General features: G+C 71.9%; 53 protein-coding genes (1 of these 53 cut by a window edge). 30 read left to right on the forward strand and 23 right to left on the reverse strand.

Annotation, left to right across the window (positions count from 1 at the left end; all coding sequences use genetic code 11):
• The coding region (locus tag FLV34_RS22765; protein ID WP_147943999.1) for a ricin-type beta-trefoil lectin domain protein at positions 1-1091 on the forward strand (1091 nt) is incomplete at its 5' end.
• A gap of 307 nt (positions 1092-1398) precedes the next feature.
• On the opposite strand, the gene FLV34_RS22770 is transcribed toward FLV34_RS22765, so the two are convergent.
• The gene (locus tag FLV34_RS22770) at positions 1399-2232 is read right to left on the reverse strand and encodes an SAM-dependent methyltransferase (protein ID WP_142645285.1); all 834 of its coding nucleotides are present in this window, start codon (positions 2230-2232) and stop codon (positions 1399-1401) included.
• Between the two features lie 439 nt (positions 2233-2671).
• Here FLV34_RS22770 and FLV34_RS22775 point away from each other — a divergent pair, with 439 nt between their 5' ends.
• The 3 genes from FLV34_RS22775 to polX are packed head-to-tail and all read left to right on the forward strand — an operon-like array spanning position 2672 to position 5917.
• Positions 2672-3244: a GNAT family N-acetyltransferase gene (locus FLV34_RS22775; RefSeq protein WP_147944000.1), complete on the forward strand. Its 573-nt coding sequence runs from the start codon at positions 2672-2674 to the stop codon at positions 3242-3244.
• A gap of 22 nt (positions 3245-3266) precedes the next feature.
• Positions 3267-4226 carry an alpha/beta hydrolase family protein gene (locus FLV34_RS22780; RefSeq protein ID WP_222709588.1) on the forward strand — a complete coding sequence of 320 codons (960 nt, stop codon included), beginning with the start codon at positions 3267-3269 and terminating at the stop codon, positions 4224-4226.
• A 5-nt stretch (positions 4227-4231) separates the two neighbouring features.
• On the forward strand, positions 4232-5917 hold the full coding sequence (gene polX / locus FLV34_RS22785) for a DNA polymerase/3'-5' exonuclease PolX (RefSeq protein WP_142645288.1): 1686 nt from the start codon (positions 4232-4234) through the stop codon (positions 5915-5917).
• A gap of 38 nt (positions 5918-5955) precedes the next feature.
• Here the strand turns inward: polX and FLV34_RS22790 are convergent, their stop codons facing one another.
• Entirely contained in the window at positions 5956-6861 is a 906-nt protein-coding gene (locus FLV34_RS22790) for a helix-turn-helix transcriptional regulator (protein WP_142645289.1), read from the reverse strand.
• Between the two features lie 235 nt (positions 6862-7096).
• Here FLV34_RS22790 and FLV34_RS22795 point away from each other — a divergent pair, with 235 nt between their 5' ends.
• A complete protein-coding gene (locus FLV34_RS22795; RefSeq protein WP_142645290.1) occupies positions 7097-7912 on the forward strand; it encodes an SAM-dependent methyltransferase in 816 nt (271 codons plus the stop codon).
• Positions 7913-7969: 57 nt separating this feature from the next.
• Here the strand turns inward: FLV34_RS22795 and FLV34_RS22800 are convergent, their stop codons facing one another.
• Positions 7970-9040 (reverse strand): LLM class flavin-dependent oxidoreductase, encoded by a 1071-nt coding sequence (locus FLV34_RS22800; protein WP_142645291.1) that lies wholly within the window; start codon positions 9038-9040, stop codon positions 7970-7972.
• A gap of 398 nt (positions 9041-9438) precedes the next feature.
• On the opposite strand from FLV34_RS22800, the gene FLV34_RS22805 reads away from it, so the two are divergent.
• The 13 genes from FLV34_RS22805 to FLV34_RS22865 all read left to right on the forward strand — a co-directional run bounded on the left by FLV34_RS22805 (position 9439) and on the right by FLV34_RS22865 (position 26072).
• Positions 9439-11154 (forward strand): ABC transporter substrate-binding protein, encoded by a 1716-nt coding sequence (locus FLV34_RS22805; RefSeq protein WP_147944002.1) that lies wholly within the window; start codon positions 9439-9441, stop codon positions 11152-11154.
• A 64-nt stretch (positions 11155-11218) separates the two neighbouring features.
• Complete coding sequence (locus FLV34_RS22810) at positions 11219-12163, forward strand: ABC transporter permease (protein WP_147944003.1); 945 nt, start codon at positions 11219-11221, stop codon at positions 12161-12163.
• Positions 12164-12182: 19 nt separating this feature from the next.
• A complete protein-coding gene (locus FLV34_RS22815; RefSeq protein ID WP_147944004.1) occupies positions 12183-13058 on the forward strand; it encodes an ABC transporter permease in 876 nt (291 codons plus the stop codon).
• The gene (locus FLV34_RS22820) at positions 13055-14719 is read left to right on the forward strand and encodes an ABC transporter ATP-binding protein (RefSeq protein ID WP_142645295.1); all 1665 of its coding nucleotides are present in this window, start codon (positions 13055-13057) and stop codon (positions 14717-14719) included. Before FLV34_RS22815 ends, FLV34_RS22820 begins: the two co-directional genes overlap by 4 nt.
• A 10-nt stretch (positions 14720-14729) precedes the next feature.
• Positions 14730-15968, forward strand: coding sequence for an LLM class flavin-dependent oxidoreductase (locus FLV34_RS22825; RefSeq protein ID WP_142645296.1), 1239 nt, complete (start codon positions 14730-14732; stop codon positions 15966-15968).
• Positions 15969-16047: 79 nt separating this feature from the next.
• On the forward strand, positions 16048-17070 hold the full coding sequence (locus FLV34_RS22830; RefSeq protein WP_142645297.1) for an LLM class flavin-dependent oxidoreductase: 1023 nt from the start codon (positions 16048-16050) through the stop codon (positions 17068-17070).
• Positions 17067-18341, forward strand: a complete 1275-nt coding sequence (locus tag FLV34_RS22835) for an acyl-CoA dehydrogenase family protein (RefSeq protein WP_222709589.1) — start codon at positions 17067-17069, stop codon at positions 18339-18341. Before FLV34_RS22830 ends, FLV34_RS22835 begins: the two co-directional genes overlap by 4 nt.
• A 16-nt stretch (positions 18342-18357) precedes the next feature.
• Complete coding sequence (locus FLV34_RS22840) at positions 18358-19404, forward strand: aldo/keto reductase (protein WP_147944005.1); 1047 nt, start codon at positions 18358-18360, stop codon at positions 19402-19404.
• 14 nt (positions 19405-19418) lie between these two features.
• The gene (locus tag FLV34_RS22845; RefSeq protein WP_147944006.1) at positions 19419-20450 is read left to right on the forward strand and encodes an aldo/keto reductase; all 1032 of its coding nucleotides are present in this window, start codon (positions 19419-19421) and stop codon (positions 20448-20450) included.
• Between the two features lies 1 nt (position 20451).
• On the forward strand, positions 20452-21564 hold the full coding sequence (locus FLV34_RS22850) for an LLM class flavin-dependent oxidoreductase (protein ID WP_142645300.1): 1113 nt from the start codon (positions 20452-20454) through the stop codon (positions 21562-21564).
• Positions 21561-22901 (forward strand): NtaA/DmoA family FMN-dependent monooxygenase, encoded by a 1341-nt coding sequence (locus FLV34_RS22855; RefSeq protein ID WP_147944007.1) that lies wholly within the window; start codon positions 21561-21563, stop codon positions 22899-22901. The genes FLV34_RS22850 and FLV34_RS22855 overlap by 4 nt, the downstream gene beginning before the upstream one ends.
• A gap of 241 nt (positions 22902-23142) precedes the next feature.
• On the forward strand, positions 23143-24222 hold the full coding sequence (locus FLV34_RS22860; RefSeq protein WP_147944008.1) for an LLM class flavin-dependent oxidoreductase: 1080 nt from the start codon (positions 23143-23145) through the stop codon (positions 24220-24222).
• Positions 24223-24512: 290 nt separating this feature from the next.
• Positions 24513-26072, forward strand: coding sequence for a wax ester/triacylglycerol synthase family O-acyltransferase (locus FLV34_RS22865; RefSeq protein ID WP_147944009.1), 1560 nt, complete (start codon positions 24513-24515; stop codon positions 26070-26072).
• 21 nt (positions 26073-26093) lie between these two features.
• Here the strand turns inward: FLV34_RS22865 and FLV34_RS22870 are convergent, their stop codons facing one another.
• The 14 genes from FLV34_RS22870 to FLV34_RS22935 all read right to left on the reverse strand — a co-directional run bounded on the left by FLV34_RS22870 (position 26094) and on the right by FLV34_RS22935 (position 38468).
• Positions 26094-26693 carry a TetR/AcrR family transcriptional regulator gene (locus FLV34_RS22870; protein WP_142645304.1) on the reverse strand — a complete coding sequence of 200 codons (600 nt, stop codon included), beginning with the start codon at positions 26691-26693 and terminating at the stop codon, positions 26094-26096.
• Positions 26694-26879: 186 nt separating this feature from the next.
• Positions 26880-28490, reverse strand: a complete 1611-nt coding sequence (locus FLV34_RS22875; protein WP_147944010.1) for a cation acetate symporter — start codon at positions 28488-28490, stop codon at positions 26880-26882.
• Complete coding sequence (locus FLV34_RS22880) at positions 28487-28831, reverse strand: DUF485 domain-containing protein (protein WP_185948907.1); 345 nt, start codon at positions 28829-28831, stop codon at positions 28487-28489. Before FLV34_RS22880 ends, FLV34_RS22875 begins: the two co-directional genes overlap by 4 nt.
• 195 nt (positions 28832-29026) lie before the next feature.
• Positions 29027-30541 (reverse strand): cation acetate symporter, encoded by a 1515-nt coding sequence (locus tag FLV34_RS22885; RefSeq protein ID WP_312845713.1) that lies wholly within the window; start codon positions 30539-30541, stop codon positions 29027-29029.
• 7 nt (positions 30542-30548) lie between these two features.
• Positions 30549-30983, reverse strand: coding sequence for a hypothetical protein (locus FLV34_RS22890; protein ID WP_261985866.1), 435 nt, complete (start codon positions 30981-30983; stop codon positions 30549-30551).
• 18 nt (positions 30984-31001) lie between these two features.
• On the reverse strand, positions 31002-31751 hold the full coding sequence (locus tag FLV34_RS22895; protein ID WP_142645307.1) for a LytTR family DNA-binding domain-containing protein: 750 nt from the start codon (positions 31749-31751) through the stop codon (positions 31002-31004).
• A 110-nt stretch (positions 31752-31861) separates the two neighbouring features.
• Positions 31862-32458, reverse strand: coding sequence for a Uma2 family endonuclease (locus FLV34_RS22900; protein ID WP_147944011.1), 597 nt, complete (start codon positions 32456-32458; stop codon positions 31862-31864).
• A gap of 100 nt (positions 32459-32558) precedes the next feature.
• Positions 32559-33737: a sensor histidine kinase gene (locus FLV34_RS22905; RefSeq protein ID WP_142645309.1), complete on the reverse strand. Its 1179-nt coding sequence runs from the start codon at positions 33735-33737 to the stop codon at positions 32559-32561.
• Positions 33738-33922: 185 nt separating this feature from the next.
• On the reverse strand, positions 33923-34828 hold the full coding sequence (locus tag FLV34_RS22910; protein ID WP_147944012.1) for a haloalkane dehalogenase: 906 nt from the start codon (positions 34826-34828) through the stop codon (positions 33923-33925).
• Between the two features lie 25 nt (positions 34829-34853).
• Positions 34854-35288: an HIT family protein gene (locus FLV34_RS22915; protein ID WP_312845714.1), complete on the reverse strand. Its 435-nt coding sequence runs from the start codon at positions 35286-35288 to the stop codon at positions 34854-34856.
• Positions 35285-36445 carry an acyl-CoA dehydrogenase family protein gene (locus FLV34_RS22920; protein WP_142645311.1) on the reverse strand — a complete coding sequence of 387 codons (1161 nt, stop codon included), beginning with the start codon at positions 36443-36445 and terminating at the stop codon, positions 35285-35287. Before FLV34_RS22920 ends, FLV34_RS22915 begins: the two co-directional genes overlap by 4 nt.
• Positions 36445-36963 carry a MaoC family dehydratase gene (locus tag FLV34_RS22925; protein WP_142645312.1) on the reverse strand — a complete coding sequence of 173 codons (519 nt, stop codon included), beginning with the start codon at positions 36961-36963 and terminating at the stop codon, positions 36445-36447. Before FLV34_RS22925 ends, FLV34_RS22920 begins: the two co-directional genes overlap by 1 nt.
• Positions 36964-37053: 90 nt before the next feature.
• A complete protein-coding gene (locus FLV34_RS22930) occupies positions 37054-37959 on the reverse strand; it encodes a phosphotriesterase (protein ID WP_147944013.1) in 906 nt (301 codons plus the stop codon).
• Positions 37956-38468 (reverse strand): carboxymuconolactone decarboxylase family protein, encoded by a 513-nt coding sequence (locus FLV34_RS22935; RefSeq protein WP_222709590.1) that lies wholly within the window; start codon positions 38466-38468, stop codon positions 37956-37958. Before FLV34_RS22935 ends, FLV34_RS22930 begins: the two co-directional genes overlap by 4 nt.
• A gap of 89 nt (positions 38469-38557) precedes the next feature.
• Between FLV34_RS22935 and FLV34_RS22940 the strand changes: the two genes are divergently transcribed.
• Positions 38558-39124 (forward strand): ABATE domain-containing protein, encoded by a 567-nt coding sequence (locus FLV34_RS22940; RefSeq protein WP_142645314.1) that lies wholly within the window; start codon positions 38558-38560, stop codon positions 39122-39124.
• Positions 39125-39273: 149 nt separating this feature from the next.
• On the opposite strand, the gene FLV34_RS22945 is transcribed toward FLV34_RS22940, so the two are convergent.
• Together FLV34_RS22945 and FLV34_RS22950 are read right to left on the reverse strand one after the other, a co-directional pair.
• Positions 39274-40365, reverse strand: coding sequence for a DUF3618 domain-containing protein (locus FLV34_RS22945; RefSeq protein WP_147944014.1), 1092 nt, complete (start codon positions 40363-40365; stop codon positions 39274-39276).
• Entirely contained in the window at positions 40362-40760 is a 399-nt protein-coding gene (locus FLV34_RS22950) for a phage holin family protein (RefSeq protein ID WP_142645316.1), read from the reverse strand. The genes FLV34_RS22945 and FLV34_RS22950 overlap by 4 nt, the downstream gene beginning before the upstream one ends.
• 426 nt (positions 40761-41186) lie before the next feature.
• Between FLV34_RS22950 and FLV34_RS22955 the strand changes: the two genes are divergently transcribed.
• The 3 genes from FLV34_RS22955 to FLV34_RS22965 all read left to right on the forward strand — a co-directional run bounded on the left by FLV34_RS22955 (position 41187) and on the right by FLV34_RS22965 (position 46709).
• Positions 41187-43640, forward strand: a complete 2454-nt coding sequence (locus tag FLV34_RS22955; RefSeq protein ID WP_260617054.1) for a glycoside hydrolase family 48 protein — start codon at positions 41187-41189, stop codon at positions 43638-43640.
• A 152-nt stretch (positions 43641-43792) separates the two neighbouring features.
• Positions 43793-46207 carry a glycoside hydrolase family 9 protein gene (locus tag FLV34_RS22960; protein ID WP_147944015.1) on the forward strand — a complete coding sequence of 805 codons (2415 nt, stop codon included), beginning with the start codon at positions 43793-43795 and terminating at the stop codon, positions 46205-46207.
• A gap of 100 nt (positions 46208-46307) precedes the next feature.
• Positions 46308-46709, forward strand: coding sequence for a cellulose binding domain-containing protein (locus FLV34_RS22965; protein WP_142645319.1), 402 nt, complete (start codon positions 46308-46310; stop codon positions 46707-46709).
• 154 nt (positions 46710-46863) lie between these two features.
• Here FLV34_RS22965 and FLV34_RS22970 read toward each other — a convergent pair whose 3' ends face one another.
• Entirely contained in the window at positions 46864-47127 is a 264-nt protein-coding gene (locus tag FLV34_RS22970) for a hypothetical protein (RefSeq protein WP_142616906.1), read from the reverse strand.
• A gap of 104 nt (positions 47128-47231) precedes the next feature.
• Positions 47232-47498: an MFS transporter gene (locus FLV34_RS22975; protein ID WP_147944016.1), complete on the reverse strand. Its 267-nt coding sequence runs from the start codon at positions 47496-47498 to the stop codon at positions 47232-47234.
• A gap of 75 nt (positions 47499-47573) precedes the next feature.
• On the opposite strand from FLV34_RS22975, the gene FLV34_RS42620 reads away from it, so the two are divergent.
• The 3 genes from FLV34_RS42620 to FLV34_RS22985 all read left to right on the forward strand — a co-directional run bounded on the left by FLV34_RS42620 (position 47574) and on the right by FLV34_RS22985 (position 49426).
• Positions 47574-47699, forward strand: a complete 126-nt coding sequence (locus FLV34_RS42620) for a hypothetical protein (RefSeq protein WP_260617109.1) — start codon at positions 47574-47576, stop codon at positions 47697-47699.
• A 232-nt stretch (positions 47700-47931) separates the two neighbouring features.
• Entirely contained in the window at positions 47932-48495 is a 564-nt protein-coding gene (locus FLV34_RS22980; RefSeq protein WP_147944017.1) for a GNAT family N-acetyltransferase, read from the forward strand.
• Positions 48496-48691: 196 nt separating this feature from the next.
• A complete protein-coding gene (locus FLV34_RS22985; RefSeq protein ID WP_147944018.1) occupies positions 48692-49426 on the forward strand; it encodes a GNAT family N-acetyltransferase in 735 nt (244 codons plus the stop codon).
• A 53-nt stretch (positions 49427-49479) separates the two neighbouring features.
• Here the strand turns inward: FLV34_RS22985 and FLV34_RS22990 are convergent, their stop codons facing one another.
• Positions 49480-50628, reverse strand: coding sequence for an FAD-dependent monooxygenase (locus tag FLV34_RS22990; RefSeq protein ID WP_142645323.1), 1149 nt, complete (start codon positions 50626-50628; stop codon positions 49480-49482).
• A 90-nt stretch (positions 50629-50718) separates the two neighbouring features.
• On the opposite strand from FLV34_RS22990, the gene FLV34_RS22995 reads away from it, so the two are divergent.
• From FLV34_RS22995 to FLV34_RS23015, 5 genes are all read left to right on the forward strand, one after another.
• Positions 50719-51363 carry a TetR/AcrR family transcriptional regulator gene (locus FLV34_RS22995; protein ID WP_222709591.1) on the forward strand — a complete coding sequence of 215 codons (645 nt, stop codon included), beginning with the start codon at positions 50719-50721 and terminating at the stop codon, positions 51361-51363.
• 67 nt (positions 51364-51430) lie between these two features.
• Positions 51431-51871 carry a MarR family transcriptional regulator gene (locus FLV34_RS23000; RefSeq protein WP_315985209.1) on the forward strand — a complete coding sequence of 147 codons (441 nt, stop codon included), beginning with the start codon at positions 51431-51433 and terminating at the stop codon, positions 51869-51871.
• Complete coding sequence (locus FLV34_RS23005) at positions 51868-52275, forward strand: VOC family protein (RefSeq protein ID WP_147944021.1); 408 nt, start codon at positions 51868-51870, stop codon at positions 52273-52275. The genes FLV34_RS23000 and FLV34_RS23005 overlap by 4 nt, the downstream gene beginning before the upstream one ends.
• A gap of 217 nt (positions 52276-52492) precedes the next feature.
• Positions 52493-55681: a DEAD/DEAH box helicase gene (locus FLV34_RS23010; protein WP_147944022.1), complete on the forward strand. Its 3189-nt coding sequence runs from the start codon at positions 52493-52495 to the stop codon at positions 55679-55681.
• Entirely contained in the window at positions 55682-56590 is a 909-nt protein-coding gene (locus tag FLV34_RS23015; protein ID WP_147944023.1) for an SWIM zinc finger family protein, read from the forward strand. It begins immediately after the preceding gene.
• Positions 56591-56828: 238 nt separating this feature from the next.
• Here FLV34_RS23015 and FLV34_RS23020 read toward each other — a convergent pair whose 3' ends face one another.
• On the reverse strand, positions 56829-57319 hold the 3' portion of the coding sequence (locus FLV34_RS23020; RefSeq protein WP_142645329.1) for a diacylglycerol kinase family protein. Its footprint extends 439 nt past the window's final position; the window shows 491 of its 930 coding nt (coding positions 440-930); its start codon lies off the right edge, out of view — the gene reads right to left on this strand; it ends in the stop codon at positions 56829-56831.

A 57319-nucleotide genomic window follows, 5' to 3' on the forward strand; every position in this document is an offset into this window, starting at 1 on the left:
GCGGCAGCGCGCTGCGCCAGGCGATGATCAACCACATCAACGGCGTGATGGCCCACTACAAGGGCAAGATCCCCTACTGGGACGTGGTCAACGAGGCCTACGACGACAACAACGGCGGCCGCCGCGACTCCAACCTGCAGCGCACCGGCAACGACTGGATCGAGGTCGCCTTCCGCACCGCCCGGGCGGCCGACCCGTCCGCCAAGCTCTGCTACAACGACTACAACATCGACAACTGGACCTGGGCCAAGACGCAGGGCGTCTACAACATGGTCCGCGACTTCAAGTCGCGTGGCGTGCCCATCGACTGTGTCGGCCTGCAGTCGCACTTCAACGGCCAGAGCCCGTACAACAGCAACTACCGCACCACCATCTCCCAGTTCGCCGCCCTCGGCGTGGACGTGGCCATCACCGAGCTGGACATCCAGGGCGGCTCGGCCCAGACCTACGCCAACGTCGTCAACGACTGCCTGGCCGTCCCCCGCTGCATCGGCATCACGGTGTGGGGCGTGCGTGACAGCGACTCGTGGCTCGGCGCGAACACCAGCCCGCTGCTGTTCGACAGCAACGGCAACAAGAAGGCCGCGTACAACTCGGTCCTGAACGCTCTCAACTCCGCCACGCCGACCACCTCGCCCAGCCCCGGCACCTCGCCGAGCCCCGGCACCTCGCCCAGCCCGGGCACCTCGCCGACCCCTGGTGGCGGCGGCAACGGGCAGATCAGGGGCGTCGCGTCCGGCCGCTGCCTCGACGTGCCGAACGCCAGCACCAACGATGGCGTCCAGCTCCAGATCTGGGACTGCCACGGCGGCAGCAACCAGCAGTGGAGCTACACCTCCTCGCAGGAGCTCCGGGTCTACGGCAACAAGTGTCTTGACGCCGCGGGCACCGGCAACGGCGTCAAGGTCCAGATCTACTCCTGCTGGGGCGGCGACAACCAGAAGTGGCGCCTCAACTCCGACGGCTCCATCCAGGGCGTCCAGTCCGGGCTGTGCCTGGACGCCGTCGGACAGGGCACCGGCAACGGCACCCAGATCCAGCTGTACTCCTGCTGGGGCGGCAACAACCAGAAGTGGACCTTCACGCAGTAGGCATGACGGGTCCGGCCAGGCCGGCTCATCGCCCGTGTCAGGCGCGATGACCGGAGCCGGGACCACGGCCGCGGCGGCCACGACAGGCCGCCGCGGCGCCGGGCCCGCCGGCCCGGACTCGCCGACGCGAGTCCGTCGGCCCCTGGCACCCCACTCACAGGGAATGGCCTCCGGTGCGCGCGCCGCACCGGAGGCCATGTGTGTTCCCGAACGTTTCCTCTCACCCAGGATCAGGTCCCCCAGGATCAGGTCCCCCAGGATCAGGTCACCCGGGATCAGGGCCGCCCGTGATCAGGGCCGCCCGTGATCAGGGCTTGACCGCGAGGGCGCCGTAGGCCCAGGCGTGACCACCGGGGATCCGCTCCTGGGACTCGTCCGGCCGCCAGCGCACCACCTCGACCAGGCCCGGATCCTCCACCTTCCAGCCCTCGAAGAACCGCAGCACCTCGTCACGCGTACGCGGCACCATGGGCGCGGTGCTGTTGTCGTAGGGCTTGGTGAACTCCTCCTCGCGCACCTGCGGCGCGAAGTCGAGCGTGATGTGCGACAGCAGCAGGCGGCTGCCCGGCGGCACGGCCGCCTTGAACGCCTCGACCAGGCCGTACGGGTCCTCCTCGTCGGTGATGAAGTGCAGGACGCCCGCCAGGATGACGGCCACCGGACGGTCGAAGTCGATCACGGCCCGGACCTCCGGGTGGGACAGGATCGTCTCCGGCTGCCGCATGTCGGCCTCGATCACCGACGTCTTCCCCGTGGGGCCTCCGGTCAGCAGGGCGCGGCCGTGCACCAGGACGATGGGGTCGTTGTCCACGTACGCCACCCGGGCCTCGGGGTTGGCCTGCTGCGCGATCTCGTGGGTGTTGCCCTGCGTGGGGATGCCCGTGCCGATGTCGAGGAACTGTGTCATGCCGGCCTCGGCGGCGAGATGACGCACTCCCCGGCGGAGGAAGGCGCGGTGGGCGCGGACGCCCTCGCGAGTGCCCGGGGAAACCTTCAGAAGGTGTTCGGCCGCCTCGCGGTCCGCCGCGTAGTTGTCCTTGCCGCCCAGCAGATAGTCGTATATCCGGGCCGGATGCGGGACCTTGGTGTTGATTCGCGGGACGGGCCTGGCGACCGGCTCGGGGTCCGTCGGCTGTGGCATCAATGATCCTTTCTGTGCTCTCTCACGGCAGGAGGACCATGGGCGGCCGGACGGCCACGACGAGACGGTGGTCACTGCCCGCGAACCGCCATCGAAACTTTCCAAATATTTAATGCAAGTTTCGTAGAGACGGTATTCGTCTACCGCGATTCAGGTCAAGCCGGACAGCCGATCACCGCGCAATCGCAACGGTCCACAGCCGGCCGCGCCCTCGCCAGATCAAAACTTGCGACAATTTGCACGTACCGGACAAATATGAGTGGCGTGCGGGCGGCATTGCCTATGCCCGCTTTTGCGGGCAATTCGCGCCGACAGGACGAAACCGCGCTGTCCGCCCGGCATTCCCGCCGGCATCACCACTCGGCCCGTTCGCGCCCGGCTGCCGGACCCGCCCGTTAATACGTTGCGGAGTCGCGCGGGCGGGCGGGACGCTGAGCGGATGCTGATCCGACGGGAGAACCCCGGCGACGCCGAGGCCGTCCGCGCGGTCGTCGCCGCCGCCTTCGCGCCCTACGAAGCGGCCCGCAACTCCGGCCACCCCGGCGGGCTGCCGATGGAGGTGACGTTGCTCGACGCGCTGCGCACCGACTCCGGCTGGCTGCCGGAGCTGTCGCTCGTCGCACCGGCGACAGCGCCGACGATGTCAACGGCGTCACCCGGTGGGATCGCGGGTCATGTCGTCTGCACGAGGGCCCATGTGGGCTCGGTGCCCGTGCTCGGGCTCGGTCCGCTGTCCGTGCACCCCGATCACCAGCGGCGGGGCATCGGCTCCGCTCTCGTGCACGCCGCACTCGGGGCGGCCGAGGCGCTCGGCGCGCCGCTGGTCGGGCTGGTCGGCAGTCCCGCGTACTACTCGCGCTTCGGTTTCGAACCCGCGGAGGCGTACGGCGTGACGGCGCCGGACCCGGCGTGGGGCGAGTTCTTCCAGGTGCGGGTGTTCGAGCGGCCGGTCCCGCCGCCGCGTGGGCCCTTCGTCTACGCCAAGCCCTTCTCCACCATTGACGGCGGGTGATCGGTGTGGCACTCACCTGTTTGTGAAGACATTCGTGGCGTGGCTCGTACTCGTCGTCATCGTGACCGGCTGCCAGAGCACCACCGAGTCCGCGGCGCCACCGCCCGCCCGTCCTCCGGCAGCGGCAACGGCCACGGCCACGGCCACAGCCACGGTCGTCTCGCAGGAGGCCGTGGACGAGCGTACGGACCGGCTCGTGATCGACTCCCCGGCCGCGGGCGGGGAGCGCTCGGTGTGGGTGGTGAAGCCCGCGGCCTGGAAACCGGGCTCCACCGGCTGGCGCGCGCTCTACCTGCTGCACGGCTGCTGCGCCGGCGGCGCCTTCGACTGGCTCAGGACGGGCGAGGTCGCCCGGCTGACCGCTCGCCTCGACGCCGTCGTCATCGTCCCCGAGGGCGGCCCGATGGGCTGGTACGCCGACTGGCGCGACGGCCCCGGCTGGGAGACCTTCCACATGACCGAGGTGCCGCGCCTGGTCGAGCCGCGATACGGCGTGGGCACGCGCCGTGCGGTCGCCGGTTTCTCCATGGGCGGCCTCGGCGCGTTCGTCTACGCGGCCCGGCATCCGGGCATGTTCGAGGCGGCGGCGTCGTTCTCGGGGGTGCTCGACACGCGTGCCGACGTTTCCGGATATCGGTCGTTCATGGCAGGCAACGGCGTGGACACCGAGGACCTGTGGGGCGACCCGAGCGAATGGCCGGAGCACAATCCCGCCGACCTGGCCGGGCGGCTCAAGGGCGTGCGCCTCTACGCGTCCTCCGGCGACGGCGAGCCCGGCCCGCTCGACCACGGGGACGGGCCGGTCGACGGCACCGAGGCCGCGATCATGCGGCAGAACCGGAACTTCGCCAGGGCCGCGGAGAAGGCCGGGGTGAAGGTGACGACCGACTTCTACGGAAACGGCACCCACACCTGGCCATATTGGATCCGTTCGTTCGAACGTGCGCTCCCGCTTCTCCTGCCCCGAGACGGCCTACGCTGAGACGCATGGGACGGGCCAATGACGAGGCAGCCGCGGCGCTGCAGGAGTACGCCGAGCTTTTCGCGCTGAACGGCGGGGACGCCTTCCGGGTGCGCAGCTACCAGAAGGCGGCCAAGTCGATCGCGGGATTCCCCGGGGACCTCGCGGAGACCGACGTCCGGTCGATCCCGGGCGTGGGCGAGGCGATCGCCAAGAAGGTCGAGGAGTTCCTCGCACGCGGCAGCTTCCGCCAGCTCGACGACCTGCGGGGCAAGGTGCCCGAGGGGGTCCGCAAGCTGACCCGCGTCCCGTCGCTCGGCCCGAAGAAGGCGCTGTTCCTGTTCCAGGAGCTCGGCATCGACTCCCCCGCCGCGCTGGCCGACGCGATCCGGGACGGCCGCCTGAAGGGCGTGCGCGGCTTCGGCGCCAAGACCGAGGAGAACCTGCTCCGGGGCATCGAGCACATGGAGCGGTCGGGCGACCGCGTCCACCTCGGCATCGCGGCCGACCTCGCGGAGCGGGTCATCGCCTCGCTGCCGGCCGACCGGATCGCCTTCGCCGGGTCGCTGCGCCGGATGAGCGAGACGATCGGCGACATCGACATCCTCGCCGTCGGCGACCCCGGCCTGATGGAGCTGTTCGCGCGGCAGCCGTACGTCACCGAGATCGTCGCGAAGGGCGAGCGCAAGACCTCGGTCAGGACCGACCGCGGCCTGCAGGTGGACCTGCGGCTCGTCCCCGCCGAGTCATGGGGCGCGGCGATGATCTACTTCACCGGCAGCAAGGAGCACAACGTCGCCATCCGGGAGATGGCGGTCAAGAAGGGCTGGAAGCTGTCGGAGTACGGCCTGTTCGACGGCGACCGCCTCATCGCGTCGGAGACCGAGGAGGAGATCTACCAGGCGCTCGGCATGGCGTGGGTGCACCCGGCGCTGCGCGAGGACGGCGGCGAGGTGGCGGCCGCGCTGCGGGGCGAGCTGCCGCGGCTGGTCGAGCTGCACGACCTGCGGGGCGACCTGCACACCCACACCGACCTCACCGACGGCATCGCCTCGCTGGAGGACATGGTGGCCGCGGCCGCGATGCGCGGCTACTCCTACTACGCGGTGACCGACCACGCGCCCGACCTGGTCATGCAGCGGATGACCCTCGACAAGGCGCTCGCCCAGCGCGCCCGCATCGCCGAGTTGCAGGCGAGATATCCGGACATGCGATTGCTGCACGGCAGCGAGCTGAACATCGCCCCGGACGGCTCGGTGGACTGGCCGGCCGAGGTGCTCGCCGGGTTCGACGTCTGCGTCGCGTCGGTGCACTCGCACTTCACCCAGTCGCGCGAGGAGATGACCCGCCGGTTCGTCGCGGCGTGCGAGAACCCGCACGTCCACGTCATCGGCCACCCCACGACGCGCAAGATCGGCAAGCGGCCGCCGGTGGACGCGGACTGGGACGCGGTGTTCCGCGCCGCCGCGAGGACCGGCACGATCATGGAGATCGACTCCTACCCCGACCGGGCCGACCTGCCCTCCGACCTCGTACGGCTCGCGCGCCACCACGGCGTGAAGTTCTCCATCGACAGCGACTCCCACGCCGTGCCGCACCTGGCCCACCAGAGGTTCGGCGTGGGCATCGCGCAGCGGGCCTGGCTGACCCCGGACGACGTGGTGAACACCTGGCCGCTCGACCGCCTGCTGGCCCACCTCGGCAGGGCCTGACCGGCCCTTACGAATACCGCCCTTGCGAATACCGGCCCTCACAGATCCGCGAGGATCCCGCGCAGCATCGTCACGGTGTCGCGGGCCGACTCGGCCTGCACGCTGAGGTCGTTCATCACGGCGGTGTAGTCGTCCACGTCCTCCTGCTTGTCTAGGTACAGGGCGCTGCTGAGCTGTTCGAGGTAGACGACGTCGGGCAGGTCGGGCTCGGCGAACCGCAGGATGGTGAACGGGCCGCCCACGGCGGGGTGGCCCCCGGCCCGGAAGGGCAGGACCTGCAGGGTGACGCCCGGGCGCGCGGCGGCCTCGATCAGGTGCTCGATCTGGCGGCGCTGCACGGCCCGCCCGCCCAGGGGACGGCGCAGCGCCGACTCGTCCACCACCGACCACAGCCGGGGCCCGCCGGCCTGGTCGAGGAGCCGCTGACGCCGCATGCGCAGGCCGACGCGGCGCTCGACGTCCGGCTCGGGCGCCCCGCGATGCCGCAGCCGGATCGCCGCGCGCGCATAGTCCTCGGTCTGCAGCAGGTCGTGAACGAACTGGACCTCGTACGTGCGGATGGTGGCCGCCGCCTCCTCCAGCCCGACGTAGACCTCGAACCGGCCGGGCAGCAGGTCGTTGTACTGGTGCCACCAGCCGGGGGTGCCGGCCTGCTCGGCGAGCGCCAGCATCGTCTCCCGTTCCCCGCTGTCGACGACGCCGTACAGCGTGAGCAGGTCGGTCACGTCGCGCCGTTTGAAGGGGGTGCGGCCCAGCTCCAGCCGGCAGATCTTCGACGTGGAGGCGCGAATGGCGCGCCCGGCCTGCTCGCGGCTGATGTTCCTGGCCTCGCGGAGCCGGCGCAACTGGGCGCCGAGCATCATGCGCACCACCGTCGGCCCGCCCCGCGGCTGAACCGGCCGTCCCTCCGGACGGGTCGCGTCCTCCGGCCGAGCCGAGATCATCTCTGTCCTCCCCGATGTGGACCTCGCCGATATGGCCCTCGCCGCGCCGGCCGTACGCCGCCGCCGGACGGGATGCTATCGGGGCGAACGCGGCCGTCATGGCGCTTTCGGCGCGCCCCGGGCGGTTGCGTGCCGGAGCTTGATCGGAAAGGATGGGCGCACGTCTGTCGGCACCCTGCGGAGATCACCGACGCGGGTGCGGTCGTCTCCCCGTCCCGACCATTCCGAGGTCCCCATGAGCGACACTCCTCCCGCCGACGACCCCGGCGTCCGCAGGATCGACAGCAGCGTGCCGCACTCGGCCCGCGTCTGGAACTACTTCCTCGGGGGCAAGGACCACTACCCGGTCGACAGGGAGGCGGGCGAACGCATCCGCGCCGTCTTCCCCGGCATGGTGGACATCACCCGCCAGTCCCGGCAGATGCTCGTGCGCACCGTCGGATATCTCGCCCGCGAGGCGGGAATCCGCCAGTTCCTCGACATCGGCACGGGCCTGCCCACCGTCGACAACACCCACGAGGTCGCCCAGCGGCTGGCCCCGGAGTCCCGGATCGTCTATGTCGACAACGACCCCCTCGTGCTGGTGCACGCCGAGGCGCTGCTGACCAGCACCCCCGAGGGGGCGACCGACTACATCGAGGCCGACGTGCGCGACCCCGGCCGCATCCTGCGGGAGGCGGCCGGGACGCTCGACTTCACGCGGCCGACCGCGCTCATGCTGATGGGCATCCTCGGCCTGGTCGCCGACTACGACGAGGCGCGCGACATCGTGCGCCGGCTGCTGGACGCCCTGCCCTCCGGCAGTTATCTCGCGCTCTACGACGGCTCCGACACCGACCCGGCGTACGTCAAGGCGCTGGGCGGCTACAACGCGGGCAGCGGCGCCACCCCCTACACGCCGCGCAGCCCCGAGCTGATCAGGGGCTACTTCGACGGCCTCGAGCTGCTCGATCCCGGCATCGTCTCGGTGTCGCGGTGGCGGGCGGAGGACAACCCGTGGGGCGAGCCCCGCGAGGTGGCCTGCTTCGGCGGCCTGGCGCGCAAGCCCTGACGGGCACGGCCGGGCCGCCGGCCGTGCCCCTCCGAATCTCCTCCGCGCGTTCCTCCGTCAGGCGGCACGGCCGGCCGTCAGCAGAGGGAGCAACTGCTCGCCCTGGCGCCTGATCTCCGGCAGATAGGGGGTGTCGGAGAGCACGAAGTGGGTGATGCCGAGGGCTTCGTACTTGCGCAGCGACTTCGCCACGTCCTCGGCCGAGCCGACCAGCCAGGTGGTGCCGGCGCCGCCCCCGCCGAACTTGCCGGGCGTGGTGTAGAGGTTGTCGTCGAGCACCTCGCCCCGCGCGGCGAGCTCCAGCAGCCGCTGCTGGCCGACGGCGGCGTGCCTGTTCGGGTCGCGTTCGATGGCGCCCTTGGCCATCTGCGCGACCTTGGCCTCGGCGTCGGCCCAGGCCTGCTCGGTGGTGTCCCGCACCAGCGTGGTGATGCGCAGCCCGAACTCCAGCGGCGGGTGCTCGCGGCCGAGCCGGTCGCTGAGCCGCCTGAGCCGGTCGATCCGCTCGGCGATGCCGTCGAGCGGCTCACCCCAGAAGAGCTGTACGTCGGCCTCGGTGGCGGCCACTTTCTCCGCGGCCTCCGAGGCGCCGCCGAAGTAGAGCCGGGGATGCCGGCGTTCGCCCCGGACCACCGGCCGCGGCACCACGGTCGAGCCGGTGACGGAGAAGTGCTCGCCCTCATAGGTGACGTTCTCCTCGGTCCACAGCCGGCGCACGATCCGCATGAACTCCCTGGTGCGGGCGTAGCGGTGGGCCTGGTCGCCCTCGCTGTCGCCGTATGCGGCGAGGTTGTCCCTGCCCGACACGACGTTGACCAGCACCCGTCCCCCGGTGAGATGGTCCAGGGTCGCGGCGGCGGAGGCGAAGTTGGCCGGATGCCAGTAGCCGGGACGGATCGCGATCAGCGGCTGGAACGTCGTGGTCCGCGCGGCGAGGGCGGCGGCGACCGTGAAGGTGTCGGGCCGTCCCCAGCCGGTGCCGATGAGCGCTCCGCCCCACCCGTGCTCCTCCAGGGCCCTGGCGTGGCTGGTCAAGGTGTCCAGGCTGTTGTGGTTCTCGACGACGTCGTCGCCTCGGTGACCGGGCTCGGCCTGGTTGGGGATGTACCAGAGGAACTGCAGGCTCATCGACGATCTCCCTGTCCTGTGGGCGGGCGGATGTGACTGTGACCCAGATCACATAAAAACCTAGTTCTCAAGTAGGTAAAGTGTAGTTCGTGATCGAGTTGCTTCGGTACTCCAGGCGCGAGATCGACTTCGCCTTCTTCGCCGGCGCGCTCTGTAAGCGCTGAACGGCTCTCGCGCCGTTCGCGGGTCAGCCCGCGCCGGTTTTCGCGAAGCCCGTCTGCCGTCAGGGCCGCACCAGCGGCCCTGACCCACGTCGCCGGCCATGCGTCAGGCGGCCGCGACCGTCATCCACATCATCGTCCGCGAGCCCTGCCACACCCGCGCACCCGGAGCGGTGCGCCTCCCCCTCGCCCCCGTACGGCGCCTGGACTTTGCCCCGCCAAGCACAAGGAACGTTCATGTCAGACCTTCGCACCGCAATCGAGCGCGCCACCCCGAGGCGCAAGAGATGGCCCTGGGTCGCCGCGGCCGTCGCCGTCCTCCTGGTCGCCGGAGGCGGGTTCGCCCTCACCCGCGGGGACGCCTCCACCGGCCGGTCCGCCACCGCCGGCGCCCCCGTCCGCGGCGGCACCCTGCAGTTCGCCCTCATCGACTACCAGCGCAGCCCCGACCCGCAGTGGGGCACCAACTACGCCGAATCGCTCATCGGCAACAACATCACCGACAAGCTGACCTGGCAGGACCCGGACACCGGAGAGATCACCCCGTGGCTGGCGGAGTCCTGGGAGTACAACAAGGACCTCACCGAGTTCACCTTCCACCTGCGCAAGGACGTCACCTTCAGCGACGGCAGCCCGTTCGACTCCGAGGTGGTCAAGGCCAACTTCGACCAGTACGTGCACGGCGACGAGAAGCTGGGCATCAACCCCAACGGCGCCATCCTGCTGCCCGGCTACATCGAGACGCTGACCCCGGACCGCTACACCGCCGTCGTCCGCTTCGAGAAGCCGCTCGCGAGCTTCCTGCAGGCCTCGTCCTTCACCGCCAACGCGCAGCCCGGCTTCCTGTCGCTGTCGACGCTGAAGCTCAGCGCGGAGGAGCGTACGGACCCGAAGAAGGTGATCGGCACCGGTCCGTTCGTGTACGAGTCGTGGCAGCCGCAGGTCAAGACCGTGCTCGTCAGGCGCAAGGGCTACAACTGGGCGCCGCCGGCGCTGAAGCACAAGGGCGAGGCCTATCTCGACAGGATCGTGTTCAACACGATCCCCGAGGCCAGCGTCCGGACCGGTTCGCTCACGTCCGGGGCCATCGACGCCACGCTCGACGTGGGCACCACGGACGAGAAGCCGCTGGCCGACCAGGGATTCAAGATCATCTACCGGGGCGTCTCCGGCACCTCCATCTTCTTCAACCTCAACTCCCAGCTCTTCCCGACCGACGACATCGCGGTGCGCCGGGCGATCCAGCTCGGCTGGGACCGCGAGGCGGTCAGGAAGACGGTGCTCACCGACTCCTACTCCGTGGCGACCTCGGTCCTCGCCCCCTCGGTCCCCGGCTACGTGGACTACAGCGGCACCGTGCTCAGGTACGACCCCGAGAAGGCCGGGCGCCTCCTCGACGAGGCCGGCTGGAAGGAGGGCCCGGACGGCATCCGGGTCAAGGAGGGCAAGAAGCTCGTGGTCAAGCTGCTCGGCATCAGCAACCTGGTGGCGAACAAGCCGGCGTACGAGTCGATCCAGCAGGACCTGAAGAAGATCGGCATCGACCTGCGGCTCACCGTCGTCCCGATCCCGGACTACACCGCCCTGCTCACCAAGGCCAAGACCGACTGGAACATCGTCGCGGCCAACCGCTCGCGCAACGACCCCGCGGTCCTCAACCTCCAGTACGGCCCGGCGCTCGGCAACGGCTCGTACGTCACGAAGGACTCCCCCGGGATCGACGTGGACGAGGTCACGCGGACCCTGGGGGCGCTGGAGCTCACCCTCGACCCGGCGACGCGCAAGCAGTACGCCAAGGCGGCGCAGGACCTCCTGCTCGACAAGTACGCGCTGGTGAACCCGGTCTACAACCCCTCACAGGTGATCGCCCACGCGGACTACGTCCACGGGATCATCTTCGACGCCCAGTCCCGCAACCACTTCGTGGACACGTGGAAGAGCAACGGGAAGTGACGGCCGCCGGCCGCCGCGCCCCTGCGCCCGGCGGCCGGCGGCCCGCTCCCGCGGAAGGAACGTCGTGCTGCGTTACCTCGCGCTGAAGACCGGCCGGGCCCTGTTCGTGGTCTGGGCCGCGTTCACCCTGACCTTCGTCCTGCTGTTCGTGCTGCCCGCCGACCCGGTGGACCTGCTCTTCGACCCCGCCGAGGTCAACACCGTGCCGCCCGAGGTCCGCGAGCAGGTGGCGGCGAGCTACGGCTTCGACAGGCCGCTGATCCTGCAGTATCTGGCCCGGCTCGGGCACGCGCTGAGCGGCGACTTCGGCACCTCGGTGCAGTCGGGGCGGCCGGTCGTCGCCACGATCCTCGACGTGCTGCCGAGCACTCTCCTCCTCGCGGCGGGCGCGCTCGCACTGGCGCTGGCCATCGCCTTCGTGATCGCGCTCGCCGCGACCTCGGCCCGCCGCGCCTGGCTGCGCGACCTCCTGGAGGCACTGCCGTCGGGCGCGGTCTCGGTGCCGGTGTTCCTGTCCGGCATCCTGATGCTGCAGATCTTCTCGTTCCGGCTCGGCTGGTTCCCCGCCTTCGGCGACACGGGCGCGCGGAGCCTCGTCCTGCCGCTGATCACGCTGGCCATCCCGGTGTCCGGCCCGATCGCGCAGCTCCTCGTCCGCAGCTTCGCCACCGAGTTCCGCTCCGGCTACGTCACGACGAGCTGGGCGAAGGGGGCCACCCGCGGCGGCATCATCGTCCGCGACGTCTTCCGGAACGCCGGCCTTCCGGCGCTCACCATCGCCGGCATCACGTTCGGCAACCTGATCGCCGGCTCGGTCATCACCGAGACCGTCTTCGCCCGCCAGGGCGTCGGCCGGATGACGCAGGCGGCGATCAACACGCTGGACGTCCCGCTCGTGCAGGGGACCGTCGTGCTCGTGGCGGCCGGCTTCGCCCTGATCAACCTGATCGTCGACCTGATCTATCCGCTGCTCGACCCGCGGCTGCGGGCCGCGCTCGCCGCCGGCTGAGCCGCGTGAGGAGGAAGTGATGACCGTCGAACTCGACGCGCTCGCGGCGGGCCGCCGGGCCGGCTTCGCCCGCCCGATCGCCAGGCGGCTCGGCGAGCTCGCGCGGCAGCCGATCCTGGTGGCCTCGTGGCTCGTCGTGCTGGTCGTGATCGGCTGGGCGGTCGTCCCCGGCCTGTTCACCTCGTACGGCCCCTACACCGGCGACGCGTCCGCGAGCTTCCTGCCGCCGAGCGCCGAGCACTGGTTCGGCACCGACCGGCTGGGCCGCGACCTGTTCGCCCGCAGCGTGTACGGCGCGCAGACGACGCTGACCGCGACCCTGCTCGCCGTCCTCATCGCCTTCGGCGTCGGCACCCTCGTGGGGCTGATCGCCGGCTTCGCCGGGGGGATCGTGGACACCGCCGTCATGCGGGTGATCGACGTGTTCCTGGCGATCCCCAGCCTGCTGCTCGCCATGGTCGTGGTCTCGGTCCTCGGCTACTCCACACAGAACATCGCCCTGGCGGTCGGCATCTCCTCCATCGCGTCGTTCGCGCGGGTGATGAGAGCCCAGGTGCTCTCGGTGGTGACCCAGGACTACGTCAAGGCGGCGTACGGCCTCGGCGTCGGCCGGCTGGGCGTGATGCTCCGGCACGTCGTCCCCAACTCGCTCAGCTCCGTGATCGCGCTGGCGGCGCTGGAGATCGGCACGGCCGTGCTCGCCGTCGCCTCGCTCGGCTTCCTCGGCTACGGGGCGCCTCCGCCGCAGCCGGAATGGGGGCTGCTGGTGGCCGAGGGCCGCGACTACGTCGCGGTCCACCCCTGGGCCTCGATCCTGCCGGGCGCGGCGCTCGCCGTCGTCGTCATCGCCACCCACCGCATCAGCCCCTCCTCCCGGAAGGACCACCGCCGATGACCGACCCACATGCGGACAGACAGGACCCGCTGCTGCGGATCGCCGGTCTCGCGATCGACTACCGGACCGGACGCCGCCGGTGGACGCCGGCCGTACGCGGCGCCACCCTGCACGTCGGGCCGGGCGAGTTCGTCTCGCTCGTCGGCGAGTCGGGCTCGGGCAAGACCACCCTGGTCCAGGGCGCGCTCGGCCTGCTGCCGGAGTCCGCGCGGATCCGGGCCGGTTCGATCGCCTACTCCGGCGTCGACGTGACGGGCTGGAACGACCGGCGCATGGCGCTGGTGCGGGGCAACTACGTGGGCTTCATCCCCCAGGACCCCAACACGTCGCTGAACCCGGTCAAGAAGATCGGCCGGCAGGTGATCGAGGCGGTCCGGTTCAACGAGCCCGAGGCCCGCGATGCCGCGCACCACAGGCAGGCCGCGCTGGACAGCCTGCGCACGGCCGGTCTCAAGGACGCCGAGCGGGTGTTCCACCAATACCCGCACGAGCTCAGCGGCGGCATGAAGCAGCGGGCGCTCATCGCGATCGCGCTGGCGGGCAAACCGAAGATCATCGTGGCGGACGAGCCCACCAGCGCGCTCGACGTCACCGTCCAGAAGGTCATCCTCGATCACCTCGTGCGGCTGCGCGAGGAGCTCGGCATCGGCATCCTCCTGGTCACCCACGACCTCGGTGTCGCGCTCGACCGCTCCGACCGCATCCTGGTCATGCGCGACGGCGAGATCGTGGAGGAGGGCCCGGTCCGCCGGGTGCTGGAGAACGCGGCCGACGACTACACCCGCCGGCTGCTCGACGCGGCCCCCGCCCGGCACGCCGGGCGGCTGGAGCCGGCGTCGGGCCCGCGCCCGCTGCCCGGCCGTGAGGTGCTGCGGGCGCGCGGGCTCACCAAGACCTACCGCCTGCGCGGCCGGGGCCCGCGGCGTGAGCTGCGCGCCCTGGACGGCGTCGACCTGGTCGTACGCGAGGGCACCACGCACGCGATCGTCGGCGAGTCCGGCGCGGGCAAGTCGACGCTGGCGAGCATCCTGGCCGGTTTCGCCTCCCCCGACAGCGGCACCGTGCACCTGGGCGCCCGGGAGCTGACCGGACTGTCCCGGAGGCGGCTGCGGGAGATCCGCCGGGATCTGCAGTTCGTGTTCCAGAACCCCTTCACCTCCCTCGACCCGCGGTTCACGGTGAGCGAGATCGTCGCCGAGCCGCTGCGCGCCTTCGGCCTCGCACGGGGCAGGCGGGAGCGGACGGACCGGGTGACCGAGCTGCTCAAGGCGGTGGCGCTGGACGAAAGGCACCTGCACCGGCTGCCGGGGCAGTTGTCGGGCGGCCAGCGGCAGCGGGTGGCGATCGCCAGGGCGCTGGCGCTCAACCCCGGGATCCTGGTGCTCGACGAGGCGGTGAGCGCGCTGGACGTGTCGGTCCAGGCCCAGATCCTGCGGCTGCTGGTGGACCTGCAGGCCGAGTACGGCCTCAGCTACGTGTTCGTGACCCACGACCTCGGCGTCGTACGCCTGATCGCCGACGACGTGTCGGTGATGAAGGACGGCGTCGTGGTCGAGACCGGCCCGGTCGAGCAGGTGTTCCGCTCACCGCGGCACGACTACACCCGGCAACTGCTGGAGGCGATCCCGGGAGCCGGGCTCGCCGTCGCAGGCGCACGCTAAGGAGATCGCCGTGTCACGCCGACTGCACCTCAACGTCAACATCCTCAACGCGGGCGTCTTCGGGGGCTCATGGCGGTTCCCCGGCACCGACGGCACCGCGAGCTACACGATCGAGCACTACACCTCGATCGCGAAGAAGGCCGAGCAGGCCAAGCTCGACGCGGTCTTCCTCGCCGACGGCCCGTCGCTCGACCCGCAGATCAGGCACCGTACGTCCAACAACCTGGAGCCGACGACGGTGCTGGCGCGGATCGCCGCGCAGACCGAGCGGATCGGCCTGATCGGGACGCTGTCGTCGTCCTACAACGACCCCGTCGAGCTGGCACGCCGTCTCGGCGACCTCGACTACGTCAGCGGCGGCCGCTTCGGCTGGAACGTGGTGACCACGGCGGGAGCCGTGGCGGCGCGCAACTTCGGCCGCACGAGTGAGCCCGGCCACGCGCTGCGCTACCGCCGCGCCGCCGAGTTCACCGAGCAGGTCGTCGCCTCCTGGGCGGCTCGCACCGCGCTCGTCTCCCCGCAGGGCCGGCCGGTCGTGGTGCAGGCCGGCGGCTCCAGCGACGGCCGCAGGCTCGCCTCGCGGGTCGGCGAGGTGATCTTCTCCGCCGACCAGGACATCGAGCACGCCCGCGCGTTCCGCGCCGAGATCCGCGAGGGGGCGGCCGCGTTCGGACGACGGCCCGAGGACGTCGTGGTCCTGCCCGGGCTGTCGACCGTCGTGGGCGGCACCGAGGCCGAGGCGCGGGCCCGGCGCGAGCTGCTGGACGAGATCCTCCCCGGCGAGTACGCCCGCAACCGGCTCGCCGGCCAGCTCGGCATCTCACTCGACGGTCTGTCCGACGACGAGCCGATCCCGCCCGAGCTGCTCGTCGCCCCCGACGAGGCCGGTGGTTCCCAGACCTTCTACCGCGTGGTCAAGACGATCATCGAAACGGAGCGGCCGACGCTCGGCCGGCTGCTGAAGAAGCTGTCCGGCGGCGGCGGTCACCGGATCGTCGTGGGGACACCCGAGCAGATCGCCGACGACATCGAGCTGTGGTTCCGCACGGGCGCGGCGGACGGCTTCAACGTGATGCCCGACGTCCTTCCGTCGGGCTTCGACGACTTCGCCGACCATGTGGTGCCCGAGCTGCGGCGGCGCGGCCTGTTCCGCACCGACTACGAGGGGACGACCCTCCGCGACCACCTCGGGCTCGGCCTCCCCGACGCCGGGCCGTACGAGCTCCGCCCGCTGGAGCCTGCACTGTGAACGGCGCTGTGAACGGCGCTCTGTACGGCCCTGTGAACGCCCCGCGACGTCCCGTCCCACAACCGAAGGCGGTCTTGTCATGAGTCCAGTCATCCAGCTCGCCCTCGCGGTCGGTGAACCGGCCGCCCCGCCGGCCGCAGGACCGGCGCGGGGGCCGGTGCCGGTGCCGCTCACCGGCGCGGTCGCCGTCGCGGCGGCCGCGCGAGAGGCCGGGATCGCGGCGATACGTCTGCTCGACGAGGTGGCCGCGGGCCACGCCCTCGATCCGACCGTGGTGGCGGCGTATCTCGCCGGTCTCCACGACGGTCTCGGCTACATCGCCGAGGTGCCGACGACGCACAACGCGCCGTACAACACCGCGCGCCGTGTGCTCTCCCTCGACCGGGCGACCGGCGGCCTGGCCGGTGTCGCGCTGCGCGCGGGCGGCGGCGACGAGGTCAGCCGGGCCACGGCCCCCGCACCCCGCGCCGCCGGCCCCGCCGCGCGGTGGGCCGAGTACGCCCACGTGCTGACCCGGCTGTGGGAGTCGTTCCCGCGCGCGGCCCTGATCGGCGACCAGCAGGCGGGCGTCGTCGTCGACGACGCCCTCGTCCGGCCCATCGGCCACGAGGGTGCCTTCTACCGCGTCGCGGGCCCGCTGGACGGTCCCTCGTCCGTGCAGGGACGCCCCGTCGTCGTCGCCGACCTCGGCGACCTGGACGTCCTGGACGTGACGGCGGTCGCGCGGTCCGCGGACGTCGTCGTGGTGGGCCGGAAGCGGGCCGCCGGTGCGGACGCCGCGCTGACGGAGGCGCTGCGGCGAGCCGGCCGTTCCAGGCAGGAGGTGGCGCTGCTCGGCCGCGTCGAGATCGCCGGGGACGACCTCGGCCCCGGCGGCGCCGCGACGGCGGCCGCCCTCGCCGGCGAGCTGCGCGACTGGGCCGGCGAGCACCGGCTGGACGGCTTCGAGCTGGTGCCCACCGGAAGCGCCGACGCGGTGGTCACCGCGGTCCGGGCGCTGACGCCTCGGCTGACCGACCCCGCTGATGCGCCCGCCTCTCCGCGCCCGCTCACGCTGCGGGCCGCGCTGGGCCTGCCCGAGCCCGCGGCGGTGGCGGCGTGACCCCCCGGCCGCTCGCCGCGGACCACACCGCCGCGGACCACACCGCCGCGGACCACGCGGGCACGGACCACGCCGCCGCGGACCACGCGGGCAGCGGATACACCGTGGACGGCATCCGCGCCGCCGTCTCCCCGATCCTGCGGCGCCTGAGCGCGGGCGCGCGCGAGCGCGAGCTCACCCGCCAGTACGCGTTCGACGACGTGCGGGCGCTCGCCCGCGAGCGGATCACGCTGATCGGCGTCGCGAAGGAGGACGGCGGCGCGGGCGGGTCGGTGCGCGACGTGGCCGACCTGGTCATCGCCATCGCCCGCGCCGACTCCAATGTGGCCCAGGCGCTGCGCAGCAGCTTCCTCACCGCCAACCAGGTGGCGAGCCGGCCGGACCTGCCCGGCCGGGAGACGACCCTGCGGCGGCTGCGCGACGGCGACCTGTTCGCCGGCACCTCCAACGAGCGCACCGGCGGCGCCAGCGGGTCGGTCAACACCACCATCCGGCGTGACGGCGGCGGATACGTCATCAACGGCGAGAAGTACTACTCGACGGGCGGCCTGTACGCCTCGTGGTTCTCCGGCCTGGCCAAGGACGAGTCCGGGACCGTGCTGGGCTTCACCGTTCCGGTGGATCGCGAGGGCGTGGAGCGGCTCGACGACTTCGACGCGGTCGGCCAGCGGCTGACCGCGAGCGGCACCACCCGCCTGGTGAACGTGCGGGCGCATGAGGACGAGGTCGTGATCCGCGACAACAGCCTGCTCGACAACCCGTGGCTGGGCGCGTTCGCGCAGCTCTACCTGGCCGCGGTCGAGGCGGGCATCGCCGCCGCGGCGCTCGACGACGCGGTCTGGTTCGTCCGGGAGAAGGCCCGGCCCATCAAACACAGCACGGCGGCCAGGAGCGTCGACGACCCCTACGTGCGCCAGACCGTCGGCGAGATCGCCGCCCGGGCCCAGGCTGCCCGCTCCGCGGTGCTGTTGGCGGCCGAGGTCGTGCACGGGGTGCGCGGCCTGACCGGTTCCCGGGCGCGGGCGGCGGGCGCGGAGGCCGCGGTCACCGTGGCGCAGACCGGTGTGATCGCCATCGAGGCCGCCCTGCGGGCCGCGGAACTGCTCTTCGACGTCGCGGGCGGCTCGATCACCAACCGCGACCTCGGATTCGACCGGCACTGGCGCAACGCCCGCACGGTCGCCAACCACAACCCCCGCCAGTGGAAGGCGGCCGTGGCGGGCGCCTACCACCTGACCGGAGAGGAACCGCCGACGAGCGGGCTCTTCTGAACATCGAGAGGACACCATGACCGACAAGGCCAACCGGACGCTCGGACGCACCGGCGTCCTGGTCAGCCCGCTCACGCTCGGCACGATGAACTTCGGCCGGTGGCAGGAGGAGGGCGAGAGCATCAAGATCATCCGGGCCGCCCTCGACGCCGGCGTCACATCCGTCGACACCGCCGACGTCTACGCCCAGGGCGTGTCGGAGGAGATCGTCGGCAAGGCCATCAAGGGCCGCCGCGACGAGGTCTTCCTCGCCACCAAGTTCCACGGGCAGATCGGGGACGACCCCCGGCACGCGGGCAACTCGCGCCGCTGGATCGTCCGCGCGGTCGAGGACAGCCTGCGCCGGCTCGGCACCGACCACATCGACCTCTACCAGGCGCACCGGCCGGACCCGCGCACCGACCTGCTGGAGACGCTGCGCACGCTCGACGACCTGGTCCGCCAGGGCAAGATCCTCTACTACGGCACCTCGGTCTTCCCCGCCCACCAGCTCGTCGAGGCGCAGTGGCTGGCCGACCGGCACGGGCTCGTCGCCCCGCACACCGAGCAGTCGCCATACTCGCTGCTCGTCCGCGGCGCGGAGCGCGAGGTGTTCCCCGTCGCGCGCAAGTACGGCCTCGGCGTCCTGACGTACGGCCCGCTGGCCGCGGGCTGGCTGTCGGGCAGGTACCGCGTCGGCGGCGAGCAGCCCGAGTCGGCGCGCGCCGACCTCATCCCCGGCCGGTTCGACGTCACCCTCGAACGCAACCGGCGCAAGCTCGCCGCCGCCGACGCGCTGGCCCGGCTCGCCGAGGACAGCGGCCTCACCCTGGTCGACCTGGCCCTGGCGTTCGCGCTCAACCATCCGGCGGTGAGCAGTGTGATCATCGGCCCGCGCACGATCGAGCACCTGGACGCCTACCTCAAGGCGGCCACCGTCGAGCTGAGCGACGACGTCCTCGACCGGATCGACGAGATCGTCGCCCCGGGCACCCACTTCGTCGAGCGCGACACCGGCAGCGACACCCCGTCTCTGCAGCCGTCCGCGCTCCGCCGCGCCCGCGCGCACGGCACCGACCACTGAGAAAGGGCATCGACTTGAGCTACGGCGCTTACGACACGACCTACGCGGCGGCCGAGGACCGCTACGAGAAGGTGGAATACCGGCGTGCCGGGAACTCCGGTCTCGACCTGCCGGCCATCTCCTTCGGGCTGTGGCAGAACTTCGGTCTCGACCGCCCGTACGAGACCCAGCGCGAGATCGTGCTGCACGCCTTCGACCTGGGCATCACCCATTTCGACAACGCCGACAGGTACGGCCCGCCGCACCGGGCCGCGCAGAAGTTCTTCGGGACGCTGCTGCGGCGGGAGCTCGCCCCGTACCGGGACGAGCTGATCCTGTCGACCAAGGCCGGCAACCCGATCGGCCCCAGTCCCTATCTGAAGGGCGGCTCGCGCAAGTCGCTGCTCACTTCGCTGGAGCACAGCCTGCGCGACCTGGGGACCGACCACGTCGACATCTTCTACAGCCACAGCCCCGACCCTGCGACGCCGCTGGAGGAGACCGTCGGCGCCCTCGTCAGCGCCGTGCAGCAGGGCAAGGCGCTGTACGTGGGCATCTCGAACTACACTCCGGAGCGGGCCCACGAGGCGGCCGAGCTGCTGCGCCGGGCGGGGGTGCCGCTGCTGGTCCACCAGCCGCGCTACTCGATCTTCGACCGCCGCCCCGAGCTCAACGGCCTGCTCAAGCTGGCCGCCGAGGACGGGTTCGGTCTCGTCGTCTACTCGCCGCTGGCCCAGGGGCTGCTCACGGACAAGTACCTCTCCGGCATCCCCGCGGACGCGCGGGCCGGCAACAGCGCGTTCCTGTCGCCCGACGTCATCGACGGCACCTACCGGCGGCGGGCCGCCGCGCTCAACGACATCGCCAGGGAGCGCGGTCAGTCGCTCGCGCAGCTCGCGCTGCAGTGGGTGCTGCGGCAGCCGCAGGTGACCTCGGCGCTCATCGGGGCCAGCTCGACCGCGCAGCTCGACCACAACGTCAAGACGCTCGGCTTCCCGCCGCTCACCGAGCAGGAGCTGGCGCTGATCGACGAGCACGGCGTGCACGGAACAGGACTGAGGCTCTGACGTGAGCGACCTCACCACGACGATCGGGGCCGGCGTCGAGGACGGCCGGCCCTTCCGCCTGGGCTTCCTGCTGCACCTCGACGGCGACCTGCCGCCGGGCCGGGCCTACCGGGAGGCGATCGACCTGTTCGTGGCCGCCGAGGAACTGGGCTACGACTCGGGATGGGTCATCCAGCGGCACTTCCGCCAGGGCAACGAGCACGTCTCCGCACCCCTGGTCGTGCTCGCCGCGATCGCCGAGCACACCACGCGCATCCGGCTGGGCACCGGTGTGCTGGTGCTCCCGCTGGAGGACCCTCTCAAGACCGCCGAGGACGCGGCGACGCTCGACGAGCTCAGCGGCGGCCGCCTCGAACTGGGTGTGGGCTCGGGTCCCTTCCCGGGCGCCTGGGAGGCGTTCGGGAAGGACCTGGCCGACCGGCACCGGCTCTTCGACGCCTCCGTGGCGCGGCTGCACGAGGTGCTGGAGGGGACGACGCTCAACAGCCTCGGCGAGGTGCTCCACCCGCCCGCGCCCGGGCTGCGGCGGCGGCTGTGGCAGGCCACCACCGGTGACCCCGAACTGGCTCACGCGGCGGCGGCCGCCGCCGGACGCGCCGGCGACGGGCTGCAGCTCTCCCGCGCCACCGCCTGGCGCGGCGGCACCGTGCGCGAGGCGCAGCGGCAGCAGGCCGAGTGGATCGCGGCCTACCGCGCGGCCCACGAGGAGGCCCACGAGGAGGCATGGCCCGATCCCGGCCGCGCGCCCCGCGTGCAGGTCTCGCGGGCCGTCTATCCCCACCCCGACCGGGCGGAGGCCGTACGCCTGGTCACGCCCGGCGTCCGGCGCTGGCAGAGCTGGCTGTCCTCCCGCAGGGACGTCGCGAACCTCGGCGTCGAGGAGTATCTGGAGGCCGACCACGCCCTGCTCGGCCCGCCGGAGGCGCTCGCCGCCGAGCTGGCCGCCGATCCGGCGCTGCGTCAGGTCACCGACCTGCTGGTGAACTTCGTCCCCGGCGTGCCCGAGTCCGGCGAACACCTCCGGCTGCTCACCTCCGCCGCGCGAGAGCTGGCCCCCCTGCTCGGCTGGCGTCCCGCGCGGCAGCCCGTCACGGTCCCGGGCGGCACGCGATGAGCGGGTTCCATCTCGCCCTGTCGCTGATGACGCCCGGCCACTTCCGGCACGCCTGGCGGCTGCCGCACGCCGACCCGCTGGCCTACCTGGACATCGGCCACTTCCAGCGGCTGGCGCGGATCGCCGAGGAGGCGAAGATCGACGCGGTCTTCCTCGGCGACGCCCCCGCGCTGGGCGGCGAGATCGAGGAGGCGCCCGGCACCGGGCTCGACCCGCTCGTGCTCCTGGGCAACCTGGCGGCGATCACCACGCACCTCGGGGTGATCGCCACCAGCTCGACGACGTACAACTCGCCGTACAACCTGGCCCGGCGGTTCCAGACGCTCGACCACGTGACGAGGGGCCGCGCGGCCGTCAACGTCGTCACCACCGGCACGCCCGCCGCGGCGGCGAACTTCGGCCTGGCCGAGCATCCCGGCAAGGAGACCCGCTACCGCCGGGCGCACGAGTTCCTCGACGTGGTGACCCGGCTGTGGGACGGCTGGGAGCCGGACGCGATCGTCGCCGACAAGCAGAGCGGCCGTTACGCCGACCCCTCCCGCATCCACCGGATCGACCACGTGGACGAGTTCTTCTCGGTGGCCGGGCCCCTCCCGGTCGGCCCGGGGCCGCAGGGCCGTCCGGTCGTCGTCCAGGCGGGCGGCTCCGAGGGCGGGCTCGCCCTGGCCGGTCGCTTCGCCGACGTCGTGTTCACCGTGGCGCAGACCCGGGCCAGGGCCGTCGCGTTCCGCGACGACATCCGCCGCCGCGCGGTCGCGGCCGGCCGCCACCCCGACGACGTGAAGGTCTCCCTCGGCGTGGTGGTGCTCATCGCGGCGACCGAGGAGGAGGCCCGGCGCCGGGAGCGCGAACTGTACGCCACGCTGCCGATCGAGCGGCTGACGAGGGTGCTGCTGCGCAACCTGGGCCTGCCCGAGGACGGGTTCGGTCCCGACGACCCGATCGGCGTCGGCGACCTGCCCGGCTCCATCCCCGGCGACGCCTTCTCCGCGGGCTTCGGCGCCTCCACGCGGGCGCTGCTCGCGGAGGGTCCGCGCACGCCCCGCGAGCTGGTCCAGCGCAGCGCGGGCGGGTCGGGACACCGGCTGCTGGTGGGCTCGGCCGAGCAGGTCGCCGACGACCTGCAGGCGTGGTTCGAGGCGGGTGCGGCGGACGGCTTCACGGTCATGCCGGCCGACACCGCCGTCGACCTGGAGAGCTTCGCCAGGCTCGTGGTGCCGATCCTCCAGGAGCGCGGGCTGTTCCAGCGGGAGTACAGCCATCCCACTCTGCGCGGCCGCCGGGGGCTGCGCTTCCCGGTCCGGCCGCGGGCCGTGACGGACGGCGTTCCGGCCTGAAGCCGCGCCCTCTCGGCGGGGCCGTCCACACGGCGGCCCCGCCGTACGGTGCCGGCTCCGGGCGCGGGGGCCCGGACGCGGGGGGCCGGACGCCGGGGCCGGGCGTGCCGGGTTTGCGCGGGCGATCGGAAGAGCATTACATTTCCCACTGAATCAGGTGGTTTTACTGGTTTTCCGCGTCGGCCGGCGAGGCGTCTTCGGCGGCCGTGCGCCGGTCCGCGTCCGCTGACGAGGTGAACTGATGCGTTTCCACTGGTTCCTGCCGACGACCGGCGACGGGCACGACGTCCGCTCCGCCATCACCACCACCGACAGCTTCCGGCCTACCGCGCGTCCCGCCACCATCGCCTATCTGAGCCAGGTGGCCGCAGCCGCGGAGCAGGCCGGATTCGAGGCCGCGCTCACCCCGGTCGGCGCGGGCTGCCCCGACCCGTGGATCGTGTGCGCCGCGCTGACCCAGCACACCGAGCGGCTCAAGACGCTGGTTGCGTTCCGCACGGGCTACACCCTGCCCACCCTGCTGGCCCAGCAGGCGCAGGCGTTCCAGCAGGTCTCCGGCGGGCGGCTGCTGGTGAACGTCGTCACGGGCGGCGACCCGGTCGAGCAGCGCGCGTACGGCGACTTCCTCGACCACGACGCCCGCTACGCGAGAACCGACGAGTTCCTCCAGGTGCTGCGTCTGGCCTGGGACGGCGTGCCCTTCGACCACCACGGCGAGCACTACCGGGTCGAGGCGGGCGGGCTGGCCGAGCCGATCACTCCGGTGCCGGGCGTCTACTTCGGCGGCGCCTCCCCCGCCGCAGAACGCGTCGCCGCCCGCCGCGCCGACGTCGCGCTCATGTGGGGCGAACCACCGCAGGCCATAGCGGCGCGGATCGACCGGCTGCGCGGCCTGGCCGCGTCGGAGGGCCGCGAACTGCGCTACGGCCTGCGCGTGCACGTCATCGCCCGCGACACCGCGTCCGCCGCCTGGGCGGAGGCCGAGCGCCTGCTCGCCGGCATGGACCCGGCCCGCATCGCCGAGGCGCAGCGGCGCTTCGCCCGCTACGACTCGGTGGGGCAGCGCCGCATGGTCGAGCTCCACCACGGCGGCACGCGCGACCTGGAGATCCACCCGGGGCTGTGGGCCGGTGTGGGCCTGGTGCGCGAAGGCGCGGGCACCGCTCTCGTCGGCTCCTACGACGAAGTCGCCGCGCTGCTGCGCGAGTACGCCGCGGTGGGCATCGACGAGTTCGTCCTCTCCGGCTGGCCTCACCTGGAGGAGGCGTACCGCGTCGGCGAATACGTCGTCCCCCGCCTCCGATCCCTCGTGACGGCCTGACCCCCGCGGCTCGGTCGCCTCCGGCCCCTCGACGCGGCCCGGCGGTCCCGCGCGCCGCGCGGGACCGCCGAGGCCGACCGTCTCCCGCAGGTCAGGGATTCGGCTGGACATCCCCCGGCGGTACGCGGGAGACACGCGGTGGAAACACCCCGCGGCGATGATGGTCACGGTGCGCGTGCGGGCGCTCATCCTGCGCCAGGGGCCCCGGCTCCGGTCTCGGCGAATCCCTGGATGCCGGCGAACGGCCCCACGGCGGACCGGGCGGCGGCGTGAGCGGGGAGGATGACGAGATGCGCCAGTTGACGGCACTCGACGCGCAGTTCCTGAGCGTGGAGTCGGCGACCACCGCGACCCACGTGGCGGGCGTCGCCATACTCGACCCGTCGGCCTCGCCCTCCGGCGCTCTGACCAGGGATGCGCTGATCGCCCTGCTGCGCGAGCGGCTGCACCTCGCCCCGCCGCTGCGGATGCGGCTGGCCGACGTGCCCTTCGGGCTCGACCGGCCGTACTGGGTGGACGACCCCGACGTGGACCTCGACGCGCACGTGCACGAGACCACGCTCCCGGCGCCCGGCGGGGAACGCGAACTGGCCGCCTATGTCGCGGGCGTCCACGCGCGGCGGCTCGACCGCGGCCGGCCGCTGTGGGAGGCGCACCTCATCCACGGCCTGGAGGGCGGCCGGTGCGCGCTCTACACGAAGGTGCACCACTGCGCGATCGACGGCGTGTCGGGCTCGGAGATCCTGACCGCGTTGCTCGACCCGTCGCCGCAGCCGCGCCGGGTGGAGGCGCCTCCCGCACCGGTGTCGCCGCAGGTGCCCGGGACGCTCGCGATGCTCGCCGGCGCGATCACCCGGTCGATCGTCCAGCCGGTGGAGACGCTGTGCTCGCTCGCCCGCGCGGCGGCCGACCTGGACGCGATCCCGGTGGTGGCGGCGCTGCCCGACGCCCGGCGCCTGGCCCAGGCCGCCCGCGTGATCGCCGGAGACGCGCGCCCGCTGCCCGCGACGCCTCCGCTGGTCGCGCCGCGCACGCCGTTCAACGGCCCGATCTCCGCGGAGCGGGAGGTCGCCCTCGGCTCCGTGCCGCTGGCGGAGATCAGGAGGGTGGCCAGGGCCTTCGGCATGGGCCCGAACGACGTGGTGATGACGCTGTGCGCGTCGGCGCTGCGGCGCTGGCTGCTCGCCCACGACGCGCTGCCCGCCCGGCCGCTGGTGGCCGCCGTGCCGGTGACGCTGCGCTCGCGGCGGCCGGCGGGCGACCCGTCCCGGGACGCCGCTTGGGTCGGCAACCGGATCTCCGCGATGATCACACCGCTGGCCACGGACGTCGCCTCTCCCGCGGAACGCCTGGCGGCGGTGCGCTCGGCCCTGGCCGCCGCCAAGCGGCGCTTCGCCGTCTCCCACCGCACCTGGCTCGACGACGTGTGCGCCATGGTGCCGAATGCCTTCGCGGCGCTGGCCACGCCGGTGGTGTTCCGCCTCGCGGGGGTCGCGGGGGCGGGCGTCAACCTCATCGTGTCGAACGTGCCGGGGCCCCGCCTGCCGTTGTATCTGTGCGGCGCCCGCATGATCGCCTACCACCCGCTGTCGGTGGTCACCGACGCCACCGGGGGGATCAGCATCACCTGCGCGTCGTACGACGGGCGGCTGGACTTCGGCGTCGTCGCCTGCCCGGCCCGGTTGCCCGACGTCTGGAGCATGATCGGTCACCTGCGCGAGGCGATGGACGAGCTGCTGGCCCTGCTCGACGACTCCCCCGAAGACTCCGCTGAAGACCCCGCTGAAGACCCCGCTGAAGACTCCGCCGTACGGCCCGGGAACGAGCAGGGGGAGATGGTGCCCGCCTGACCTCGGGGGTCACGGCCCCGGTCAGCGCAGGGCGCCCGCGATCAGTTCGGCGACCGCGTCGGGATCGATGTGATGGCCGGTGAGCAGGCAGATGCTCTCCTGGTAGAGCAGGACCGCGGCGAAGGTCGCGGCGGCGGCCTCCAGGCGGGCCGCGTCACCCCGCCCGCCCGGCAGGGCGAGCTCCAGGGCGAACCTGGCCCGGCGGATGATCTCGGTGTTCAGGCGGCCCAGGCGCTCCCGTACGGACAGGTGCGTGTCGGCCTCCCGGAACAGGATGCGCCGCATCGCGGGGGACGCGTGCAGCGGCAGCCTGCGGGCGAGCCGCGACAGCGCGCCGGCCGCGTCGCCGGGCACCGCCTCCACCTCCTCCTCGATCACCACGGTGCGCTCGTCCACCAGCGAGATCAGCACGTCGATCTTGCGGGGGAAGTAATGGAAGACCAGGCCCTTGGGCACGCCGGCGAGCTCGGCGATGCGCGCGGTGGGCGTGGCCTCGTAGCCGCCGCCCGCGAACAGTTCCTCGGCGGCGTCGAGGATGCGGGTGCGGGCGTCGCCGTCGGGCGGCTGCTTCCTTCTCCGCGAGCGCGACCACGCCTTGGCGGTCTGGAGAGGGCTGTCCACGGACCGAACCTTAACCACAGTGGGTGCCCCAACACCATGACGCGAGGGACAGGGCAGGCATACGCCCGGCCGCGAGCCCCGTGCCGAGTGGCACAGCGCCCGCGGCCGGGCGCACCGGGGTCACCGGCCCTCGGCGGCGGTGGGAGGCGGCGCCTGGGGCCGGCGACGTGTGGCCGGAAACCGGTGTCAGTGGCTCGTGGCCTTCTCGGCACCGAGGCCGGTGAGCGAGCGGACCTCGATCTCGGCGTACTTCGAGCCGTTGTACTCCTTGCTCAGGATCGTGCCGAGGTAGCCGCACAGGAAGCCGATCGGGATCGAGAAGATGCCCGGGTTCGACAGCGGGAGCACGTGGAAGTCGGCGTCGGGGAACATCGCCGTCGGCGCGCCGGAGACGACCGGCGAGAAGATCACCAGCACCACGGCGGAGATGAGGCCGCCGTAGATGGCCGAGACCGCGCCCGCCGTGTTGAACCTCTTCCAGAACAGGCTGTAGAGGATCGCCGGAAGGTTGCCCGACGCGGCGACCGCGAAGGCCAGCGAGACGAGGAAGGCCACGTTGAGCGACTGGGCGAAGATGCTCAGCGCGATCGCGACCGCGCCGATCACGAACGCGGCGATCCGGGCGACCACGACCTCCTGGCGCTCGGTGGCGCCGCCCCGCTTGAACACGTGCGCGTAAAGGTCGTGGGCGAAGCTGGAGGACGACGCGAGGGTCAGGCCCGCGACGACCGCGAGGATCGTGGCGAACGCGACCGCCGCGATGACCGCCAGCAGCACCGTGCCGCCGACGTCGCCGAAGATGTCCTGGCCCACCTGCTGGGCGAGCAGCGGGGCCGCCGTGTTGCTGGCCTTGTCGGCCTCGGCGATCGTCTTCGAGCCCACCAGGGCCGCGGCGCCGAAGCCGAGCACCAGCGTCAGCAGGTAGAACACGCCGATGATGCCGATGCCCCACATGACCGACTTGCGGGCGTCCCTGGCGGTCGGCACGGTGTAGAAGCGGATGAGGACGTGCGGCAGGCCGGCGGTGCCGAGCACCAGGGCCAGGCCGAGGCTGATCAGGTCGATCTTGCCCCAGACGCCCTGGGCCTCGGTGCCGTACTTGAGACCGGGCTTGAGGAAGGCGTCGCCCTTGCCGCTCGCGTTGGCGGCGTCGCCGAGCAGGCCGGACAGGTTGAAGCCGAACTTGCCGAGCACCAGCAGGGTGATCAGCGCGGCGCCGACCATCAGCATGACGGCCTTGACGATCTGCACCCAGGTGGTGCCCTTCATGCCGCCGAACACGACATAGATGATCATCAGCAGGCCGACCAAGATGATCGTCCAGATCTTGCCGGCCTCGGAGTGGACACCGAGCAGCAGGCCGACGAGCGCGCCCGCGCCGACCATCTGCGCGAGCAGGTAGAAGATGCTCACGACGATCGTGGACACACCGGCCGCCGTACGGACCGGGCGCGGGGACATGCGGAACGCCAGCACGTCGGCCATCGTGTACTTGCCGGAGTTGCGCATCAGCTCGGCGACCAGCAGCAGCGCCACCAGCCAGGCCACGAGGAAGCCGATGGAGTAGAGGAAGCCGTCGTAGCCCGACAGCGCGATGATGCCGGCGATGCCGAGGAACGACGCGGCCGACATGTAGTCGCCGCCGATCGCCAGGCCGTTCTGCAGGCCGCTGAACGACCGGCCGCCGGCGTAGAAGTCCGCCGCGCTCTTGGTGTGGCGGCTGGCCCAGAACGTGATCGCCAGTGTGCCGGCAACGAAGATCACGAAGAGGATCGTGGACAGCGTCTCGTGACTCACTTCGCGCCCTCCCCGACCTCGTCGTGGGTCTCGGCCCCGCCGCGCAGCTCGTCGGCGATCGGGTCGAGCTTGGCCTCCGCGTGCCGCGAGTACGCCCACGCGATCAGGAACGTCGACACGAACTGCAGCACACCGAAGACGAGGGCGACGTTGATGTTGCCGAACAACTTGGCGCCCATGAAGTCCCGGGCGAAGCCCGACAGCACCACGTAGAGCAGGTACCACACCAGGAAGGCGATGGTCATGGGGAACGCCCAGGACCGGTAGCGGCGGCGCAGCTCCTGGAACTGCTCACCCGCCTGTATACGTTCATAGACCGATGGATCGTGCTGGACGGTCACAAGATCTCCTTCGGCAGTGATCTGGATCACTTCAACGTAGGAGCGCGCCCTGCGCGGCGACGAGTCCCGGGAGCCGCCGAGTCGCCCAGCCGTAGCGCCCGCTCGTTCACATGGCGCATCCCTGCGACGAATGGTCGGTTGCACGCGCTGAGCGGTCACCCATGCGTTACATGAAACGCGACCGCAAACGCCCGGCTACATGAAACGCGGCCGCCAGTCGCCCCGGTCGACGTTCAGCGTCTCGGGCGTGTGCAGGCGGACCATCGTGCGCGCCACGCCACGCGGCACCCGCGACGGCGTCAGCAGCGACACCACCACCATGACCGTGAACGACACGGGCACCGTCCAGGCCGCCGGCTCCGCCAGCAGCGACCCCGCCCAGCCGCTGTGCGGGCCGCCGATGATCGTGACCACGACCGCCGTGCAGGCCAGCCCTCCCCCGGCCAGCAGGCCGGCCATCGCCCCCGCCGTCGTCAGCCTGCGCCACCAGATGCCGAGCACCAGCAGCGGGCAGAACGACGAGGCGGCCACGGCGAACGCCAGCCCCACCACGGTCGCCACCGGCAGCGACCGGGCCACGCCCGCCAGAGCGAACGGCACGAGCACCGCGAGCAGGGTCGCGACCCGGAACGCGCGCACCCCGCCGCGCAGCATGTCCTGAGCGATCACCCCGGCGACCGACACCGTCAGCCCCGACGACGTCGACAGGAACGCCGCGAACGCCCCCGCGGTCACCAGCGCCGTCAGGAACTCGCCCACCGGCCCGCCGACCAGCCTGCCCGGCAGGGCGATGACCACGGTGTCGCTCTCCGGCATGCCGTAGACGTGGCCGAGGTAGCCGTACACGGCGGGCATCAGATAGAAGGCGCCGAGCAGGGTCAGCACGACGAGCGTGGTGCGGCGGGCGGCCATCCCGTCCGGGTTCGTGTAGAAGCGGACGAGCACGTGCGGCAGCCCCATCGTCCCGAGGAACGTCGCCAGGATCAGCGAGTACGTCTCGTAGACCGGATGCTCCTGGCCGTGCAGCGGCAGCACCCACTCGTCCCCCGGGGCGAGCCCCGGCCGTCCGTCCGACCACCAGGCCATCAGCATGAAGACCAGCGGCACCGCGAGCGCGGTCAGCTTCAGCCAGTATTGGAACGCCTGGACGAACGTGATCGACCGCATGCCGCCCGACAGCACGTTGGTCGCGACCACCGCCGCCACCAGCAGGCTCCCCGTCCACGGCGGCGCCCCCGTGATCGTACGGAAGACCAGCCCGGCGCTCTGGAACTGCGGCATCAGATAGAGCCAGCCGATCAGCACGACGAGCACGCTCGACAGCCGCCGCACCGCCATCGACTCCAGCCGCGCCTCGGCGAAGTCGGGCAGCGTGTAGGCCCCCGACCGCCGCAGCGGCGCCGACACCAGCACCAGCAGCACGAGGTAGCCGCCGGTCCAGCCGACCGGCAGCCACAGCATGTCCGCGCCGAAGGTGAGGATCAGCCCCGCGACGCCGAGGAAGGATGCCGCCGACAGATACTCCCCGCCGATGGCCGAGGCGTTCCACAGGGGCGAGACCGTGCGGGAGGCGACGTAGAAGTCCGACGTGGTGCGGGACACCCGGATGCCGAACGCGCCGATGAGCACGGTCGCCAGCATCACCAGGACGACCGCGACGATCTGGTTCACCGGTGCGCCGTTCTCGTCGGCACTCCCCGCGGCCGGCACACGGTCTTCATCGGCGCTCCACGAGGTCGGCGAAGTCGCGTTCGTTGCGTTCGGCCTGCCGCACGTACAGCCAGGCGCCCCCGACGAGCGCCGGATAGATCAGCCCCGCCAGCACCACCCACGGCAGCGGCAGCCCGAGCAGCTCGGCCGCGCGCAGCTCCGGGGCCAGCAGGAACAGCAGCGGCAGCCCGCCCACGACGCAGGCGAGCAGGCTGCACACGAACAACGCCAGGCGAAACTGGGTGCGCACCAGGGAGCCCATGTAGACCTCGCCGAGGCGGGTCTGCTCGTCGATCTCCCGGGGGAGCGGGTGCCGTGGCCTGGGCGCCGCCGCCGTGCGCGGGCTGGTGACCACCACCCTGCGGGGCTTCCCGCCCGTCGCCGCGCCCTCGCCCTGTCCGCGCGTGCCGGACGCCGCCGCCCTGCGGGGCTTGCCGCTCATCGTGCCCTCACCGCCCGCTCACTGGGCCTGGCCCCGGCGGGCCCGGCGGACGAGCAGGTCGCGCAGCTCCCGGGTGTGGCGGCGGCTCACCGGGATCTCGGTCTCCCCCACCCGCACCACGCACTTGCCCGAGTCGATGTGCAGCTCGTCGATGTGCTTGACCGCGACGAGGTGACTGCGGTGGACGCGCAGGAACCCCGCCGACGCCCAGCGCTCCTCCAGCGTGGCCAGCGGGATGCGCACCAGGTGGCTGCCGGTCGCCGTGTGCAGCCGCGCGTAGTCGCCCTGCGCCTCGACGTACCGCACCTCGGTGCTCGCCACGAACCGGGTGACGCCGCCCAGCTCGACCGGGATCGTGTCCGCCTGCGGCCCTTCCCCCGGCTCGCCCCGGCTGCCGCACACCCGGCGGATCGCCTCGGCGAGCCGCTCCGGCCGTACGGGCTTGAGCAGGTAGTCCTCGGCCTTCAGCTCGAAGGCGTCCACGGCGTGGTCCTCGTACGCCGTCACGAAAACGATCTTCGGTGGGCGGGTGAACTGGGTCAGCAGCCGGCCCAGCACCACGCCGTCGAGGCCGCGCATGCGGATGTCGAGGAAGACCGCGTCGATCGGCCTGCCGTCCGCGATGGCGCGGTCGAGCAGCCGGAGCGCGGCGGCCCCGTCGCGGGCGGTGAGCACGTCACCGATGCGGGGGTCGGCGCGCAGCAGGTAGGCGACGTCCTCCAGCGCGGGCTGCTCGTCGTCCACCGCCAGAACCCGCAGACCGCTCACGATCACCCCTTTCACCGACCGATCCCCTAGAGAGTGATGACCGAAACGTGTGGAAGTCAACGCCTCCCCATCACGACCGCATCACGGCTGGGATCGCGCCGGCCCGGGGGTCAGCCCGGACGGCGGCGCAGCAGCGCCCCGGGGTCGAGCGTCACCCGGAACGGCTCGTCGAGCGTCGCCGGCTCGCCCGTCCGCATTACGTGACGCTCGCGGTACTCCCCCGCGACGAGCTCGAAGACGATGACGCGCGGCTCCGGCTGGTCGAGGCGGACCACCCAGGAGAACGGGATGCCGATGCTCGCGTAGACCTGCCGCTTGGTGATCATGTCGCGGGTGACCGCGTCCTTGCCGGTGATCTCGGTGGCGATCAGTGTGTCGTGCCCCTTGAGCAGGTCATAGCCGCCCTCGGCCAGCTTGCCCGGCACGGTGACGAGATCGGGAGGACTGCGGTAGCCGGGCAGCGGCCCCGGGACGTCGACGTCGACCGGCCCGATGGTGATCAGATCCAGCCCGGCGTCCTCGGCCGCGTCATTCAGCAGGCGCATGAGCCGATAGGCGACGTACTGGTGCTCGGGTGCGGGGGAGTTCTCGACCAGGAGGTTCCCGTCCTCGATCTCGTAGCGGAATCCTTGCGGCAGGTCGCGCGTGTCGTCCCGGGGCCACGGACACCGGCTCCCCTGCCGGCCGAACGTGATCGTCACACTCATCGGCGTGGAATTTCCGGGCGAGGGGCGGCCTGACCGGCGTGAAAGCTAACAGTAATCATAGGGATACGCATAGCTTTCCGAATGGTCAGGGCGTGAAGGATCAGGTCCGGACGCCGGGGTGATATTTGGGGACGCGTACGGCGACCTTGGTGCCGGCGCCCTCTCCGGTCTCCACCACGAGGCCGTACTCGTCGCCGTACACCTGGCGCAGCCGCTCGTCCACGTTGGCCACGCCGATGCCGCCCGCGCCCGAGCGGTCCTCCCCGGCGAGCACCCGGCGCAGCCGGTCGGGGTCCATGCCGACGCCGTCGTCCTCCACGGTGATCACGCACTCCGCGCCCGCGTCCTCGGCGACGATCGTGATGCGGCCGACGCCCGGCTTGGCCTCCAGGCCGTGCCGTACGGCGTTCTCGACCAGCGGTTGCAGGCACAGGAACGGCACTGCCACCGGCAGCACCTCGGGCGCGATGCGCAACGTGACCTGGAGCTGGTCGCCGAACCTGGCCCGTTCGAGCGTGAGATAGCGGTCGATCGAGCGCAGTTCCTCCGCCAGGGTCGTGAAGTCGCCGTGCCGCCGGAAGGAGTAGCGGGTGAAGTCGGCGAACTCCAGCAGCAGTTCCCTGGCCCGCTCGGGGTCGGTGCGGACGAACGACGCGATGGTGGTCAGCGAGTTGTAGATGAAATGCGGCGAGATCTGCGCCCGCAGCGCCCGGACCTCGGCCTCCATCAGCATCGTGCGGGACCGGTCGAGCTCGGCCAGCTCAAGCTGGGAGTCGACCCACCGCGCGACCTCCTGCGCCGCCCGCACCAGCCCGGCCGAGGCGTGGTCGCCGTACGCCGCGAGCGAGCCGACGACCCGGTCGTCGGTGGTGAGCGGGACGACCACGGCGTGCCTGATCGGGCACTCGGGGCGCAGGCAGTCGAGCGCGAGCACCTGCGTGCGGCCGTCTTTCAGCGTCTCGGCGGCGTGCTCGAACGCCTCGGCCGCGTGGTGGTCGCCCACGCCGTCGTAGACGAGCAGCTCCTCGCCGTTGGTGATGGCGATGGCCGGGGAGCCGAGCAGTTCGCGCAGGTGCCGCGACGCCTTGAGCGCCCCCGCCTGGGTCAGCCCGGCGCGCAGCGGCGGCGCGGCCAGCGAGGCGGTGTGCAGCGTCTCGAACGTCGCGCGCTCGGCGGGGCTGCTGCCGAGGTCGCGCCGCCCGCGCAGGACCCGCCACAGCACGACCGCCGGCACGGCCACGAGCACGGCGACGACGAGCACTGTCACGACCGGTTCCACGCCGCCGCAGCCTACCCGGCGCGCGCCGCCCGTCCGCTCGCGCGGCGGCGAACGGTCCCCATCGCGCGCCGGACCGCCCCCGGCCGCCGCTGAGCCGCGTCTCTCTCCGGGCCTCTTCGCCGGGCCTTCCGCCGGGCCTCTCGCCGGGCCTTCCGCCGGGCCTTCCGCCGGGCCTCTCGCCGGGCCTACCGTGCGGCCGTCGCGCGGACGAAGGCGGCGACGGCCTCGCCCAGCTCGCGGCCCGCGTCCTCCTGCAGGAAGTGACCGGCGCCGGTGATGACGGGGTGGTCGAGCCCGGCCGCGCCGCGCATCGACTTCTTCAGGATCGGCGCCATCCCCCCGGTGATGGGGTCGCGGTCGGAGAACGCGACGAGGAGCGGCAGGTCGAGCGTGACGAGGGTCTGCCAGGCGGCGCGGTTGGCGGGCGCGGCCGGGTCGTCGGGGGTGATCGGCACCAGGCCCGGCATCGCCCGCGGCCCCGCCTTGAACTCCTCGGAGGGGAACGGCGCGTCGTAGGCCCGCCGTACGGGCTCGGGCAGCTCGGTGACGCACCCCGACTGGATGAACCGGGCGATGTCGAGCACGGGTGCCTTCTCGACGGCCTGCCGGAAGCGGTGCCACACCTCGGGCATCGGGATGTCGCCGGTCGGCAGGCCGGTGTTGGCGGCGACGACCCTGGCGAAGCGGTCAGGGTGCTCGGCGACGAGCCGCAGCCCGATCAGCCCGCCCCAGTCCTGGCCGACCAGCGTCACGCCGCGCAGGCCGAGCGCGTCGAAGGCGAGCGACCGCACCCACTCCACGTGCCGGGCGTACGTGTGGTCCTCCGGGCGGGACGGCTTGTCCGACCGGCCGAAGCCGATGAGGTCGGGGGCTACGGCCCGGCAGCCCGCCTCGGCCAGCACGGCCATCACGTGCCGGTAGAGGAACGACCAGCTCGGCTCCCCGTGCAGCAGCAGCACCGGCGGTCCGTCCGCCGGGCCCGCCTCGACGTACGCCATCCGGGCGCCGCCGGTCACCTCGGCATAGCGGGGTTCGTACGGGAAGTCGGGCAGGTCCGCGAAGCGTTCGTCAGGAGTGCGGAGGAAGTCCATGAAGGGGCACCTTTACGTTGTAGATTCACATGTGGAGGGATTCGTCCAGCGCGGCGCGGATGCGGGCCGCGTAGTCCTCGATCTCGGCGTCGCCGTCGTACTTGACCCGGGGCCAGAAGAAGCCGCGCAGGCCGTCCTTGCGGTTGCGCGGCACGACGTGGACGTGCAGGTGGGGCACGCTCTGGCTGATCCGGTTGTTCATCGCGACGAACGTGCCGGCCGCGCCCGTGCCCGCCTCGACCGCCCGCGCGACGGCCTGGACGCGGGAGAAGAACGGCCCGATCTCCTCGGCCGGAAGGTCCGTCAGGGTCTCGACGTGGCCGCGCGGCACGACGAGCACGTGCCCCTTGAACACCGGCCGGACGTCGAGGAACGCCGCCGCGACCTCGTCGTCCAGCACCATGTGGGCGGCCCGCTCGCCCGCCGCGATCTCGCAGAACACGCAGCCGTCCACGGTCACCAGCCGAGCGTGGCGTCGCCCTCGATGAGGGCCCTGGCGATGATCAGCCGCTGCACGTCGTTGGTGCCCTCCCCGATCGCCATGAGCGGCGCGTCCCGATAGAGGCGCTCGACCACGAACTCCTGCGAGTAGCCGTAGCCGCCGTGGATCCGCATCGCCTCCATCGTCGCTCTGAGCGCCACCTCGGAGGCGAAGTATTTCGCCATCGCCGCCTCGCTGCGCACCGGCCCGGCCTCCGACCGCACGGCGGCCCAGTACGTCATGAGCCTGGCCGCCTGGATCTCGGTCGCCATGTCGGCCAGCTTGAGCTGGATCGCCTGGAAATCGGCGATCGGCTGCCCGAACGCGTGCCGTTCGCGGGCGTAGCCGAGGGCCGCCTCGTAGGCGCACTGCGCGACGCCGACCGCGCGGGCGGCGATGTTGAGACGGCCGAGTTCGAGCGCCGACAGCACCTGCTGCATGCCCCGCCCCTCGGCGCCGCCGAGCAGCCGCGACACCGGCACGCGTACGCCGTCGAGGACGACCTCGCACGTCTCGGTGCCCTTGTAGCCCAGCTTGGGCAGGTCGCGGCTGATGGTCAGGCCCTCGCTGGCGGCGTCCACCAGCAGCACCGACATCCCCCGATGGGCGGGCGTCTCGATCGAGGTCTTCACCAGCACGGGCAGCGGGTCGGCGTGCCGCGCGTTGGTGATCCAGGTCTTGGTGCCGGTGACGACGTAGTGGTCGCCGTCGCGGACCGCCCGGGTGGCGATGCCCTGCAGGTCGGTGCCCGCGCCCGGCTCGGTCAGCGCGATCCCCGTACGGCGGGCGCCGCCGGCCAGGCCGGGCAGGTAGTGGCGGCGCTGCTCGTCCGTGCCGTATTCGGCGATCATCCAGGTCGACAGGGAGTGGGAGCCGAGGATTCCCGCCACGCCCATCCAGCCCCGGGCGATCTCCTCGAAGACGAGGGCGAACGACACCCGGTCGAGGTCGAGGCCGCCGTACTCCTCCGGGATGGTCATGCCGAACAGCCCCATTTGCGCGAACCGCCGGACGATCTCCTCCGGATAGCGCCCGGTGCGCTCCCACTCGGAGGCGACGGGGACGATCTCCTTGTCCACCAACTCCCGCAGCGTCCGCCGGAACAGCCGCTGGTCCTCGTTCAGCTCGAAGTCCACTACGCCTCCATCGGGCCGGTCTTGGCACGCGGGAAATACCCCTTGTCGTGGGGCGCGTCGCGCTTGTAGACCATCACCGCGCGCCGCCACGACATCACCTCGTCGCCGTCCTGGTTCAGGCCCCGCGTGCGGCAGGTGACGATCCCGGCGTACGGCCGTGACCTCGACTCGCGCTTGTCCACCACGATCGACTCGGCGTACAGGGTGTCGCCCACGAAGACCGGATGGGTCAGCCGGATCTCGTCCCAGCCGAGGTTCATCATCGCCGTCTGGCTCACGTCGATGACCGACAGCCCGAGCACGATCGCCACCGAGAGCCCCGAGTTCACGATGATCTTCCCGACCGGAGCCCGGGCGGCGAAGTGCGCGTTGAAGTGGTTCTGGTTGGTGTTCATCGTCAGCAGCGTGAACCAGGTGTTGTCGGCCTCGCTGATCGTCCGGCCGAGCGGGTGCTGGTAGACGTCGCCGACCACGAAGTCCTCGTAGTAGCGCCCGATGCGGGCTTCATGGACCGTCACACCAGAATACTATTCTGGATCAGCTCCGCGCGGGGTGAGCCCGGCCCGCGACGCCGTCCGCATGCTCCGTCGTTCCGGATCCGCCCGCAGTCACGGCCGCCGCCAGTGGACCGCGAACGCCCGGGCCGGGTTCTCCACGAAGATCGCCGCTGCGACCTCGGGCCCGAGCTCCCGCTCGATCCGCGGTCGCAGGCCGCCGAGCAGGAACGGCATGCCCGGTCCGTCGGCGCCGGACCTCGCCGCCGCGGTGACCGTGTCGCCGCCGAGCAGGATCCGGCGGGAGTGTCCCGCGGCGGCGAGCGCTTCCAGGCAGTCCAGCAGACGCCAGTCGGCGGCGTGATGCGCCCGCGACGGACCGTCGAACGCCAGGTACGCGCCCGCCTCCGCGGCTTCCCGGTGGACGCGCGGGTCCGGGAACCGGTGGAGGTGCCCGAGGATCACGTGGTGCGCGGGCACCTCGTGCGTACGGCACAGCAGGTCGAGCACGTCCATGGCCGCCGTTCCGGCCTCCAGGTGGACGCCGATGGGCGCGCCGGTGGCGTGGTGCGCCTCGGCCGCGGCGGCCATGACGTGCCGCGCGTGGTCGTCGAGCCGGTGATAGGCGCCGGCGACCTTGATCAGGCCCGCTTTCACGGGACCGGCGGTCAGCTCGCGGACGAACAGGCCGGCCAGTCCGCTGCGGACCCGGCGTAACTCCTCCGGGTCGTAGTGCCGCGCCTGGTGCAGGCCGGTGGCGGAGACGAGGTGCACGCCGGACCGCCGGGACAGGCCCGGCAGTTCCTCTGCCCGCCGCCCCAGCCCCCACGGGGTCCACTGCACCACCGCACGGCCGCCGAGCGCGGCGAAGGTGTCGAGCTCGGCGAGCGCGGCCTCGGCGTCGTCCAGTTCCTGGCCCGGCAGGGCCGGCGAGGCGAGGAACAGATGATCGTGCGCGTCGCAGACCCCCAGCTCCCCGGGCGGGATGTCCCCCAGCACGGTCCTGACGGCCGCCGTCATCGGCCGCCTTCCCCTTCCCTCTCCGTGTCCGTGTCCGTCTCCGCGTCCGTCTCCGCGTCCGTCTCAGTGTCCGCGTCCGCGTCCGTCTCCGTGTCCGTCTCCGTGTCCGCGAACGCCGCGACGGCGACGCGCAGCCCGGCCAGCGCCCTCGGCACGCCGATGTAGGGGGCCAGATGCACGAACACCTCGAGGATCTCCTGCCGGTTCATCCCCACGCGCAGCGAAGTCCTCACGTGGCCGGCCAGTTGCGGGTCGACGCCACCGACGGCGGTGAGGGCGGCGAGGTTGACGAGCTGCCGGTCGCGCAGCGACAGCCCCTCACGCAGATAGGTGCCGCCGAACAGCGCCGTGACCAGCCAGTCGGGGAATCCAGGGACGATCTCCTCAAGCCCCGGCAGAAGGGACCGCTGGTAGGACTCGTCCTGCAGGAGGCCGAGCAGCCGGTAGCCCTCCTCACGGTCCAGCCGGGCCCGCGTCAGTCCCTCCACAGACGGCCGCCTCATCGTCATGCCCCGATCCTCCTTTGATAGGTGTAACGCTTTGTGCGTTACACGGAGGACTGTACTGGACGTAACGGCTGAAGCGTTACCCTGTTTTCGTGACCACCGAGGACAAGCTCGCCTTCCGCTTCGACTGCGGCGCGGTCTGGTTGAACCTGCTCGCCACCAAAGGCCGCACGTTCAGCGCGGCGCCGGTGGAACGGCTGGCCACCCCCGCCCGCCTGGCGGAGTGGCTGGAGCGGTGCGAGCTGTCCCCCGCCCGGCCACCCGGCCAGGACGACCTGCACCTCGCGTGGGCGCTGCGCGAGACGCTGCGTGCGCTCGCGCTGGCCACGGTCGAGGAACGGCCGCCGCCGGCGGACGCCGTGGCCGGCCTGGCCGCCTTCCTCGGCGAGCATGACGATCCGGTGCGGCTGAGCGCGGACGACCGGCTGCGGCGCGAGCCCCCGGCGACCACGGCGCACGCCCTGGCCCGGATCGCCCGCCAGGCGGTGGACCAGATGACCGGATCCGACCGGCTGGCCCTGAAGAGCTGCCCCGAAAGTGACTGCAGGGGCGTCTTCATCGACCCGCCCGGACGCCGGCGCTGGTGCCCGAATCCCGCGTGCGCGAGCCGGGGAAGAGTCCGCGCGCTCCGCGCCCGCCGCAACGCCGGCCAGTCATGAGAAACGGCCCGGCGCCGCATGAGCAAGGCTCGGCGTCGGGCCTTCGCGTCCTGTCTTCGCCGACCCCCGGGGAGCCCTGGTGGCGCGCGGGCGCCCGGCGCGCTTCGCGCCACGCCCCGGGCACCTCGCTCAGGCCCGCCTCGGGCCGGTCATCGATGCGCGAACCTCCGCATGACCGAGCGACGAGGCTGCGGGAACAGCCGCCGGCCGCCGAACATGCGGGACCGGCCGAGCATGCCGAGCACGCCCGTTCCGCCGCGCGCGCTCTTCCGGCCGAACAGGCCCGGCCCGCCGGACATCCCCCTGCGGCCGAACATGCTCATGCCCCCGGGCGTCCTCTTCCCGCCGAACATGCTCATACCCCCGGGCGTCCTCTTCCCGCCGAACACGCCCTTGCCGCCGAGCGGGCCCATGCCGCCGGCCCTGCCCCTGGCGCCGAACAGGCCCCTCGTGCCTGCCCTGCCCCTGGCACCGAACAGGCGCGCACCGCGGCCGAACATGCTCGTGGCCCCGGCTCTGCTCTTCGTGCCGGACATGCCGGAACCGAACGGCCGCGTTCCGCCGCCGGTCATCCCGGTCCTGCGGGAGGCGCCGAACATCCCGCCGGACATCCCGCCGAACATCCCGCTGCCCATGCGGGCTCCGCCCGCGCCGCGCATCCGCGGCATGCCCGCCATACCGGACCTCGTGATGCCGGACCTCGCCATGCCGGACCTCGCCATGCCGGACCTCGTCGTACGGCCCTGGCTCCGGGAGATCCGGCGAAACACCAGCAGCGCCGTCGCCATGGCTCCGGCCCCGGCGACGACGCCGGGACGACGCCTGGCCTGCTCGCCGGCCCTGGCCGCGGCTCCGCGCAGCGGCTCCGGCGTGACCTCGCGCACGCGTCCGGTGACACCGGCCACCCTGGCCCGCGCGGCCGCGGTGGTCGCGTGCACGCGCTGCTGCGCCCGTGCCTTCACGTCGGCCTTGGCGGCCAGCGCCTCGATCGTGTCGCCGAGGTCGTCGCGGGTCCGCTCGATCTCCTGACGGACCTCGGCGATCTCGTCGTGGCCCTTCCTCCGCTCGCCCGCGCCCCTGGTCTCGGTGTCCCGGGCCTCGGCGACGGGCTCGGGGCCGGGCTGCGCCTGCCGTACGGCGTTCAGCGACTCCGGGTCGGTGACCGGCTCTGACACGTCCTGTCTGTGCACACCCACGGTCCCGGCCTTCGGCCGGGCCGCCTTGGGGTCGGTCTCGGTCATCTGCGCGCACTCTCCTTCATGACGTCGATGTCCGCTTTGAGGCTGCGCATCGCCTCGTCGGGAGTGGGCGGCGTCGCGCGGGACACCTGCTCCTTGCCCACCAGGGCGAGCAGTCCGGCGAGCGCCAGCAGCGCGGCGCCGATGACCAGGGCGCTCGCCCAGGCCGGCAGCACGAGCGCGAGGGCCAGGATCGCCGTGGCCACGAGGGCGCCTCCGCCGTAGAACGCGATGAGACCCGCGGCGCCGAGCAGGCCCGCGCCCATTCCCGCGCGTTTGCCCTTGCGGGTCATTTCCAGCCGCGCCAGGCGCAGTTCGTCGCGGATCAGCCGGGAGACGTCCTCGGACAGCCGGCGGACGAGTTCGCCCGTTGAAAGCGACTCCTTCTGGATGGTCATGGCCTGCCTCCCTTCCAGGGTTGGGAAGCGCCTACCCGCAGCCGAGAGCCCTAACCACGGGCCCCGGCGGGGTGAACGGCCAGGCTGTTACACGTGAAAGTTTCAGTTATGAAACAGCGCCACGTCCGCCAGAGGGTGGCAAAAGGCCAGTAAGGGGCCTCGGCTCACCGCCCGATCGGGCCACGGCGTGAGGCGATTGCAACCCGTGATTGACATACCGGGGGCCCAATCGACAATCCTGATGTGGGAGCGCTCCCATCGTATCGGTTCAGATCCACCCTTGCCCGCATCGGTCACGAAATCCGCTACCTGGCATTTCTTCACCCGATGCTCCCACCCCCAACCCACTTTGGAGACCCTCCTCAAATGCGAACGAGAGCTCTGAGTACGGGAGCGCTCCCACGATCGCGGAGACGGATCGCCCTTGTGGCGGCCGCCGCCGTGTCCGGCGGCCTCCTCGTCGGGCTGGCGCAGACTCCTGCGTCCGCCGCCGTGTCCTGTGACGTGCAGTACGCGCTCAACTCCTGGGGTTCCGGATCGGGCGGTTTCACCGTCAGCCTCGACATCAAGAACCTGGGCGATCCGATCAACAACTGGACGCTGCGGTTCAACTTCCCCAACGGGCAGCAGCTGTCGAACGGCTGGTCGGCGAACTGGAGCCAGAGCGGCGCCACCGTCACGGCCACGAACATGCCGTGGAACGCGAGCCTCGGCACCGGCACGACGACCAACATCGGTTTCCAGGGAACGTGGAACGGCAGCAACAACAAGCCCACCTCGTTCTCCATCAACGGTGTGACCTGCGGCGCGACCGCCAGCCCCTCACCGAGCCCCTCACCCAGCCCGTCTCCCTCGCCCTCGCCCTCGCCGAGCCCGTCGGCCTCGCCGTCGGCGTCCCCCTCCGCCTCGCCCTCGGCGTCCCCCTCCGCCTCGCCCTCGGTGTCGCCGTCCGCGTCCCCGTCCCCATCGGCGAGCCCCACTCCGGGCACGGGCAACGAGTACATCGACAACTTCATGACGATGTACAACAAGATCCACGACCCGGCCAACGGGTACTTCTCGCCCGAGGGCGTGCCTTACCACTCGGTCGAGACGCTGCTCGTGGAGGCTCCCGACCAGGGCCACGAGACGACGTCCGAGGCGTTCAGCTACTACCTGTGGCTGGAGGCGATGTACGGCAAGATCACCGGTGACTGGACGAAGTTCAACACCGCGTGGACGACGATGGAGAAGTACATCATCCCGTCGCACGCCGACCAGCCCACCAACGACAAGTACGACCCCAGCAAGCCGGCGACGTACGCGGGTGAGTGGAACGACATCAGCCAGTACCCGTCCCGGCTCGACAGCAGCGTCAGCGTCGGCAGCGACCCGATCGCGAACGAGCTGAAGAGCGCGTACGGCACGTCCGACATCTACGGCATGCACTGGCTGCTGGACGTCGACAACACCTACGGCTACGGCCGCTGTGGCGACGGCACCACCAAGCCGGCGTACATCAACACCTACCAGCGCGGGCCCGAGGAGTCGGTCTTCGAGACCATCCCGCAGCCGTCGTGCGACACCTTCGCATTCGGCGGTCCGAACGGGTACCTCGACCTGTTCACCGGTGACGCGTCGTACGCGAAGCAGTGGAAGTACACCAACGCGCCGGACGCCGACGCCCGCGCCGTCCAGGCCGCCTACTGGGCGCTGACCTGGGCGACCGAGCAGGGCAAGCAGGGGCAGATCTCCACCGCGGTGGCCAACGCCGCCAAGATGGGCGACTACCTGCGCTACGCGATGTACGACAAGTACTTCAAGCAGCCGAACTGCACCAGCACCTCCTGCCCGGCGGGCACCGGCAAGAACTCGTCGAACTACCTGCTGTCCTGGTACTACGCCTGGGGCGGCGCGTACGACACGTCGGCCGGATGGGCCTGGCGCATCGGCTCCAGCCACAACCACGGCGGCTACCAGAACCCGATGGCGGCCTGGGCGCTGTCGAACGTCAACGCGCTGAAGCCCAAGGGCTCGACCGCCGTCAGCGACTGGTCGACCAGCCTCACCCGCCAGCTGCAGTTCTACAAGTGGCTGCAGTCGGCCGAGGGCGCCATCGCCGGTGGCGCGACCAACAGCTGGGAGGGCCACTACGCCTCCCCGCCGTCGAGCCTGCCGAAGTTCTTCGGCATGGCCTATGACTGGCAGCCCGTCTACCACGACCCGCCGTCCAACCAGTGGTTCGGCTTCCAGGCGTGGTCGATGGAGCGCGTGGCCGAGCTCTACTACGCCACGGGCAACAGCGACGCCAAGAGCATCCTCGACAAGTGGGTCGCCTGGGCGCTGTCGGGCACCACGATCAACTCCGACGGCACCTTCCAGATCCCGTCGACGCTGCACTGGAGCGGCCAGCCGGACGCCAGCTTCAGCGGCTCGGGGATGCCGCCGGCCAACACCGGGCTGCACGTGACCATCCAGGACTACACCGACGACATCGGCGTAGCCGGTTCGTACGCCAAGACCCTGATGTTCTACGCGGCCAGGTCGGGCAACGCCCAGGCCAAGAGCACGGCCAAGGCCCTGCTCGACGGCATCTGGCAGAACAACCAGGACGACAAGGGCGTGTCGGTCGCGGAGACCAAGACCGACTACAACCGCCTGGACGACCCGATCTACGTCCCGTCCGGCTGGAGCGGCACGATGCCGAACGGCGACCCGATCAACAGCAACTCGACCTTCATCTCCATCCGGTCCTGGTACAAGAACGACCCGGACTGGCCGAAGGTCCAGTCGTACCTGAACGGCGGCACCCCTCCGGTCTTCCACTACCACCGCTTCTGGGCGCAGACCGACGTGGCCACCGCGTACGGACAGTACGGCCTGCTCTTCCCCAACGGCTGAGCACGCCCCGTAAGCCGGGGTGCGGTGTCGCCTGACCCTTCACCGCACCCCAAGGAAGTGTCCCTCCGGGACACGACCGAGTAAGCCGGGGCGCGGCGGCGCCTGACCCGCCGCCGCGCCCCCGACCCCCCACCTCTGTGAGGCTCATCCCCATGCGGCGTACGTTCCCTGCACTTGCGGCGCTGATCATCTCCACCGCGGTCGTCCCGGCCGCCGTTCCCCAGTCGGCTTCCGCCGCCCCGGCGTTCAACTACGGCGAGGCGCTGCAGAAGTCGCTCTTCTTCTATGAGGCCCAGCAGTCCGGCACACTGCCGTCCACCAACCGCGTCACCTGGCGCGGCGACTCGGCGCTCAACGACGGCAAGGACGTCGGTCTCGACCTGACCGGCGGCTGGTACGACGCGGGCGACCACGTCAAGTTCGGCCTGCCGATGGCGTTCAGCGCGACGATGCTGGCATGGGGCGCGGTGGACTACCGCGACGCCTACGCCTCGTCCGGGCAGCTCACCTACCTGATGAACAGCCTGCGCTTCGTCAACGACTACTTCGTCAAGGCGCACCCCTCCTCCAACGTCCTGTACGGCCAGGTCGGCAACGGCAACGCCGACCACGCCTGGTGGGGGGCGGCCGAGGTGCTGCCGATGAGCAGGCCCTCGTACAAGATCGACGCCTCGTGCGGCGGATCCGACCTGGCCGGTGAGACGGCGGCCGCGATGGCGGCCTCCTCGATCGTCTTCCGGCCCACCGACCCGTCGTACGCCGACAAGCTGCTCACCCACGCCAAGCAGCTCTACACGTTCGCCGACACCGTGCGGGGCAAGTACAGCGACTGCATCACCGACGCGCAGAACTTCTACAAGTCCTGGAGCGGCTACAACGACGAGCTGGTGTGGGGGGCCATCTGGCTCTACCGCGCCACCCAGGACTCCTCCTACCTCGCCAAGGCCGAGTCGTACTACGCCAACCTCGGCACCGAGCCGCAGTCGACCACCAAGTCGTACAAGTGGACGATCGCCTGGGACGACAAGTCGTACGGCTGCTACGTGCTGCTGGCGAAGCTGACCGGCAAGCAGCAGTACGCCGACGACGCGAACCGGTGGCTCGACTGGTGGACGGTCGGCGTGAACGGGCAGCGGGTGAACTACTCCCCCGGCGGCCAGGCCGTGCTCGACTCCTGGGGATCGCTCCGCTACGCCGCCAACACCGCGTTCGTCGCGCTCTACTACAGCGACTGGCTCACCGACTCCACGCGCAAGGCCCGCTACCACGACTTCGCCGTACGGCAGATCAACTACGCGCTCGGCGACAACCCGCGCAAGTCGTCGTACGAGATCGGCTTCGGGAACAACCCGCCGCGCAACCCGCACCACCGCACCGCGCACGGCACCTGGACCAACAACCTGAACGGTGAGCCGGCGCAGAGCCGCCACATCCTGTACGGCGCGCTCGTCGGCGGCCCCAAGTCGGCCGACGACGCCTACACCGACAGCCGCGCCGACTACACGATGAACGAGGTCGCCACCGACTACAACGCCGGCTTCACCAGCGCGCTGGTGCGGCTCTACAAGGAGTACGGCGGCACCCCGCTGTCGAACTTCCCCGTCGCGGAGACCCCCGACGGCCCGGAGATCTACCTCCAGGCGGCGGTCAACGCCAGCGGCCAGAACTTCACCGAGATCAAGACCCTGGTCTACAACCACTCGGCCTGGCCCGCCCGCGCCCTGACCGACGGCTCGTTCCGCTACTACTTCACCCTGGACGGCGACACCACGCCGAGCCAGATCACGCTGACGGCCAACTACAACCAGTGCAAGCCGCCGACCGGCCCGACGCAGTTCTCCGGCAGGGTCTACTACGTCACGATCGACTGCTCCGGCCAGGTCATCGCTCCGCAGGGACAGTCGGAGTCGCGGCGTGAGGTGCAGTTCCGCATCGCCAGCTCCGGTTCGTGGGACCCGTCGAACGACTGGTCGTACACGGGGGTGTCCACCACCCCGTCCACGCCGGTGACGGTGCAGAACATGACGCTGTACTCGGGATCGACCAAGATCTGGGGCAATGCGCCCGGGGCCGAGCCGTCCCCGTCGCCCAGCCCCTCGGTCTCGCCGTCGCCGTCCCCGTCCCCGTCGCCCAGCCCGTCGCCCTCCGCCTCGCCGTCCCCGTCCCCGTCCCCGTCGCCGTCGCCCAGCCCGTCCGTCTCGCCGTCGCCCAGCCCGTCTCCGTCGCCCAGCCCGTCGCCGTCGCCCAGCCCGTCGCCGGCGACCGGCAAGGCGTGCACCGCGACGTACACGCTGGTCAACTCGTGGCAGGGCGGCTTCCAGGCGGACATCACCGTACGCAACTCCGGCGCCTCGGCCATCTCCGGCTGGACGGTGACCTGGTCGTTCCCGAGCGGCCAGACCATCTCCCAGCTCTGGAGCGGCACGGTCAGCCAGAGCGGATCGAACGTCACGGTGACGAACCTGTCGTGGAACGGCAACCTGGGCTCCGGCGCCACGACGAACTTCGGCTTCACCGGCAACGGCTCGGGCACCGCCCCGTCGACCGTCACCTGCACCCCCGCGTAGCCCGCGTTCCCGGGCTCGCCCCAGTCGCCCGCCTTCCCCAGACGGACCCCTCTCTGGGGGAGGCGGGCATCCACGTAAGCGCCGAGCAAGGGAGAGATCGATGATCAGAAGGACGATCGCCGCGACAGGCCTCATCCTGGCGACCGCGGGGATCACGGCCGCCCCCGCATCCGCGGACTCGATCGGCTGCAAGGCGGTCTACACGGTCACCAGCCAGTGGCCCGGAACGCGGGACGCCGTCTCGCTCGGGCAGGTCACGGTGACCAACAGCGGCTCGTGGGCGATCAAGGGCTGGCGTGTGTCGTGGCGCTACACCGACGGCAGCGTGATCACCCAGGTGTGGGGGGCAGTGCCCCTCCCGGTGATCGGCACCGTCGGGTCGTACGCCTTCGGCAACGAGACCTACAACGGCGAGCTGCCGATCGGCGGCTCGACCGTCTTCGGCTTCGCCGCCCGCCTGGGCGGCGGAAGGGCCCCCGAGGTGACCTGCACGCCCGCCTGATCTGCGGGCGCTGCACGGCCCCCTCTCAAGCAGGCGGGTCTCACGCACGTTGATCCGGACGCCGACGATCCCCCGGGACACATTCCCGGGGGATCGTCGTCTCGCGTTATATGGACCTGACGCGGCCGGACATGTCACATCACGACATGCCGGATCACCACGACTCCGGAGGCAGGTTCACGTCGCCGACACGGTCGTAGATGACGGTCTCGTCCTCCAGCCTGACGACCATGACACGGCGGGCGAGTCCCGCTCGCTCCAGCGCCTTCGCCGACTCGACGGCGTTCTTGGCGTAGTGGTAACGGTCACGGCTACCGGTGAACGGGCTCTCCCTGTCGCACCTGACCTCGTAGCGGTCATCCGGCCAGGGCTGACGAAGCCCGTCAGTCGTACTGCGCTCGGTAGCGGTCGCGGTCATTGCACACCTCTCATGTCGCGGAGGGACCTCCGCTAAGAAAGACCCCCCTGCCCCCCCGAGGCATAAGTATTGCCCATATGCAACATTTGTTTCACAGCACCCCCTCAGATGGGAGCCGTCGTCGAGCCTTCCGGCCAGGAGCACCGCGACGAGCATGCCCGCCCCCTGTGCGGCGACAGCCACCCGGCCTGCCCGGGCGGCATGCCGTCGACCGTCTGGAAATACAGCGGCACCGCGAACGCCGCGGCGAAGGGCAGGAGCACGGCCGACAGGATGCTCGTCAGCAGCAACAAGGGGACGGCGAGGAAGAAGATCCACCGCCAGGACAGCGCGTTGATGACCGCGCCCGCGACGACGGGCCCGGCCAGCATGTGCGGCGGCGGGGCGTCGGACGGCCGCCCGTCGTACGGCGGCGGAGCGGCCTCGGGACCGGGAGCGCCGGCGGCGTGGGCGCCTTCCGCGAGCAGGGTGTCGGCGGGGTGCCCGGCGCCGAGGAGGCGCAGCAGGATCTCCCGGGCGGCTGGGCGGCGGGACCGACCGTCTGCCCGGCGATCTGCTCGGGCGCCATGTAGGCGGGGGTGCCCACGACCGCGCTCGACACGGTGCCGGTGGCGTTCAGCACCCGCGCGATCCCGAAGTCGGCGGCGAGGTCCACGGTGCGGCCCGTGGAGGAGTGACCGGCGCCTTCGAGTAGCATCCGGCAGGCCAGGAGGGATTTGTCCCACGGTGGGATGATTCGGTCGGGCCGTATAGATTACTGACGGCATCTATCACGAGGCCCGACCCACCCCTGCGGCGTGGTGCATGGCTATCCCGCCCTCCGGCGAGCAGGAGACCGATCCCTTGAGCTGGTTCATCACGGACGACCCCGAAGTGCTTCGCTCCGAGGCGGGGTCGTTCCGACCGCACCTGCGCCTCCACCGTCTCGACCGGCTTGTGCGCCCTGACGTCGCACCGCCGGGGGCGCCGCGGGCGGCGACCGGCGATGACCGGGCTCTTCTTCATGACTGGTGCACCCGTTTCGTCACGGAAGCCGGCTCGCTCGGAGCCGATCTCGACGTGTTCGTCGACGAGCGGCTGAGCCAGGGCGGCTGGCGGCTGTGGACGGTCGGGGACGAACCTGTGGCCATGGCCGCCATGACGTCGGTGGTGGCCGGCACGGCCCGCATCACTCCCGTCTACACGCTGCCCGGACACCGCGGCCGGGGCCACGGCTCGGCCGTCACCGCGGCCGTTTCCCAGGCGGCTCTCGACGCCGGCGCGGAACACGTGCTCCTCTTCACCGACCTCGCCGACGCGACGAGCAACAGCGTCTACCAGCGCATCGGATACCGCCCCGTCTCCGACTACCGGATCGTGGTGCCTTGACACCGCAGCCGGCTGCCGGTGAGAGCCGGCCGGGACAGGACACGAGACACCCTCGGCCGCCCAGGCCCGAGGCTTCCAGACAGAGGTGACACCCATGACGAACGTGTCAGGCGGAGCCGATGAACAGCTCGCGGCGGCCGCGTCCCCGGGCGGCCGTGCCCCGCGAGCCCTGTGGCACCCCGGGAGCATGGCCCGCGTGACCGCCAACTTCCGCCAGTACCTCACCGGTTGGGGCGTGGCGGACCGTGGTGAGGGCGACCTCGACTACTTCCGCAGCGGGCTGGCTCAGCCGCAGTTCAACGGAGTGGTCCGGATCCGCTCCCTGGATGCGGTCGAGCAGATCGCTGCCACCGCACGGGACCGGCTCGCGGGAGTGCCCTGGTGGTGGTGGATCGGCCCGGACAGCCCCGCGGGCACGTCGTCCGCCCTGACCACGCTCGGAGCACAGGAACTCACAACGCTCCCCGTGATGGCCAGATCGCTCGACCAGGCTGTGGATCCGATGGATCAACCAGCCGGCCTGCGGATCGAGGCGGTGACCGGTTACGACCGGCTGCCGGAACTGGTACGCACCTACAGCGCTTCCATGGGCATCGCGCCGGACCTCGAACCCGGCATCGTACGGATCGAGTCGCGACGCCGGGACAACGCGGACATCGTCCGCCTGGCGGCGGTTCTCGAGGACCGTGTGGTCGGGACGGCCACAGTGATCGCAGCCCACGACGTGGCCGGGATCTTCCTCGTCCACGTCGCGGACACGCATCGCCGGCGCGGCATCGGCGCGGCACTGACCGCGGCGGCGCTCCGCGCGGGACAGGACCGCGGCACGCGGCTGGCAGCACTCGCCGCGAGCCCGGCCGGTGAGCCGCTGTATCGGCGCTTCGGTTTCGTCGAAGTCGCGCAGTACCGCCTCTTCGCCTTCCCCGCCTAGCGTCATCTGTCACCTGTACGGAGTGAGGATCAGCCGCTCGCCACGCCCCCTCATCATGCGAGGGCGTGCCTGAGCCGCGTGGCGGCGGCCACGGCGGGCCACAGGCGGGTGGCCAGGTTCCTGGCGACGATGCCGCCTCGCGTCGCGGGGACCAGGAGTGCCGACGCCTGCGCGACGTTGCGCTGCCTGGGGTCCACCAGGCGCCGGTGCGCCGCCTCGTACGCGCGGAAGGCCGCCGCGGGATCGCCGGAGTGGGCGGCCAGCGCCTCGGCGAGGGTGAACGCCCCCGCCATGGCCAGGGTGGAGCCGTCCCCGAACAGTGACACGCAGGACGCGGCGTCGCCGAGGAGCGCGACGCGGCCATTCCACCAGCGGGGCAGGCGCACCTGGCTGACCGAGTCGAAGTAGAGGTCGTCGGCGGCGCGCACGTGATCGAGCAGTTCCGGCGCCCGCCAGGCCACACCGGCGAAGGCGTCGATCAGCATCCGCTTGTGCTGCTCGGTGTCGCGGTGGTCGAAGCCGGGCTCCTCGGGGCTCCGGTAGAGGAAGAACGCGCCCGCGGGCCGGGGATTGACGGCGACCGCCTTGCCGGGCGTGTTGTGCATGAGGATGTCCCGGCCGCCCCCGGCGGCCCCTTCGGGCAGCGGCGTCGTCGCGACGTACAGGCCCATGTGCCGCACGAGCCCGCTCTGCGGCGTCCCCGTCTCCCGGCCGAACGCGAGGCGCCGTGTCACCGAGTGCAGGCCGTCGGCCCCGATCACCAGGTCGAAGCGGCGGGGCGCGGCGCGCTCGAAGGTGACGTCCACCCCGTGCTCGTCCTGGTCGAGCGCCGTGATCGAGTCGTCGAAGAGGAACTCGGCGCGGTCGCGGCTCGCCTCGTAGAGGATCGACGCGAGGTCGCCGCGCGGCACCTCGACCTCGTCCGGCCGCTGCACGGCGCGCATGTCCATCCGGCCGACCCGCCTGCCCGCCGCGTCGACGAAGCCGACCCCCGTCGTGCCGGTGGCGGCCCGGCGCAGCCGGGGCATGACGCCCATGCGTTCCGCGACGGGGACGGCCGGCCCCCGGACGTCCACCGGGTTGCCGCTGGACCGGAGCCGTCCCCCGCGTTCCACGACCGTGACCCGGAATCCGTGCCCGGCCAGGCAGTAGGCCAGCGTCGGCCCCGCGATCCCGGCCCCCGAGATCAGCACAGTGCTCATGACACACCCCTAACCGGAGGATTTTCCTCCATATAAGCGACGGTATCCTAAACGGAGGAAAATCGTCCAGATCCTTCTGATGAGGTGGCCGTGGAGAAGGGGCTGCGCGCCGACGCGCGCCGCAACCGGGACCTGATCATCGCCGCGGCCCAGGAGCTGTTCCTGGAAGAGGGCATCGACGTGCCGCTGGAGGAGGTCGCCCGCCGCGCCGGCGTCGGCGTCGGCACGCTCTACCGCCGCTTCCCCGACCGGGACGCGCTGCTCCGGGCGGTGGGCGAGAAGAACCTCCGCCGCCTGGTGGACCTGGTGGAGACGTCCTGGCGCGAGGAGCCGGACGCCTGGCACGCGTTGTGCCGCTTCCTGCGCGGCTCGGTCGCCCTGCGGATCGGCGTGCTGGCGGCGAAGCTCCAGCCGCATCTGCACCAGCAACTGCGCACCGGCCCCGGCCTGAACGCGATGCGGCAGCAGGTGATCGCCGGTGTCCTGCGCATGGTCGAGCAGGCGCAGGCGGACGGCGCGCTGCGCGCCGACATCGGTCCCGTCGACGTCGCGCTGCTGATGACCCTGAACGTGTACACGCCGCCTGGCATGCACAGCGAGCAGGCCATGGAACGCGTGGTCGAGATCATGCTGAACGGCCTGCGCGCCGACGCGGGATCACCCCTCCCCGGAACCCGGCTCGGCGAGGACGAGCTGAGCCACTACATCGCCGTACGGTTCCCGCCCGACGAGTGACGCCCGGGCGACGGCGAGCCTCCGGCAGGGGCTGTCGCAGAATTATTATGTGCCGCATAATAATCGCGTGGTGAGCGAGGAGGCCGTCGCGGCGATCAGGTCCTGGACACGGCTCGACCAGGCGATCACCGCGTTCAACCGGCGGGGGGAGGCGCGGTTCGGCGTTACCGGGGCGCAACTGGCGATCCTCCGGCTGGTGGCCGAATGGGGGCCGCGGTTGCGTCTGGCCGACCTGCGCGACCGGCTGGTCATGCACCCCGCCACCATCGGCCAGCTCCTGGACCGCCTGGCCGCCCGCGGCCTGGTGGAGCTGACCCCTGATCCCGACGACCGCCGCCGCCGCATCGTGAGCCTGACGCCGGAGGGCCGCCGCGTCGCGGAGGAGGCCCCGCTGTCCGGTCCGGTGCGGCTGCGCCACGCCCCCGCGGACGCCGAACGCCTGCGCCGGTTGGCGGCCGCTCTCGACGACGCGGTCGTCCTGTTCGGACTGGAGGATTACGCCACATGACCTCACCGGAGAACGGCATCACGGTGCTCGGCGTCGACAACGTCCTGTTCACCATCGGCGACCTGGACGAAGCCGTGAGGTTCTACACCACGCTCGGTCTTCCGCTCGCCTTCCGGATGGACGAGCGCGGCATCGCGCTGTTCCGGCTGGGCGGCGAGCCGGCGGGGCTGCTCGTACGCCGCGGCGATGTCTCCGCGGGTTCCGGCGACGGGCGGCCGCGGCTGTGGCTGGAGGTGGCCGACGCCCGGGCCGTCGCGCGAACCCTGCGGGAGGCGGGTGTCGCCGCCCTCGCCGACCCCTTCCCGGTCGCGACCGGCTGGACCGTCGAGGTCGCCGATCCCTGGGGCAACGTGGTCGGCTTCACGGACTACACCACCATGCCCGAGCGAGGCCGCGGCGCCTGACGCCCTCCCGAACCCGCGACCCCAACGGAGCGTTGTCCACAGGCGGCGGCGGAGCGGCCGGGGAGCCCCGTCACCGCTGCTAGCGTTCCGACTTGGCGGGAGGAGACGGTGTGCCGGTGATTCGACACGGCCTGCGGCGGCGGGCGGTCCGCGCCCTGGGTGACGGAGACGGCGTGCTCGTGATGCACGCCGCCCGAAGCCGGGCGGAGGAGGCCGCATGGTCGTGATCCACGCCGCCTGGGACGGCGGGAGACTCGTGCTCTGGGCGGAGCAGACGTCCGGCGCGGAGCCTGTGGTCTCCCGTGCCGAGGTGCGTCCCCATCCCTTCGCCGTCCCGGCGAGCGTCCTGGCCGCGGAGCTGCCGCGCTGGGGGGACGCCGCGGCCGAGGCGGCCGGCAAGGCCGTGGCCGGCGACGCCGTGCTGCTGCTGCCGAGTTCGGCGACGAGTCCCCTCCCCTCTCCGGAGACGGGCCTGCGGATCACCGCGCGCCGCCCGAGGATCAGCCCGTGGCGGGTGCCCGCGCTGCTGGTCGAGCCGGGGCCCGCGCTGGGCCTGCTGACCGAGGCGTTCGAACCGCCACCCGTCGCCGGGCCGTCCCTGCGCTATCTCGCGGTCGTCGCCGTCCACGCCCGTGACCTGGTGCGGCGTGGCCGGGTGCTGCCCCAGCTCGTCACCGAGGCCGGCGGTTACGCGGCGCGCTGGCGGCCGGTGCTGACCGGCGCGCATGCCGACCGCTTCCGCGAGCTCGCCGCCGCCATGCCGCCGGTCTGCCGGGCGGTGGGGCAGGAGCGGCCGTCCGCCCGATTGCTGGCCGAGGCGCTGGCGTGCCTGGCCGACGCCGCCGTACGGCAGGCGCTGCCGGAGCGCCTGCTCGGCGGGCACCGTCCCGGGCTGCGCGGCCCCTTGGCCGACCGGTGGACGGTGGCGCTCACCGGGGACACGGCTGCCCTCCCCGGCGCCCGCCAGGAAGAGGCGGAGGCGCTGGCCCGGCCGTTGGAGGACTGGTTCAGGGCGGCTCACCAGCTCGACGGCCCGGTCAGGGTGTGCTTCCGCCTCGTCGAGCCCCTCCCGCCCGAGGATCAGCCGGATCACGAGACGAGCGCGAACCCGGGTCAGACAGCCGAGCGGGCCGCCACGCAGACGAACACCACCGCGCGGACGGACACCGCGTATTCCGGACCGGGAGGCAGGGCAGCGCCGCCTCCTGCGGGGGGCCTGGCCGGTGACGTGCGTCGAGGCGCCGGAGGCGAGGCCACGGGCGCCGGCGCGTGGCGGGTCGAGTTCGCCCTCCAGTCGGCGGAGGACCCGAGCCTCTACGTGCCCGCTCCCCTCGTCTGGGCGGGCGAGAGCATGCCCGGGCTGCCGGGACGGCCGGACGAGACGCTGCTCGCCGGGCTGGGCCGGGCGGCCCGTCTCTACCCGAAGATCGACGACGCACTCCGCGGCCCCCGGCCGACGCACGTCGGCCTCGACGTGGAGGGGGCCTTCCACTTCCTCCGGCACGCCGCGCCTCTCCTGCAGTCGGCCGGCTTCGGCGTGCAACTGCCCGCGTGGGCGGGCCGCACCCGGCTCGGCCTGAAGCTCACCACGCGGTCCCGCTCCGGACCCGGCGCCGCCTCCGACCAGGGGTTCGGGCTGGCGCAGCTCGTGGACTTCCGGGCCGAGCTGGCCGTCGGCGACGAGACGATCAGCGAGGCGGAGCTGGCCGAGCTGGCCCGGCTCAAGGTGCCGCTGGTGCGGCTGCGCGGGCAGTGGGTCGAGCTGGACGCCCGGCAGCTCGGGGCCGCGCTCAAGGCGGTGGAGCGCCGCGGCTCCGGTCAGATGACGATCGGCGAGGTCGTCCAGGAGCTCGTCCACGGCGGGGACGACGACCTTCCGCTCGTCGAGGTGGACGCCGACGGCCTCCTCGGCGACCTGCTGTCGGGCGAGGCCGACCGCCGCCTCGAACCCGTCGCGACCCCGGCCGCCTTCCACGGCACGCTGCGGCCCTATCAGGAACGCGGCCTGGCCTGGCTCAGCTTCATGTCCCAGATCGGCCTCGGCGCCGTCCTCGCGGACGACATGGGCTTGGGCAAAACCGCCCAGACGCTGTCACTCCTACTGAAAGAGCGCGAGTCGAGCGAGCGGTCCGGGGCGACGCTGCTGGTGTGCCCGATGTCGCTGCTCAGCAACTGGCAGAAGGAGGCCGCCCGCTTCGCGCCCTCGCTCGACGTCTACCTCCATCACGGCGCGGGCCGCCTGCGCGGCGAGGAGCTGGCCGAGCGGATCGGCGCGGCCGACCTCGTCCTCACGACGTACGGCACGGCGTTACGCGACCGCGACACCCTGGCCGGGTTCACCTGGGCCCGGGTCGTCTGCGACGAGGCCCAGGCCGTCAAGAACGCCGCCGCCCGGCAGGCCCAGGCGGTGCGCTCGCTCCCGGCGCGTACGCGGCTGGCGCTGACCGGCACCCCGGTCGAGAACCATCTGGCCGAGCTGTGGTCGATCATGGACTTCTGCAACCCCGGCCTGCTCGGATCGGCGCGGGCCTTCCGTGAGCGCTACCAGGAGCCGATCGAACGGCGGGGCGACGAGACGGCGGCCGCCGCGCTCAAGCGGGCGACCGGCCCGTTCGTGCTCCGGCGCCTCAAGACCGACAAGACGATCATCTCCGACCTCCCGGACAAGATGGAGATGAAGGTCTGGTGCACGCTCACCCCCGAGCAGGCGAGCCTCTACCAGGCGGTGGTCGAGGACATGATGGGCCGGATCGCCGACAGCGAGGGCATCGAGCGGCGCGGGAACGTCCTGGCCGCGATGACCAGGCTCAAGCAGGTCTGCAACCATCCCGCCCATCTGCTCAAGGACGGCTCCCGGCTGTCCGGCAGGTCGGGGAAGCTGGCCCGGCTGGAGGAGCTGGCCGAGGAGATCCTCAGCGAGGGCGACAAGGCGCTGGTCTTCACGCAGTACGCCGAGTTCGGCTCGATGCTGCAGCCCTACCTGGCGGCGCGTCTCGACCGCCCGGTGCTGTGGCTGCACGGCGGGCTGCCGAAGAAGACCCGCGACGCGCTGGTGGAGCGGTTCCAGACCGAGAACGAGCCGATGATCTTCCTGCTGTCGCTCAAGGCCGCCGGCACCGGCCTCAACCTCACCGCCGCCAACCACGTCGTGCACGTGGACCGGTGGTGGAACCCCGCCGTGGAGGACCAGGCGACCGACCGGGCGTTCCGCATCGGCCAGACCCGCAACGTGCAGGTCAGGAAGTTCGTCTGCGTGGGCACGCTGGAGGAGCGGATCGACGAGATGATCGAGCGCAAGAAGGCCCTGGCCCAAAGTGTCGTCGGGACGGGCGAGGACTGGATCGCCACCCTGTCCACGGCGGAGCTGCGCGAGCTGTTCCGCCTGTCCCCCGAGGCGGTGAGCTGAATGCCGGTCGGTCGGGACGGCTGGTTCGAGGCCGCACGGCCCATCAGGGTCGAGGGCGGCATCAAGGCGCGCTCGAAGCGGGGCACCATCGGCGAGCAGTGGTGGTCGCGCCGGTTCGTCGACATCCTGGAGCGCGTCTGCGACCCGGGCAGGCTGAGCCGGGGCCGCGCGTACGCGCGCCGCGGCCAGGTGCTCGGCCTCGACCTCGGCCCCGGCCTGGTGAAGGCCCGGGTGCAGGGTTCGCGACCGGCCCCTTACGACGTGAGCGTGCGCATCACCGCGTACGGCGAGCGGGAGTGGGCGGGGCTGGTCGATGCGCTGGCCGCGCAGGCCCTCCACCGGGCCAAGCTGCTGGCCGGGGAGATGCCACCGGAGATCGAGCAGGTCTTCGAGGCGTGCGGGCTGCCGCTGTTCCCCGGCGAGCGCGGCCTGGACATGGACTGCTCCTGCCCCGACTGGGGCTTCCCGTGCAAGCACCTGTCGGCCGTGCTCTACCTGCTGGCCGAGGCGTTCGACGACGACCCCTTCCTGGTGCTGGCCTGGCGGGGCATGGCCAGGGAGGCGCTGCTCGACGCCCTCCGCGCCACCGGCGGCGGGCGGGCTCCAGGCGAGACAGAGCCGGCAGGCGCCGGGACAGAACCGGGAGGCGGCGGGACAGAACCGGGAGGCGGGACATCCGGGCTGCTCGGCGTGGCCGACGTCCCGTTCGCCGAGCGGATCGGCGACTTCTACGAGTCCGGCGCCTCGGCGGCCCGCCTCGGCCCGCCGGCCGATCCCGGGTCGCCTCCCGACCTGCTGCTGCGCGCGCTGGACCCGCCGCAGGTCAAGGCCAGGCACATCCCGTTGCTCGACCTGCTGCGGCCCGCGTACCGGACCCTCGCCGCCTGGGGAGACGAGGAGGCCGGGTAATCCCTCACGGCCGCGCAGAACGAGACGGCCGAACAACCCTCACAGCCGCGCAGAGGGGAACCCCTCACGGCCGCGCAGAACGAGGGAAGCCCTCACGCCAGGTGGCATAACCCCCCGCGGCCGGGGAGAACGAGGCGGCCGAGCGGGAGGGTCCTCGGCCCTGTTGCGCCGGATGCCGATCCGCCACCGCCCCTGTCACCGACTCCGCCTGGCTCTGGCGACGCCGCGACCGGACTGATCAGGTGTCCTCGAAGCTCTGCGGGACCATCACGCGGACGCCGTTCGGGACGGTCCTGAGTATGAGCGGGGTGCGCAGTCTCACCTCGCCGTCGATGTCGGCCGCCATCGGCGGGTCGGTCTCCAGCAGTATCTCCTGGCCGGTCACGAACGGCCCGCCCGCGAGGCTGGTCCACTTGCCGGTGGTCGCCCGCACGAGGGTCTCCCCGAGCAGGCGCAGGCGCTTGCCCGAGCCGAGCTGATAGGCCACCAGCTTGCGGTTGTCGATGCTGACGTCCTTGGCGATCTGCCAGCCGCCGTGGAAGCGGCCGTTGGCGATGTTGAGCTGGTGGGTCAGCAGCTCGTGGCGCTTGCCGTCCACGGTCAGGTACGCGCGGAACGGCCGGTGCCTCGGCAGGATCGTCATCGCGGTCAGCGGGTAGGCGGCCCGGCCGAGCATCCGCTTGAGCCACGGCTTGACGGTGCCCGCCACCTCGACCGAGACGCCGAAGC

The organism is Microbispora sp. CSR-4, from assembly GCF_008033685.1.
GTDB lineage: Bacteria > Actinomycetota > Actinomycetes > Streptosporangiales > Streptosporangiaceae > Microbispora.

Coding starts and splice junctions, on each gene's coding strand:
- FLV34_RS22770 (WP_142645285.1), bottom strand. CDS start 2,232: ATGCCACAGCCGACGGACCCCGAGCCGGTCGCCAGGCCCGTCCCGCGA.
- FLV34_RS22775 (WP_147944000.1), top strand. CDS start 2,672: ATGCTGATCCGACGGGAGAACCCCGGCGACGCCGAGGCCGTCCGCGCG.
- polX (WP_142645288.1), top strand. CDS start 4,232: ATGGGACGGGCCAATGACGAGGCAGCCGCGGCGCTGCAGGAGTACGCC.
- FLV34_RS22790 (WP_142645289.1), bottom strand. CDS start 6,861: ATGATCTCGGCTCGGCCGGAGGACGCGACCCGTCCGGAGGGACGGCCG.
- FLV34_RS22795 (WP_142645290.1), top strand. CDS start 7,097: ATGAGCGACACTCCTCCCGCCGACGACCCCGGCGTCCGCAGGATCGAC.
- FLV34_RS22800 (WP_142645291.1), bottom strand. CDS start 9,040: ATGAGCCTGCAGTTCCTCTGGTACATCCCCAACCAGGCCGAGCCCGGT.
- FLV34_RS22805 (WP_147944002.1), top strand. CDS start 9,439: ATGTCAGACCTTCGCACCGCAATCGAGCGCGCCACCCCGAGGCGCAAG.
- FLV34_RS22815 (WP_147944004.1), top strand. CDS start 12,183: ATGACCGTCGAACTCGACGCGCTCGCGGCGGGCCGCCGGGCCGGCTTC.
- FLV34_RS22820 (WP_142645295.1), top strand. CDS start 13,055: ATGACCGACCCACATGCGGACAGACAGGACCCGCTGCTGCGGATCGCC.
- FLV34_RS22830 (WP_142645297.1), top strand. CDS start 16,048: ATGAGTCCAGTCATCCAGCTCGCCCTCGCGGTCGGTGAACCGGCCGCC.
- FLV34_RS22840 (WP_147944005.1), top strand. CDS start 18,358: ATGACCGACAAGGCCAACCGGACGCTCGGACGCACCGGCGTCCTGGTC.
- FLV34_RS22855 (WP_147944007.1), top strand. CDS start 21,561: ATGAGCGGGTTCCATCTCGCCCTGTCGCTGATGACGCCCGGCCACTTC.
- FLV34_RS22860 (WP_147944008.1), top strand. CDS start 23,143: ATGCGTTTCCACTGGTTCCTGCCGACGACCGGCGACGGGCACGACGTC.
- FLV34_RS22865 (WP_147944009.1), top strand. CDS start 24,513: ATGCGCCAGTTGACGGCACTCGACGCGCAGTTCCTGAGCGTGGAGTCG.
- FLV34_RS22890 (WP_261985866.1), bottom strand. CDS start 30,983: ATGAGCGGCAAGCCCCGCAGGGCGGCGGCGTCCGGCACGCGCGGACAG.
- FLV34_RS22900 (WP_147944011.1), bottom strand. CDS start 32,458: ATGAGTGTGACGATCACGTTCGGCCGGCAGGGGAGCCGGTGTCCGTGG.
- FLV34_RS22910 (WP_147944012.1), bottom strand. CDS start 34,828: ATGGACTTCCTCCGCACTCCTGACGAACGCTTCGCGGACCTGCCCGAC.
- FLV34_RS22930 (WP_147944013.1), bottom strand. CDS start 37,959: ATGACGGCGGCCGTCAGGACCGTGCTGGGGGACATCCCGCCCGGGGAG.
- FLV34_RS22935 (WP_222709590.1), bottom strand. CDS start 38,468: ATGACGATGAGGCGGCCGTCTGTGGAGGGACTGACGCGGGCCCGGCTG.
- FLV34_RS22945 (WP_147944014.1), bottom strand. CDS start 40,365: ATGACCGAGACCGACCCCAAGGCGGCCCGGCCGAAGGCCGGGACCGTG.
- FLV34_RS22950 (WP_142645316.1), bottom strand. CDS start 40,760: ATGACCATCCAGAAGGAGTCGCTTTCAACGGGCGAACTCGTCCGCCGG.
- FLV34_RS22960 (WP_147944015.1), top strand. CDS start 43,793: ATGCGGCGTACGTTCCCTGCACTTGCGGCGCTGATCATCTCCACCGCG.
- FLV34_RS22965 (WP_142645319.1), top strand. CDS start 46,308: ATGATCAGAAGGACGATCGCCGCGACAGGCCTCATCCTGGCGACCGCG.
- FLV34_RS22970 (WP_142616906.1), bottom strand. CDS start 47,127: ATGACCGCGACCGCTACCGAGCGCAGTACGACTGACGGGCTTCGTCAG.
- FLV34_RS22975 (WP_147944016.1), bottom strand. CDS start 47,498: ATGCTGGCCGGGCCCGTCGTCGCGGGCGCGGTCATCAACGCGCTGTCC.
- FLV34_RS22980 (WP_147944017.1), top strand. CDS start 47,932: ATGGCTATCCCGCCCTCCGGCGAGCAGGAGACCGATCCCTTGAGCTGG.
- FLV34_RS22990 (WP_142645323.1), bottom strand. CDS start 50,628: ATGAGCACTGTGCTGATCTCGGGGGCCGGGATCGCGGGGCCGACGCTG.
- FLV34_RS23005 (WP_147944021.1), top strand. CDS start 51,868: ATGACCTCACCGGAGAACGGCATCACGGTGCTCGGCGTCGACAACGTC.
- FLV34_RS23010 (WP_147944022.1), top strand. CDS start 52,493: ATGGTCGTGATCCACGCCGCCTGGGACGGCGGGAGACTCGTGCTCTGG.
- FLV34_RS23015 (WP_147944023.1), top strand. CDS start 55,682: ATGCCGGTCGGTCGGGACGGCTGGTTCGAGGCCGCACGGCCCATCAGG.